Source organism: Lentzea cavernae (assembly GCF_014653695.1).
GTDB lineage: Bacteria > Actinomycetota > Actinomycetes > Mycobacteriales > Pseudonocardiaceae > Lentzea > Lentzea cavernae.
This window is the reverse complement of record NZ_BNAR01000021.1, coordinates 1-55,686: the sequence shown is the minus strand read 5'-3', so window position 1 is coordinate 55,686 and position 55,686 is coordinate 1. Positions and strand designations below refer to the sequence as shown.

The 55,686-nt window shown below is 71.0% G+C and carries 58 protein-coding genes (1 of these 58 only partly in view); 24 read left to right on the top strand and 34 right to left on the bottom strand.

The genetic code is table 11. From position 1 onward, the window contains the following. The 5 genes from IE307_RS40645 to IE307_RS40625 form a co-directional block, all read left to right on the top strand. Positions 1-1,108, top strand: the final stretch of a protein-coding gene (locus IE307_RS40645) for an FAD-binding and (Fe-S)-binding domain-containing protein (RefSeq protein WP_191304819.1). 1,466 nt of this gene lie to the left of the window's left edge; only the last 1,108 of its 2,574 coding nucleotides appear in the window; the start codon falls outside the window, past its left edge; it ends in the stop codon at positions 1,106-1,108. Positions 1,109-1,177: 69 nt separating this feature from the next. Then, a complete protein-coding gene (locus tag IE307_RS40640) occupies positions 1,178-1,837 on the top strand; it encodes a response regulator transcription factor (RefSeq protein WP_191304818.1) in 660 nt (219 codons plus the stop codon). Then, positions 1,838-3,142, top strand: coding sequence for a sensor histidine kinase (locus IE307_RS40635; RefSeq protein ID WP_191304817.1), 1,305 nt, complete (start codon positions 1,838-1,840; stop codon positions 3,140-3,142). After that, entirely contained in the window at positions 3,139-4,002 is an 864-nt protein-coding gene (locus tag IE307_RS40630) for a TAXI family TRAP transporter solute-binding subunit (RefSeq protein ID WP_191304816.1), read from the top strand. Before IE307_RS40635 ends, IE307_RS40630 begins: the two co-directional genes overlap by 4 nt. Further along, the gene (locus tag IE307_RS40625) at positions 3,999-4,532 is read left to right on the top strand and encodes a dihydrofolate reductase family protein (RefSeq protein ID WP_191304815.1); all 534 of its coding nucleotides are present in this window, start codon (positions 3,999-4,001) and stop codon (positions 4,530-4,532) included. The genes IE307_RS40630 and IE307_RS40625 overlap by 4 nt, the downstream gene beginning before the upstream one ends. Here the strand turns inward: IE307_RS40625 and IE307_RS40620 are convergent. The 5 genes from IE307_RS40620 to IE307_RS40600 all read right to left on the bottom strand — a co-directional run bounded on the left by IE307_RS40620 (position 4,517) and on the right by IE307_RS40600 (position 8,741). After that, entirely contained in the window at positions 4,517-5,482 is a 966-nt protein-coding gene (locus IE307_RS40620; RefSeq protein ID WP_191304814.1) for a VWA domain-containing protein, read from the bottom strand. The genes IE307_RS40625 and IE307_RS40620 overlap by 16 nt on opposite strands. After that, the gene (locus IE307_RS40615; protein ID WP_191304878.1) at positions 5,479-6,360 is read right to left on the bottom strand and encodes a DUF58 domain-containing protein; all 882 of its coding nucleotides are present in this window, start codon (positions 6,358-6,360) and stop codon (positions 5,479-5,481) included. The genes IE307_RS40620 and IE307_RS40615 overlap by 4 nt, the downstream gene beginning before the upstream one ends. A gap of 59 nt (positions 6,361-6,419) precedes the next feature. After that, the gene (locus IE307_RS40610) at positions 6,420-7,469 is read right to left on the bottom strand and encodes an AAA family ATPase (RefSeq protein WP_191304813.1); all 1,050 of its coding nucleotides are present in this window, start codon (positions 7,467-7,469) and stop codon (positions 6,420-6,422) included. Between the two features lie 61 nt (positions 7,470-7,530). Continuing rightward, positions 7,531-8,061 (bottom strand): molybdenum cofactor guanylyltransferase, encoded by a 531-nt coding sequence (gene mobA, locus IE307_RS40605; protein ID WP_191304812.1) that lies wholly within the window; start codon positions 8,059-8,061, stop codon positions 7,531-7,533. After that, positions 8,058-8,741, bottom strand: coding sequence for a TetR/AcrR family transcriptional regulator (locus IE307_RS40600; protein ID WP_191304811.1), 684 nt, complete (start codon positions 8,739-8,741; stop codon positions 8,058-8,060). The genes mobA and IE307_RS40600 overlap by 4 nt, the downstream gene beginning before the upstream one ends. 77 nt (positions 8,742-8,818) lie before the next feature. On the opposite strand from IE307_RS40600, the gene IE307_RS40595 reads away from it, so the two are divergent. Both IE307_RS40595 and IE307_RS40590 read left to right on the top strand, forming a co-directional pair. Next, a complete protein-coding gene (locus tag IE307_RS40595) occupies positions 8,819-9,727 on the top strand; it encodes an ATP-binding cassette domain-containing protein (RefSeq protein WP_191304810.1) in 909 nt (302 codons plus the stop codon). Beyond that, positions 9,724-10,467 (top strand): ABC transporter permease, encoded by a 744-nt coding sequence (locus tag IE307_RS40590; protein WP_191304809.1) that lies wholly within the window; start codon positions 9,724-9,726, stop codon positions 10,465-10,467. The genes IE307_RS40595 and IE307_RS40590 overlap by 4 nt, the downstream gene beginning before the upstream one ends. On the opposite strand, the gene IE307_RS40585 is transcribed toward IE307_RS40590, so the two are convergent. Further along, a complete protein-coding gene (locus IE307_RS40585; RefSeq protein WP_191304808.1) occupies positions 10,454-11,326 on the bottom strand; it encodes an aldo/keto reductase in 873 nt (290 codons plus the stop codon). The genes IE307_RS40590 and IE307_RS40585 overlap by 14 nt on opposite strands. A 27-nt stretch (positions 11,327-11,353) precedes the next feature. Between IE307_RS40585 and IE307_RS40580 the strand changes: the two genes are divergently transcribed. Continuing rightward, a complete protein-coding gene (locus IE307_RS40580; protein WP_191304807.1) occupies positions 11,354-11,695 on the top strand; it encodes a DUF2203 domain-containing protein in 342 nt (113 codons plus the stop codon). Here the strand turns inward: IE307_RS40580 and IE307_RS40575 are convergent. After that, entirely contained in the window at positions 11,692-12,588 is an 897-nt protein-coding gene (locus tag IE307_RS40575) for a hypothetical protein (RefSeq protein WP_191304806.1), read from the bottom strand. The genes IE307_RS40580 and IE307_RS40575 overlap by 4 nt on opposite strands. A gap of 90 nt (positions 12,589-12,678) precedes the next feature. On the opposite strand from IE307_RS40575, the gene IE307_RS40570 reads away from it, so the two are divergent. The 3 genes from IE307_RS40570 (at position 12,679) to IE307_RS40560 (ending at position 14,757) form a co-directional block, all read left to right on the top strand. After that, the gene (locus IE307_RS40570) at positions 12,679-13,227 is read left to right on the top strand and encodes a cysteine hydrolase family protein (protein ID WP_191304805.1); all 549 of its coding nucleotides are present in this window, start codon (positions 12,679-12,681) and stop codon (positions 13,225-13,227) included. After that, positions 13,224-14,126, top strand: coding sequence for a GlxA family transcriptional regulator (locus IE307_RS40565; RefSeq protein WP_191304804.1), 903 nt, complete (start codon positions 13,224-13,226; stop codon positions 14,124-14,126). The genes IE307_RS40570 and IE307_RS40565 overlap by 4 nt, the downstream gene beginning before the upstream one ends. Positions 14,127-14,199: 73 nt before the next feature. After that, positions 14,200-14,757, top strand: coding sequence for an isochorismatase family protein (locus IE307_RS40560; protein WP_191304803.1), 558 nt, complete (start codon positions 14,200-14,202; stop codon positions 14,755-14,757). On the opposite strand, the gene IE307_RS40555 is transcribed toward IE307_RS40560, so the two are convergent. From IE307_RS40555 to IE307_RS40545, 3 genes are read right to left on the bottom strand one after another with little or no spacing between them, the layout of a single operon-like run. Beyond that, positions 14,744-15,133, bottom strand: coding sequence for a hypothetical protein (locus tag IE307_RS40555; protein ID WP_191304802.1), 390 nt, complete (start codon positions 15,131-15,133; stop codon positions 14,744-14,746). The two genes, IE307_RS40560 and IE307_RS40555, sit on opposite strands and share 14 nt — an antisense overlap. Continuing rightward, complete coding sequence (locus IE307_RS40550) at positions 15,130-15,771, bottom strand: Rossmann-fold NAD(P)-binding domain-containing protein (RefSeq protein WP_191304801.1); 642 nt, start codon at positions 15,769-15,771, stop codon at positions 15,130-15,132. Before IE307_RS40550 ends, IE307_RS40555 begins: the two co-directional genes overlap by 4 nt. Next, on the bottom strand, positions 15,768-16,301 hold the full coding sequence (locus IE307_RS40545; protein WP_191304800.1) for a TetR/AcrR family transcriptional regulator: 534 nt from the start codon (positions 16,299-16,301) through the stop codon (positions 15,768-15,770). Before IE307_RS40545 ends, IE307_RS40550 begins: the two co-directional genes overlap by 4 nt. A gap of 47 nt (positions 16,302-16,348) precedes the next feature. Here IE307_RS40545 and IE307_RS40540 point away from each other — a divergent pair, with 47 nt between their 5' ends. Further along, a complete protein-coding gene (locus IE307_RS40540) occupies positions 16,349-16,849 on the top strand; it encodes a GNAT family N-acetyltransferase (RefSeq protein WP_191304799.1) in 501 nt (166 codons plus the stop codon). Here the strand turns inward: IE307_RS40540 and IE307_RS40535 are convergent. After that, a complete protein-coding gene (locus tag IE307_RS40535) occupies positions 16,821-18,134 on the bottom strand; it encodes an NlpC/P60 family protein (protein WP_229905548.1) in 1,314 nt (437 codons plus the stop codon). The genes IE307_RS40540 and IE307_RS40535 overlap by 29 nt on opposite strands. A 228-nt stretch (positions 18,135-18,362) precedes the next feature. Beyond that, positions 18,363-18,824 (bottom strand): cupin domain-containing protein, encoded by a 462-nt coding sequence (locus IE307_RS40530; RefSeq protein WP_191304798.1) that lies wholly within the window; start codon positions 18,822-18,824, stop codon positions 18,363-18,365. A gap of 86 nt (positions 18,825-18,910) precedes the next feature. On the opposite strand from IE307_RS40530, the gene IE307_RS40525 reads away from it, so the two are divergent. Continuing rightward, on the top strand, positions 18,911-19,483 hold the full coding sequence (locus tag IE307_RS40525; RefSeq protein ID WP_191304797.1) for a TetR/AcrR family transcriptional regulator: 573 nt from the start codon (positions 18,911-18,913) through the stop codon (positions 19,481-19,483). Here IE307_RS40525 and IE307_RS40520 read toward each other — a convergent pair. Then, on the bottom strand, positions 19,476-20,990 hold the full coding sequence (locus IE307_RS40520) for a class I adenylate-forming enzyme family protein (RefSeq protein ID WP_191304796.1): 1,515 nt from the start codon (positions 20,988-20,990) through the stop codon (positions 19,476-19,478). The two genes, IE307_RS40525 and IE307_RS40520, sit on opposite strands and share 8 nt — an antisense overlap. 9 nt (positions 20,991-20,999) lie before the next feature. After that, entirely contained in the window at positions 21,000-21,809 is an 810-nt protein-coding gene (locus IE307_RS40515) for an SIR2 family NAD-dependent protein deacylase (protein WP_191304795.1), read from the bottom strand. Positions 21,810-21,826: 17 nt separating this feature from the next. Here IE307_RS40515 and IE307_RS40510 point away from each other — a divergent pair, with 17 nt between their 5' ends. The 3 genes from IE307_RS40510 to IE307_RS40500 all read left to right on the top strand — a co-directional run bounded on the left by IE307_RS40510 (position 21,827) and on the right by IE307_RS40500 (position 25,164). Then, positions 21,827-22,279 (top strand): hypothetical protein, encoded by a 453-nt coding sequence (locus tag IE307_RS40510; protein WP_191304794.1) that lies wholly within the window; start codon positions 21,827-21,829, stop codon positions 22,277-22,279. Then, a complete protein-coding gene (locus IE307_RS40505; RefSeq protein ID WP_191304793.1) occupies positions 22,276-23,778 on the top strand; it encodes a flagellar basal body protein FliL in 1,503 nt (500 codons plus the stop codon). The genes IE307_RS40510 and IE307_RS40505 overlap by 4 nt, the downstream gene beginning before the upstream one ends. Positions 23,779-23,862: 84 nt before the next feature. Continuing rightward, positions 23,863-25,164 (top strand): FAD-dependent monooxygenase, encoded by a 1,302-nt coding sequence (locus IE307_RS40500; protein WP_229905547.1) that lies wholly within the window; start codon positions 23,863-23,865, stop codon positions 25,162-25,164. Here IE307_RS40500 and IE307_RS47375 read toward each other — a convergent pair. From IE307_RS47375 to IE307_RS40485, 3 genes are read right to left on the bottom strand one after another with little or no spacing between them, the layout of a single operon-like run. Next, the gene (locus tag IE307_RS47375) at positions 25,084-27,804 is read right to left on the bottom strand and encodes an ATP-binding protein (protein ID WP_191304792.1); all 2,721 of its coding nucleotides are present in this window, start codon (positions 27,802-27,804) and stop codon (positions 25,084-25,086) included. The two genes, IE307_RS40500 and IE307_RS47375, sit on opposite strands and share 81 nt — an antisense overlap. After that, entirely contained in the window at positions 27,804-28,436 is a 633-nt protein-coding gene (locus IE307_RS40490; protein ID WP_191304791.1) for a hypothetical protein, read from the bottom strand. Before IE307_RS40490 ends, IE307_RS47375 begins: the two co-directional genes overlap by 1 nt. Then, positions 28,433-29,143 (bottom strand): ATP-binding cassette domain-containing protein, encoded by a 711-nt coding sequence (locus IE307_RS40485; protein WP_191304790.1) that lies wholly within the window; start codon positions 29,141-29,143, stop codon positions 28,433-28,435. Before IE307_RS40485 ends, IE307_RS40490 begins: the two co-directional genes overlap by 4 nt. Positions 29,144-29,162: 19 nt before the next feature. Here IE307_RS40485 and IE307_RS40480 point away from each other — a divergent pair, with 19 nt between their 5' ends. From IE307_RS40480 to IE307_RS40470, 3 genes are all read left to right on the top strand, one after another. After that, positions 29,163-29,573 (top strand): hypothetical protein, encoded by a 411-nt coding sequence (locus IE307_RS40480; protein ID WP_191304789.1) that lies wholly within the window; start codon positions 29,163-29,165, stop codon positions 29,571-29,573. Positions 29,574-29,721: 148 nt separating this feature from the next. Then, a complete protein-coding gene (acnA, locus tag IE307_RS40475) occupies positions 29,722-32,538 on the top strand; it encodes an aconitate hydratase AcnA (protein WP_229905546.1) in 2,817 nt (938 codons plus the stop codon). A gap of 109 nt (positions 32,539-32,647) precedes the next feature. Beyond that, entirely contained in the window at positions 32,648-33,085 is a 438-nt protein-coding gene (locus IE307_RS40470) for a DUF1761 domain-containing protein (protein ID WP_191304788.1), read from the top strand. 160 nt (positions 33,086-33,245) lie between these two features. Here the strand turns inward: IE307_RS40470 and IE307_RS40465 are convergent, their stop codons facing one another. From IE307_RS40465 to IE307_RS40435, 7 genes are read right to left on the bottom strand one after another with little or no spacing between them, the layout of a single operon-like run. Next, complete coding sequence (locus IE307_RS40465; protein WP_191304787.1) at positions 33,246-33,683, bottom strand: PH domain-containing protein; 438 nt, start codon at positions 33,681-33,683, stop codon at positions 33,246-33,248. After that, entirely contained in the window at positions 33,683-34,180 is a 498-nt protein-coding gene (gene ribH / locus IE307_RS40460; protein WP_191304786.1) for a 6,7-dimethyl-8-ribityllumazine synthase, read from the bottom strand. The genes IE307_RS40465 and ribH overlap by 1 nt, the downstream gene beginning before the upstream one ends. Further along, positions 34,177-35,439, bottom strand: a complete 1,263-nt coding sequence (locus tag IE307_RS40455; RefSeq protein ID WP_191304785.1) for a bifunctional 3,4-dihydroxy-2-butanone-4-phosphate synthase/GTP cyclohydrolase II — start codon at positions 35,437-35,439, stop codon at positions 34,177-34,179. The genes ribH and IE307_RS40455 overlap by 4 nt, the downstream gene beginning before the upstream one ends. Beyond that, complete coding sequence (locus IE307_RS40450) at positions 35,436-36,056, bottom strand: riboflavin synthase (protein ID WP_191304784.1); 621 nt, start codon at positions 36,054-36,056, stop codon at positions 35,436-35,438. Before IE307_RS40450 ends, IE307_RS40455 begins: the two co-directional genes overlap by 4 nt. A gap of 8 nt (positions 36,057-36,064) precedes the next feature. Further along, complete coding sequence (gene ribD, locus IE307_RS40445) at positions 36,065-37,048, bottom strand: bifunctional diaminohydroxyphosphoribosylaminopyrimidine deaminase/5-amino-6-(5-phosphoribosylamino)uracil reductase RibD (protein WP_191304874.1); 984 nt, start codon at positions 37,046-37,048, stop codon at positions 36,065-36,067. Between the two features lie 14 nt (positions 37,049-37,062). Further along, on the bottom strand, positions 37,063-37,728 hold the full coding sequence (rpe, locus tag IE307_RS40440) for a ribulose-phosphate 3-epimerase (RefSeq protein WP_191304873.1): 666 nt from the start codon (positions 37,726-37,728) through the stop codon (positions 37,063-37,065). A gap of 26 nt (positions 37,729-37,754) precedes the next feature. After that, positions 37,755-38,255: a flavoprotein gene (locus IE307_RS40435; RefSeq protein ID WP_191304783.1), complete on the bottom strand. Its 501-nt coding sequence runs from the start codon at positions 38,253-38,255 to the stop codon at positions 37,755-37,757. 88 nt (positions 38,256-38,343) lie between these two features. On the opposite strand from IE307_RS40435, the gene IE307_RS40430 reads away from it, so the two are divergent. Next, a complete protein-coding gene (locus IE307_RS40430) occupies positions 38,344-39,345 on the top strand; it encodes a YncE family protein (RefSeq protein WP_191304782.1) in 1,002 nt (333 codons plus the stop codon). Positions 39,346-39,489: 144 nt separating this feature from the next. Here IE307_RS40430 and IE307_RS40425 read toward each other — a convergent pair whose 3' ends face one another. The 4 genes from IE307_RS40425 to IE307_RS40410 all read right to left on the bottom strand — a co-directional run bounded on the left by IE307_RS40425 (position 39,490) and on the right by IE307_RS40410 (position 42,808). Then, the gene (locus tag IE307_RS40425; protein WP_191304781.1) at positions 39,490-40,926 is read right to left on the bottom strand and encodes an RsmB/NOP family class I SAM-dependent RNA methyltransferase; all 1,437 of its coding nucleotides are present in this window, start codon (positions 40,924-40,926) and stop codon (positions 39,490-39,492) included. Positions 40,927-41,134: 208 nt separating this feature from the next. Further along, a complete protein-coding gene (gene fmt / locus IE307_RS40420) occupies positions 41,135-42,061 on the bottom strand; it encodes a methionyl-tRNA formyltransferase (RefSeq protein WP_191304780.1) in 927 nt (308 codons plus the stop codon). Positions 42,062-42,063: 2 nt separating this feature from the next. Further along, positions 42,064-42,612, bottom strand: coding sequence for a peptide deformylase (gene def, locus IE307_RS40415; RefSeq protein ID WP_191304779.1), 549 nt, complete (start codon positions 42,610-42,612; stop codon positions 42,064-42,066). A gap of 46 nt (positions 42,613-42,658) precedes the next feature. Continuing rightward, positions 42,659-42,808: a hypothetical protein gene (locus IE307_RS40410; protein ID WP_191304778.1), complete on the bottom strand. Its 150-nt coding sequence runs from the start codon at positions 42,806-42,808 to the stop codon at positions 42,659-42,661. A 181-nt stretch (positions 42,809-42,989) separates the two neighbouring features. On the opposite strand from IE307_RS40410, the gene IE307_RS40405 reads away from it, so the two are divergent. Further along, on the top strand, positions 42,990-43,433 hold the full coding sequence (locus IE307_RS40405) for a mycothiol transferase (RefSeq protein WP_268250468.1): 444 nt from the start codon (positions 42,990-42,992) through the stop codon (positions 43,431-43,433). After that, a complete protein-coding gene (locus IE307_RS47370; protein WP_268250470.1) occupies positions 43,394-43,507 on the top strand; it encodes a mycothiol transferase in 114 nt (37 codons plus the stop codon). Before IE307_RS40405 ends, IE307_RS47370 begins: the two co-directional genes overlap by 40 nt. Before the next feature lie 255 nt (positions 43,508-43,762). On the opposite strand, the gene ggt is transcribed toward IE307_RS47370, so the two are convergent. After that, complete coding sequence (gene ggt, locus IE307_RS40400; RefSeq protein ID WP_191304777.1) at positions 43,763-45,532, bottom strand: gamma-glutamyltransferase; 1,770 nt, start codon at positions 45,530-45,532, stop codon at positions 43,763-43,765. A 65-nt stretch (positions 45,533-45,597) separates the two neighbouring features. Between ggt and IE307_RS40395 the strand changes: the two genes are divergently transcribed. Beyond that, positions 45,598-46,065, top strand: a complete 468-nt coding sequence (locus tag IE307_RS40395; RefSeq protein WP_191304776.1) for a hypothetical protein — start codon at positions 45,598-45,600, stop codon at positions 46,063-46,065. Here the strand turns inward: IE307_RS40395 and IE307_RS40390 are convergent, their stop codons facing one another. Genes IE307_RS40390 through IE307_RS40380 form a run of 3 tightly spaced genes read right to left on the bottom strand, consistent with a single transcriptional unit; the run spans position 46,066 to position 51,499 of the window. Continuing rightward, a complete protein-coding gene (locus tag IE307_RS40390; RefSeq protein ID WP_191304775.1) occupies positions 46,066-48,309 on the bottom strand; it encodes a primosomal protein N' in 2,244 nt (747 codons plus the stop codon). 30 nt (positions 48,310-48,339) lie between these two features. Next, positions 48,340-49,542 carry a hypothetical protein gene (locus IE307_RS40385; protein ID WP_191304774.1) on the bottom strand — a complete coding sequence of 401 codons (1,203 nt, stop codon included), beginning with the start codon at positions 49,540-49,542 and terminating at the stop codon, positions 48,340-48,342. A 10-nt stretch (positions 49,543-49,552) separates the two neighbouring features. After that, on the bottom strand, positions 49,553-51,499 hold the full coding sequence (locus IE307_RS40380; protein ID WP_191304773.1) for a phosphocholine-specific phospholipase C: 1,947 nt from the start codon (positions 51,497-51,499) through the stop codon (positions 49,553-49,555). 142 nt (positions 51,500-51,641) lie between these two features. Between IE307_RS40380 and IE307_RS40375 the strand changes: the two genes are divergently transcribed. After that, on the top strand, positions 51,642-52,130 hold the full coding sequence (locus IE307_RS40375) for a calcium-binding protein (RefSeq protein ID WP_191304772.1): 489 nt from the start codon (positions 51,642-51,644) through the stop codon (positions 52,128-52,130). Here IE307_RS40375 and IE307_RS40370 read toward each other — a convergent pair. Then, on the bottom strand, positions 52,117-55,002 hold the full coding sequence (locus IE307_RS40370) for an AfsR/SARP family transcriptional regulator (protein WP_191304771.1): 2,886 nt from the start codon (positions 55,000-55,002) through the stop codon (positions 52,117-52,119). The two genes, IE307_RS40375 and IE307_RS40370, sit on opposite strands and share 14 nt — an antisense overlap. An 85-nt stretch (positions 55,003-55,087) precedes the next feature. Next, positions 55,088-55,686 (bottom strand): methionine adenosyltransferase domain-containing protein (locus tag IE307_RS40365; protein ID WP_229905543.1); only part of this gene is annotated, 599 nt, incomplete at its 5' end.

Sequence of the window (55,686 nt, the reverse complement as noted above, 5' to 3'; positions counted from 1 at the left end):
CGGCGGCGTGATGTGCCCGAGCTACCGCGTCACCCGCGAGGAGAAGCACTCCACCCGAGGCCGCGCGCACCTGCTGTTCGAGATGCTCAACGGCGACGTCGTCAAGGGCGGCTGGCGCTCCCCCGAGGTGGCCGAGGCGCTGGACCTCTGCCTGGGGTGCAAGGGCTGCAAGCGCGACTGCCCGGTCGACGTCGACATGGCGAGCTACAAGGCCGAGTTCCTGCACGAGCACTACAAACGACGCCTGCGCCCCCGCTCGCACTACGCCATGGGCTGGCTGCCGACGTGGCTGAAGTACGGCCTCGTCAACAGGTTCACGGCGAAACTCGGCCGGTTCGCCGGCCTCACCCCGGAACGCCCCCTGCCGACGCAGACCACCCGCCTCGTCCGCCAGCTGCACCCGCTGGGCGAGGGCACCCCGGTGCTGCTGTTCCCCGACACGTTCACGAACCACTTCGAGCCGGGCATCGGCCTCGACGCCGCGAACGTCCTGGCACACCTGGGAAACCGCGTCGAGGTGCCGTCCGCGAACGTCTGCTGTGGACTGACCTGGCACTCGACCGGCCAGCTGGCCAAGGCCCGCCGCGTCATCGAACGCACCGCGCGCGCCCTCCTCCCGTGGACGAGCAAGGGCGTCCCGGTGATCGGCCTCGAACCGAGCTGCACCGCGTTCCTGCGCGCCGAGGCCCCGAAACTCTCGGACGACCCGGCCGTACGAGCGCTGGCGCGAGCCACCCGCACGTTCGCCGAACACGTCGCCCCGAAGCTCCCGTCCCTGGACGGCGAGCGCGAGGCCGTCGTGCAGACCCACTGCCACCAGTACGCCGAACTCGGCTTCGCCCCGGACCGCGAGGCCATGGCCAGGGCGGGCCTCAAGCCGAAGGTCGTCGAGGGCTGCTGCGGCCTCGCCGGCAACTTCGGCTTCGAGAAGGGCCACTACGACGTCTCGATCGCGTGCGCGGAACAGGACCTGCTGCCGGCGTTGCGGGACAACGAGGACGCGCTGGTGATCGCGGACGGGTTCAGCTGCCGCACACAGATCCGCCACACGACCGAACGGCGACCCGTCCACCTGGCGAGCGCGCTCGCCGCCCGGCTGGGCCTTTGAGGCTTATTTACACTCACTTAAGCGCGTCAACACCCCCGCGAAACGTCCACCATGACCGATACTGCTCGAATGCGGGTGCTGTTGGTCGAAGACGACGACGGTGTCGCGAACGCCCTGGTGGAGGCACTGCGGGCGAACGGGCACCGGCCTTCCCGCGTGCGCAGGGGCTCCGACGCGCTGATCGCCCACCGCGACGCCGACGTGGTGCTGCTCGACCTGGGCCTGCCCGACCAGGACGGGCTGGAGGTGCTGCGCAAGCTCCGCAAGATCGATCCGGTGCCGGTGCTCGTGCTGACGGCCCGCGGGGACGAGCGCACGGTCGTCAGGGGTCTCAGGCTCGGGGCGGACGACTACCTGGTGAAGCCGGTGCGGCTGGCCGAGCTCCTCGCCCGGATCGACGCGGTGGCACGCAGGAGTGCGGCGCGTCAGCAGGAGCCGGACGACGTGGTGCGGGTGTCCGATGTGGAGATCGACCTGCAGAGCCGGCAGGTGCTGGTGGGTGGTCGGGAGATCTCGTTGACCACCAAGGAGTTCGACGTCCTGGCGGTGCTGGCGCGCAGGCCCGGGACGGCGGTGAGCCGGCAGCAGTTGATGGACGAGGTGTGGGGCAACGCGTTCGTGGCGGTGTCGCGGACGCTCGACGTGCACCTCACGCAGTTGCGCGCCAAGCTCGACCGGCCCGGGTTGCTGCACACGATCCGCGGTTTCGGTTACCGGCTCGGTGAATAGATGCGGCGACGGCTTCTGTTGGTGTTGCTGCTGTTCTCGCTCTCGGCCGTCACGGCGTTCGCGTTTCCGTTGCTGATGAGCACGGCCTCGGAGCGCACTCAGCAGTTCGTGATCAGCCGCACCGCGGACCTCGACCGGTTCGCCACGTTGCCCGGTGACGTCGTGGCGTCCGAGGCGGAGCGGTACGCGGAGGTCTACGGCGAGGAGATCGTGGTCGTCGACGCGGCGGGCACGCCGATCGTCGAGTCGGGCATGACGGCCGGGGACGTGTCCGCGCAGATCGACGCGGCGCTGCGCAACCAGCCCGCCAGGCCCGCCCCGACCGTGTTGCCGTGGAGTGGCGGTGACGTGTTGTTCGCGCGGCCCGTCGGGATCGGCACGAAGGTGGCGGGCGCCGTGGTGCTGCGGGCCTCGACCCGTGTGGCGGCGCTCGACGTGGCGCGGCGGTGGGCTCTCGTGCTGGCGGGGGCGTTGCTGGCGGCCTGCGCGTGCGTGCTGCTGGCGTTGGTCGTGGCGCGGTGGTTGCTCAGGCCGCTCAAGGAACTCGACCGGGGTGTGCGCGCGGTGGCGGAGGGGCAGCGGCGCACGCACGTCGCCGACACCGCCGGGCCGGCTGAGCTGCGGGCGTTGTCGGAGTCGTTCAACCGCATGTCCGACGCGGTCGCGGAGGCCGCGGACCAGCAGAGACGGCTGATCGCCGACGCCTCGCACCAGTTGCGCAACCCCATGGCCGCGCTGCGGCTGCGGGTCGACATGCTGCCGTCCAACGGGTCGTTGCTGACCGAGGTCGAGCGCCTGGAGTCGTTGCTGGACGGGCTTCTCGCCCTGGCCTCGGCCGAGAGCACCGCCACCGAACGCGCCGCGGGCGGCGTGGAGCCCGAACTGGCCGACCTGCAGGTCGTGGCGCACGACCGGGTCGACGCGTGGCGGGCGGCGGCTCAGGCGGAAGGCGTCACGATCACGGTCGACGACCGGGCTCCCGGTCTCGTGCAGTGCGCCGTGTCGGACCTCGCGCAGGTGCTGGACGTGTTGCTGGACAACGCCATCAGGTACGGCGCCTCGGAGGTCGCCGTGGTCTGCGACCGCGCGACGCTGACCGTGCGGGACAACGGGCCGGGCTTGTCCAAAAAGGACATCAAGCACGCGACCGAACGGTTCTGGCGCGGCGACGACACGCGCCGGGGAACGGGACTGGGACTGGCGATCGCGGAGAGGATCGTCACCGCGCACAACGGAAAGCTGAAGCTGCACACCGACGGCGGACTGGTGGCGACCGTCGAGCTGCCGAAGGAGCCGCTGCTGTGAAGCGCAGGACCTTCCTCCTCGGCGCACTGGCCCTCACCGCGTGCGGCACCGGCGAGCCGTCCGGCACGATCCGGATCGCGGGCGGCGAACCCGGCGGTTTCTACAACGACTTCGCCGCCCTGATCTCGCGGCTGGCCCCCGGCCCTCTGACCATCACGCCGCTCCAGACCGGCGGCAGCGCCGACAACCTCAAGCACCTGCGCGAGGGCACCGCCGACATAGGCCTGTCGCTGAGCGACAGCGCCCACATGGAACCCGGACTCGTCGCGCTGGGCCGCGTCTACGAGAACTACCTGCAGCTCGTGGTCCTGAAGTCCTCGCCCTACAGGACAGCGGCCGACCTGATCGGCAAGCCGGTGTCGCTGGGCGCGGACGGGTCCGGCGCCGCACTGCAGGGCTCCCGGCTCGCGCTGGGCGTGCAGGAGGAGCACTACCCGTTGCGCAACGCCATCGACGCGTTGAAGGCGGGCGAGATCGCCGCCCTGCTGTGGTCCGGTGGCGTGCCGACCCCGGAGCTCGACAAGGCCAGCGGCATCAGGCTGCTGCCGCTCGACGGTTTCCTGCCGAGGCTGCGGCAGGACTACGGCAAGGTCTACGAACGGGTGGACGTCCGCATGGGCGTCTACGGCTCCCCCGTCGACACCCCCACGATCGGCACGCCGAACCTCATCGTGTGCCGGCCGGACCTGAGCGCCGAGTACGCGGGCGCCGTGGTGCGGCTGCTCGTGGGCAGGGCCGCCGAGCTGGTGCCGGACCAGGCGCTCGGCACCCAGTACCTCGACGTGCGGAGCCTGATCGACACGGGCAAGGTGCCGTTGCACCCCGGTGCCGCGGCGGAGTACAGGAGACTGCACGGATGATCATCACGATGGCGTCGATCTCGCTCGACGGGTTCTTCGAGGGCCCGGACCACGACATCAGCTGGCACCACGTCGACGACGAGATGCACGAGCACTTCAACGCCGGGCTCGCCCGCATGAGCCGGTTCATCGACGGCCGCCGCAACCACGAGACGATGCTCGAGGCGTGGCCGCACACCGACGAGCACCCCGAGTGGCCCAAGCCCATGCACGACTTCGGGCGGATCTGGCGGGAGATGCCGAAGATCGTCTACTCGCGGACGCTCGAGACCACCGAGTGGAACACCGAGGTCAAGCGCGAGGTCGACCCGGACGAGATCAGGGCGCTGCCCGGCGACAGCATGGTCGGTGGCGCGCAGCTGGTCGGGTCGTTCTTCGAGCACGACCTGATCGACGAGGTCCGCCTCTACCTCAACCCCGTCGCGATCGGCGGTGGGACACCGTTCTTCAAGAAGCCGAACGCCCTGGCGCTCAAGAGCACCAGGGCGTTCGGCATCGGTGTCGTGGAGCTGGTCTACGGGAGGCGTTGACCCAGCAGCAGAGCGGCGGCGGCCGCGAACATGGCCGTCAGCGTGCCGAGCAGCAGCCACGGCTTCGACGCGTCCGCCTGCTTCTTCTCGTAGCCGATCTGCTCGCCGAGCGTGTCGTAGACGCGCTTGAGCTCCTCGGCGGAGGCGGCCTTGAAGAACTCGCCGCCGGAGATCTTCGCGATCTCCTTCATCGAGTCGTCGTCGACGGGCACGGACTGCTGCCGCCCCTCGATGTCGACCACGCCGTCCTCGGTGCCGAAGGAGATCGTGGAGATCGGGGTCCCGGCCTTCTTCGCGTCCTCGGCCGCGTCGAACGCCTTGCGGGTGCCCACGGTCTCCTTGCCGTCCGTCATCAGCACGATGCGGGCGGGCGGGGGGCCCTCGGCGCCGCCGACGACCTTGCCGAACGAGTCGATCGACGCCATCGCGGCCACCAGCGCGTCGCCGGTCGCGGTCGACTGGGCGAGCTTGAGCCCGTCGATCGACTGCGTGACGGCGGCGCGGTCCGTCGTCGGCGCGACCAGTACGGTGGCCGAACCGGCGAACGAGATCAGGCCCAGGTTGATGCCCGGCGTGAGGCCCTCGGCGAACGACTTGGCGGCCACCTGCGCGGCCTCCAGCCTCGACGGCTTGACGTCCGTGGCCTTCATCGACAGCGACACGTCGACCACCAGCATCACGGTCGCCCGGTTGCGCGGGACCCGCTGCTCGGCGGTCGGCCCGGCCAGCGCCACCGTCAGCAGCGCGAGCCCGGCCAGCAGCAGCGCCGCCGGGACGTGGCGCGACCAGCGTTCCCGTTTGGGCGCGACCTTCTCCAGCAGCTCCAGGTTCGTGAACCGCAGCACCCGCTTGCGCCGCATCCGCTGCACGACCACGTACGCGGCGGCGAGCACCGCGACGCCCACCAGCAGCAGGAACCACCACGGGGCGACGAAGTTCGAGAAGCTCATGCGACACCCCCGGACCAGCGGCGCTTGCGCGCCACCACGAAACGAACCGTGTCCGCGATCCAGTCGGAGTCGGTCCGCAGCACCAGGTGCCCGGCACCGGCGCGCCGCAGCCCCGCCGCCACCTCGGCCCTGTGCTCCGCGGCCGCGGCGTTGAACTCCTTGCGCAGCAACGCGGACGCGGTCACCTCGCGCTGCCGCCCGCTCTCCGGGTCGGACAGCACGACGGTGCCGACCTCGGGCAGGTCGACGTCACGCGGGTCGACGACCTCGATGGCCACGATGTCGTGGCGCGCGGACAGGGCGCGCAACGGCCGTTGCCACTCCATGCCGCCGAGGAAGTCGGAGATCACGACGATCAGGCCGCGCCGGCGCGGTGGCCTGCGCAGCTGTTCCAGCAACGCCGCCAGGTCGCCTCGGGTGCCCTCGGGCGCCCGGTCGATCTCCGCGATCTTGCGGATCATGCCGCGGGCGTGCGCCAGACCGCCGCGCGCCGGGATGCGGACGTTGTCGGCCCCCGTGGAGACCGCGGCGCCGATCCGGTTGCCGCCGCCGCGCGTCAGGTGCGCGACCGCGGCCGTCGCGGCGATGGCCAGGTCGCGCTTCTCGCAGGCCGCCGTGCCGAAGTCGAGCGACGGCGACAGGTCGATCGCGACCCACGTCTCCAGCTCGCGGTCGGCGACCGTCTCACGGATGTGCGGGATCGTCGTGCGCGCCGTGACCGCCCAGTCCATCCGGCGCACGTCGTCGCCGGGCTGGTAGGTGCGCGCCTCGCCCGGTTCGGTGCCCGGCCCCGGCACGAGGCCGAGGTGGTTGCCCTGCAGCAGACCGTCGAGACGGCGCCGGACCTCGAGCTCCAGCATGCGCAGCGCGGCCTCCATCCGGACACCGCGCAGGACGGGCGGCGCCCAGGACGGGCGCTCTTCTTCCTTGTCCCTGCTCACGGCCTACCAGCCGGAACCGGCTGCTGCGGACGGGCCGACACCTGCGGCAACGGCACGATCTGCAGCACGCGCGTGATGATGTGGTCGATCGGCACCCCGTCGGCCAGCGCGTCGTAGGAGAGCACCAGGCGGTGGCGCAGCACGTCCGGAACGACGTCCACGACGTCCTGCGGCAGCACGTAGTCACGGCCGCGCACAAGCGCGAGACCACGCGCGGCGGCGATGATGCCGAGCGACGCACGCGGCGAGGCGCCGTAGGCGACCCAGCCGGCGACGTCGGTGAGGCCGTGCTCGCCCGGCGCGCGGGTCGCGATCACGAGGCGCACCACGTAGTCGACGAGAGCGTGGTGGACGAAGACGCGCGACGCCACGCCCTGCAGGCGCACCAGTTCCTCCGGCGAGAGGACCTGGTTCGGCGTGGGCGCCTCGACGCCCATGCGGTAGACGATCTCGCGCTCTTCCTCGGCCGTGGGGTACTCGACCTGGATCTTGAACAGGAACCGGTCGCGCTGCGCCTCGGGCAGCGGGTACACGCCCTCGTTCTCGATCGGGTTCTGCGTCGCCAGCACGAGGAACGGGTTCGGCATCGGGAACGTGCGGCCACCGATGGACACGTGCCGCTCGGCCATGACCTCGAGCATCGCCGACTGCACCTTGGCGGGCGCGCGGTTGATCTCGTCGGCGAGCACGAAGTTCGCGACGACGGGACCGAGCTCGACGTCGAACGTCTCGGTGGACTGGCGGTAGATGCGGGTGCCGAGGATGTCGGCGGGCACCAGGTCGGGCGTGAACTGCACGCGCGAGAACGAGCCGCCGACCACGCGGGCGAACGTCTCGACGGCGAGCGTCTTCGCGACACCCGGCACGCCTTCGAGCAGCAGGTGGCCCTTGGCCAGCAGACCCACGAGCATCCGCTCGACGAGCCGGTCCTGGCCGACGATCACCCGCTTCACCTCGAACACGGTGCGTTCGAGCAGCTGGGCGTCACGAGCCGGGGTGACGGGCGCCGATGCGTTCGGCGTTGCCTCGGCGGCGGGCTCGGTCACGTGCGGGCCTCCATGCGGAACAGGGTTTACCGATCGTTGAACAGTCTTACTCCCCGCCTGTTCAACCGCTGTGAAGGGTGTCCAGGTCGGCGGGCGTGTCGACGTCCTGCGCCTCACCGGGCAAAGCGGACACTTCGACGGGGTCGAGCCGCAGCAGGGTCTTGCGCAAAGGTAGGTCCCGCGGGTCTTCGGGGAGGGCTTCGCGCAGCTCAGCGGCGTTCCAGTAGCCGATCAGCCACTGCACGCGGTCGTCCTTGAGCACGGCGTTGCGACCCGCCGCGCGCAGCCTCGCGATCGTGCCGGCGGTGAGTCCGGGCTGATCCACGGCGAGCACCGCGACCCACTCCTCGGTGACCTTCGCGAGCCCGGCGGCCAGTCCGGCGAGCGGCCCACCGCCCGGCGGGTCCTCGCGGGCCCAGACGACGCCTGGAAGATCCTTCTCCGGTCCCACAACGACCTTCTGGGCCGCATCATCCACAACGGACAGCACGTGGTCGAGCAGCGTCACGTCCCGAAAGGACAGTGCGGCCTTGTCGACGCCGCCGAGCCGCTCGCCCCTGCCGCCGGTCAGGACGATCACCGCGTACGTCACCGCCTGCCCCCGATGTGCGTCGCGATGCCCTCGAGGAACAGGTGCAGGCCGAAGTCGAACTCGGCGGCCACGTCCTCGGCCTCGAACAGGTCGTCCTCGTCGAAGACGCCGGCCGCGACGATCTTCGCGAGCGCGGGCATCCGGCGCGGGTCGACGATCTCGCGCAACCTCTGCCCGTACTGGCGGGTGAACTGCGCCGGGTCCTCCTCGAAACCCTGCTGCAGCGTCACGGTCAGCCACGCCTCACCGTGCACGAACGTCATGAGGCCCATCACGACGCCGACCTTCTCCCCCGGCTCCAGCGGCGTGCCCTCGAGCGCGCCCAGCGCACTGTCGAACCACGCGAGGCTCTTGAGGCCGGTCGGCGGGCCGTTCAGGGGGATCTGCAGGAACCACGGGCGCCTGTGGATGCCCGCGAGCATCTCCTTCGCCCAGACCCCGAGCTTGTCGCGCCAGTCGCCGTCCTCCAGGAGCGGCGGTTCCTCGAACGCGGCGTCCGCCATCAACGCGAGCAGCTCGTCCTTGCTCTTCACGTGGCGGTAGAGCGCCATCGTGGCGTTGCCCATCTCCTGCGCGACGCGCGCCATCGACACGGCCGCGAGCCCTTCGGCGTCCGCGATCGCGATGGCGGCGCGCGTGATGTCGGCGGCGTCGATGGTCGGTTTCCGCCCCCTTTTCATACCCCCTAGTCAAACAGATGCGTATGACATACGCTCATTCAGGTTTTGCGTATGATGTACGCATAAAAGGGGGTTCCATGATCGTCGAGACAGAGGGTCTGACGAAGAGGTACGGGTCGCAGGTGGTGCTGACGGGCCTCGACCTGAAGGTGGCGGAGGGGTCGGTGCTCGCGTTGCTCGGGCCGAACGGCGCCGGCAAGACCACCACGATCCGCATCCTCAGCACGCTGACCAGGCCCGATGGCGGGACGGCTCGCGTGTGCGGGTTCGACGTGGTGCGCGAGGCCGGCGCGGTGCGCGGCGCGATCAGCCTGACCGGGCAGTACGCGGCGGTGGACGAGGAGCAGACCGGGCGCGAGAACCTGGTCATGATCGCCCGCCTGCGCGGCCTCACCAGGCCGGCGTCCCGGTCGCGGGCCACCGCCCTGCTGGAGCGGTTCGACCTGGCCGACGCCGCGGGCAGGCGGGTGCGCACCTACTCCGGCGGCATGCGCCGGCGCCTGGACCTGGCGATGAGCCTGGTGACACCGCCGCGGCTGCTGTTCCTGGACGAGCCGACCACCGGCCTCGACCCGGTGAGCCGCACGACCATGTGGGACGCGATCGGCGACCTGGTGCGCGACGGGGTGACGATCTTCCTCACCACCCAGTACCTGGAGGAGGCCGATCGCCTCGCCGACCGGATCCTGGTGCTGCACAACGGGGGCGTCGTCGCGGACGGCACCGCGGACGCGTTGAAGAACTCGGTCGGCGGCACCCGCCTCGACCTGACCTTCGCGAGCGTCGAGGACGCGCGGCGCGCGGAGGCCGCGGTCGGCGGGGTGGCCGACGGTCCGGTGCTGAGCCTGCCCTCCGACGGCAGCGCCGCGCACCTGCACCGCGTGCTGGACGACCTGCGGGGGGCGCGGGCCGGGGTCCTGCGGGTGTCCACGCACCGGCCGACCCTGGACGACGTCTTCACCTCGTTGACGGCGGTGGCCGCATGACCGCCTCGGTGACGATGATCGGCCGCAGCATCCGGCTGAGCCGCCGCAACCTCGACGTCGTGATCATGGCGATCGTGTTGCCGGTGCTGATGATGTTGTTGTTCGTGTACGTGTTCGGCGGCGCTATTAGCGCGGTCGAGTCCTACGTCAACTACGTGGTGCCCGGCATCCTCGTGCTGTGCACCGGCTACGGCGCCACGTCCACCGCGATGTCCGTGGCCGACGACATGAAGAAGGGCGTGGTCGACCGGTTCCGGTCGATGCCGATCAGCAGCTTCTCCGTGCTGACCGGCCACGTCGCCGCCTCGGTCGCCCGCAACGCGCTGGCGACGTTCGCCGTCGTGCTCGTCGCGCTGCTGATGGGCTTCCGGCCCTCGGCGTCACCGGGCGCCTGGTTGCTGGCGATGGGCCTGCTGCTGCTCTACGTGCTGGCGCTGTCGTGGCTCGCGGCGGGCTTCGGCGTGATCGCGGGCAGCGTCGAGTCGGCGAGCCTGCTCGGGTTCTTCATGCTGTTCATCCCGTACCTGAGCAGCGCTTTCGTGCCGGTGGCGACCATGCCTTCGTTCCTGCGCGCCGTCAGCGAGCACCAGCCGATCACGCCGGTGATCGAGACCGTGCGCGCCCTGCTGACCGACCGGCCCGTCACCTCGGGGTGGCTCGCGCTCGCGTGGTCGGGCGGTCTGCTGGTCGTGGCGTTCGGCTGGGCCACCTGGTTGTTCGGCCGGATCAGCCGCCGCTGAGGTGGGCCGCGTCGAGGCGGGTGAGCTCCTCCGGGGTGAGCCGGATGTCGCCCGCCTCGACGTTCTGCCGCAGGTGCTCCGGATCGCCCGTGCCGGGGATGACCAGCACGTGCGGCCCTCTCGCCAGCGTCCACGCGAGCCGGATCTGCGCGGACGAGGCGCCGCGGGCGCGGGCGATCTCGGTGACCTCGTCGTTCTCGGCCGACGTGCCGGCCTCCTGGTTCGCACCGGCGAGCGCGAAGAACGGCACGAACGCGACGCCCCGCTCCGCGCAGATGCCCAGGAACTCGTCCTGCTCGAGGTGGTGCCCGAGCCCGTAGGAGTTCTGCACGCACACCACGGGCCCGATCCGCTGCGCCTGGTCGAGGTGGTGCGGCTTCACGTTGGACAGGCCGAGGTGCCGCACCAGCCCCGCCCGCTGGAGCTCCACCAGCGCCGCGAAGTGCTCGCTGACGTCGTCCAGCCCGCTCACCCGCAGGTTGGCGACGTCGAGGTGGTCGCGGCCGAGCTGCCGCAGGTTCTCCTCGACCTGGCCCCTGAGCTCTCGCGGGGTCGCGAGCGGCAGCCACTCGCCCTGAGGCGTGCGGCCGGGACCGACCTTGGTGGTGATCACCAGGTCGTCCGGGTACGGCGAGAGCGCGCTGTTGATCAGCTCGTTGGCCGAGCGCGTGGCGGAGAAGTAGAAGGCGGCGGTGTCGATGTGGTCGACCCCGAGCTCGACGGCCCTGCGCAGCACCGCGATCGCCTGGTCGCGGTCACGCGGTTCGGCGCCGCGGTCGAACGCCGTGCCCCGCTGCGGCAGCCGCATGGCGCCGAACCCGATCCGGTGCACGGTGAGGTCACCCAGTCGCCACGTCATTCCGTCCACTGTGCCAGCCTTGGCCCCGTGGGACTGTTCACGCTCGACGAGGCCCGGACCGAACTCGCGCGGCTCCTGCCCGTGCTGGACGAGATCGTGCGCCTGCGCGCCGACGCCGCCGAACTGGCCGCCGGCGGGTCGTCGCTCGGCGGGCTGCCGGAGTTCAAGGCCGCGCAGGCCCGGCTCGACGAGCTGATGGAGTCCGTGCAGAAGACCGGGGCCGAGCTCAAGGGCTTCGCCCCGCTGCTCGTGGACTTCCCGTCGGAGAGGGACGGCGAGCCGGTGCTGCTGTGCTGGCTCGAAGGCGACCGCGAGCTGACCTGGTACCACCGCAGGGACCTGGGCTTCGCCGGCCGCCGCCCGCTCTAGCGTGGCGCGAGGAAGCCCGCGACCAGCAGGACGCCGACGAGCCCCGCGATCAGGCCGAGCGCCACGAGGTGGTGCTTCGCGGTGGTGCGGCCGGGCATGCGGTGCAGGATGATCCCGGCGGCCACGGTCAGGACGCCCGCGATCGGCGTGAGGGCGCGCCACGCCTTGTCCCACGTGAACGGCAGGTAGTCGTCCGCGCCGTACAGCGACAGGATGAGCGCGGGCAGACCGAGTCCGGCGGCGGCCGCGGCGGCGAGCGTGTTGAACCGTTGCTGCGCCTCGCCCTCCTGCGCGACGGCGAACGTGGAGACGCTGCTGAGCAACGACTGCAGCCGGGTGACCTCGTCGCCGAGCCCGGCGTCCACGGCCTCGCAGTGCCGCAGGACGAGCGTCGTGAAACGCCCTTCGCGCAGGGCCTCCTGCGCCAGGTCGCGGGCGCGGCTCACCGCCATCGACAGCTCCACGAGCTGGGCCATGAGCATCCGCAGGGCGGTGTTCCGGCGCTGGGCCAGCAGGTCGGCGATCTCGCGTTCCATCTCGTAGCGCAGGCCGCGCAGCTCCGCGACCGCGTCGCGCGACCCCTCCACGAGGGCCTTGGCGATCGTGAGCGCCTTCTCCCGTTCCCCGACGCGCTGCGCCGGCCGGTCGAGCGTCCCGGCCAGGTCCTCGGGCGACCAGGTGCTGCGGCGCCAGCCCTGCGCGTCGCTCCACGCCGCCCGGATCACGACCTCGACGCTGTCCCCGTCCGTGCGCGCCTCCCCCACGAGGATCTTGCGGTGCTCGCCGGAGGTGATCCGCAGGAACGGCACCGCCGCCCCGCCGAGCCGGCCCTCGCCCAGGGTGACCTCTGCGCCCAGGTCCGGGTCCGCGGGGTTCCCCGCCAGGATGCGCATGTCCGCGATCTTCGCACGGTGACCGGATCCGTCCGCTCCTCGGCCGGGTCGTGCCTGGTGCGCCCCCGCGGGGCCCGCGAGGCTGGAGGCATGAAGCGAGCATTGATCGTCATCGACGCGCAGGAGTCGTTCCGCCAGCGCCCCAACTGGGCCGAGGTCTCCAACCCCGGCGTCGTGGACAAGGTGAACCAGCTGGTCGACCTGACCCGCGACGCCGGTGACCTGGTCGTGTGGGTGCTGCACTCCGAACCCGGCTCCGGTGACGTGTTCGACCCCGCGCTCGGGCACGTGCGGCTGATCGACGGGCTCAAGCCGCTCGACGACGAGCCCGTGCTGACCAAGACCGCGCACAACGCGTTCACCACGACGAACCTGCAGCAGACGCTGACCCAGCGCGGTGTGCGGGAGCTGCTGATCAGCGGCATCCGCACCGAGCAGTGCTGCGAGACGACGACGCGGGTCGGGTCGGACCTCGGGTTCGACATGACGTTCGTGACCGACGCGACCGCCACCACGCCGCTGCCGCACTGGCGGACCGGAAAGGTGCTCGGCGTCGAGGAGGTCATCGAGCGGACGGAGTACGTCCTGGCCGGTCGGTTCGCGCGGATCTCGGATGTCGCTACGCTGACCGGATCGTGACCAGAGTCGTCTTCCTGCTCGTGCCGGGACTGCACCTGCTCGACCTCGCGGGGCCGGCGCAGGTGTTCTCCAGCGCCGCCGACCTCGTGGGCGGCTACGCCCTGTCCTACGTGGGCGACACGGACACCGTGCTCAGTCATCAGGGCGTGCCGCTGGGCGCCTCGCGAGAGCTGCCCTCTCTCGAGGTGGACGACCTCGTGTTCGTGCCGGGGTGGCGGTCGCCCAGGATCGTGGGAACCGGGCACCTGAGCGACCGTGCGTTGGCGTGGCTGCGCGCGCACCACGACAACGGTGGCACGGTCGCGAGTGTGTGCGCGGGCGCGGATGCGTTGGGACGGGCCGGTTTGCTCGACGGACGGCGCTGCACCACGCACCACGAACTGCAGGAGGAGCTCGAACGGCGCTACCCGGCCGCACAGGTCGTGCACGACGTCTTGTTCGTGGAGGACAACAGGGTCGTGACGTCCGCGGGCATCGCGAGCGGTATCGACCTCGCGTTGCACCTCGTCGCCGTGCGCCACGGACCCACCGTCGCCGCCGCGATCGCACGCACGATGGTCATCTACGCGCGCAGGAACGGCGACGACCAGCAAGCGAGCGTGCTGCTGCGGCACCGCTCGCACATCAACGAGACCGTGCACCGCGTTCAGGACGTCATCGAGTCACGGCTCGCCGACCGCCTCTCGCTCGCGGAGTTGGCGGGGCACGCCGGTTGCAGCGAACGGACAGTGACCCGGTTGTTCGGCCGTGCGACGGGCATGACGCCGTTGAAGTACCAGCAGGCGTTGCGCGTCGAACGGGCCGAACACCTCATCGGGCAGGGCGCCACGGTCGAGACCGCCGCGCGCAACGTCGGTTTCGAGGACGCCCGCATGCTGCGCCGGTTGCGTTCACGCTGAGCCGCACGCGTGCGGCCGTCCACAGTCGACCGAACACCCTTGCGGGCCACCGGACGCCGCCTAAGCTGGCCGCGTGACCACTCTGGCGAACCGCCCCAACACCGCGTTGCTCGTGATCGACGTGCAGAACGGCGTGGTGGACCACGCCCACAACCGCGACGAGGTGGTCGCCAACGTCGCCACCCTGGTCGACAAGGCGCGTGCGGCCGGTGTCGACGTCGTGTGGGTGCAGCACAGCAACGCCGAGCACATGCCGAAGGAGTCCGACGGCTGGAAGTTCGTGCCCGAGCTGAAGCTCGCCGACGGCGAACCGGTGGTGCACAAGACCTACGCCGACTCGTTCGAGGCGACCGACCTCGAAGAAGTGCTGGCGGGCAAGGGGATCGGCAGCCTCGTGGTGTCCGGCGCGCAGACCGACGAGTGCATCCGCTCGACCCTGCACGGCGCCATCGCGCGCGGCTACGACGCCCGGCTCGTCAGCGACGCGCACACCACAGAGGACCAGTCGGAGTGGGGCGCGCCGACCCCGGACAAGGTCATCGCGCACACGAACCTCTACTGGGAGCACCACACCGCGCCGGGCCGCACGGCGGGCGTCGTGACGACCGAGGACGCGTTCAAGCCCGCGTGACGAGGTGCCGGCTCGGCAGGTAGTCGATCTTCCAGTCCTCGTAGACGCCTGCCAGGCCGCACTGCAGACACCGCAGCCCGACGGTCAGCCAGCGCACCTCGCCGTCCTGACCGCACGACGACCCGAGTGCGGCGGCGAACTCCTCGCCGCCGCACGTGCACGCGCACTCCTCAGCGTCGTCGGAGTCCCAGTGCTCGTCGGAGTCACCGATGAACTCCGCGAGCCCACAGCCGAGACACGTCCGGCGCATGGCCTGGTCCTCGGTCACCTGCACCGTGAACCCCGTGCCGCCGCATCCGCCGCACACCGACTCGACGACGTGCGTGACCTCGTAGCCGTCTTCCTGGTACTCGCGGATCGCCTCGTCGAGCGTCATCCGGCCACCCGGTTGATCTCGTCGCTGCGCAGGACCCGGTCGGCGTGCGCGCCCTTGGCCAGCGCCACCATCGCGCGGCCGAGGAGCTCGGTCGTCGTGACGAACTTCGGCGCCACCTTCCGCAGCACCGGGAAGAGCCACGAGGACCACGAGTAGAGGTAGCGGTAGATGCGGGTGCGCGACGTGATCCCGTGCCGCGGCTGGATGAAGCCCGGCCGCACCACGAACACCGGCCGGTCGAGCGCCAGCAGCTCGTTCTCCGTGCGCCCCTTCACCCGCGCCCACATCGTCTTGCTGTCAGCGCCGGCTCCCTCGCCGGAGACGTACACATAGGTGCCGCCGACGACCCGTGCGGCCTCAAGCGCGTAGTCGTGCGTCACGGGCGTGTACTCGGCTTCGGACAGACCCGCCGACGTGACGCCCATGCAGTAGAAGCACGCGTCGGCGTCAGCCAGTTCCGCGGCGACCGGCGACAGGTCGCCGAAGTCGGCGTGCACGACGTGCCGCAGCTTGGGGTCGGTCACGGCCGACGGTGAACGCCCCACGGTCACGACGGAGTCCACCGCGGGGTCGAGCAGGGCCTCGCGCAACGCGCCCTGTCCCACCATCCCGGACGCACCGAAAATCACGATCTTCACGTCGTGAGGCTAGTCCTCAACGCCGCGGTGATGCGTTCACCGTCACCGGTGGCCAGCAGGTCCAGCAACGCTCCCCGCAGCAACGCGAGCTCACGCGTGCGCAACGCCAGTCCGGCAGCGGTGTCGCGAACACCCTCGGGCTGAGCGGCGCGCAACACCTCCAGCCAGTCCTCCACGGTCGCGCGCGCGAAGCCCGCCCACGGTCCGTCGGGCTCCACGAGAGAGCGCGCGTAGGCCTCCAGCCACAACGTCAGCAACGGCCGGTGCGCCGGTGCGGCCAGCCAGTCCCACAACCGCGCCACCACGCCGGGCCCGGTGCCGATGTCGGCGAGCAGTGCCAGCTCGTCCGCGCGTGCTCGCGCCAGCAATGCTTTGACCAGGCCTTCCTTGCTGCCGAACAGGTAGAGCAGCACGCGGGTGCTCGACCCGATGGCCGCCGCCAGCGGGCGCAGCGACACGTCCGCCAGGCCGTGGGTGAGCACGTACCGGTAGGCGGCTTCGAGCAGTTCGGTCTCCCGGGCGGACGGCATGGCGCTAGTCTCGCACTACTGAAACACTCGTGTCAGTGGAGGCGACCATGCTGATCCGCCCGCTCGGCCGGCCCGGCGACCTGGGCTGGGTGGTCCAGGCGCACGGCGAGCTCTACGCGGCCGAACTCGGCTGGGACACGTCGTTCGAGGCGCTGGTCGCCAAGATCGTCGGCGACTACGCGGCCGACCACGACACCGCGAGAGAGGGCGCGTGGATCGCCGAACTCGACGGCCGACGCGTCGGATGCGTCTTCTGCGTTCGCGAGGACGACACGACGGCGAAGCTGCGCGTGCTGCTCGTGCATCCCGACGCGCGTGGCCACGGAGCGGGCAACGAACTCGTCAGCACGTGCGTCGAGTTCGCCCGGAACGCCGGTTACGACCGCATGGTGTTGTGGACGGTCGACGGCCTCGCGTCAGCCCGGAAGATCTATGAGGCGCACGGGTTCGAGCTGGCCGAGGAGACGCCGCAGCACAGCTTCGGCCACGACGTCGTCGGCCAGCTCTGGGCCCGGGAACTCAGAGCATCCGGGTCACGTACGGCATGATGCCGCCGTACCGCACCGGCGAAATCCGCACCACAGCACCGGAATGCGGTGCTTCCACCATCATCCCGCCGCCCAGGTACAGCGCCACGTGCGTGCCGCCGCCCGGTCCCCAGAAGATCATGTCGCCGGGGGCCATCTGCGACAGCGGCACCTTGCGGCCGGAGTTGTACTGGTAGCCGCTGTAGTGCGGCAGGTACACGCCAGCGCCCGCGAAGGCGTACATCATCAGGCCCGAGCAGTCGAAGCCGATCTTGCGGTAGTCGCCGAACGAGTCGGCCACGCCGCCGTCGCGCACGCCGTAGGTCGGGCCGTTGTGGTTGCCACCGCCCCACGCGTAGATGACGCCGCGCTGGGCCAGCGCCCGGTTGATCACGGTCTGCACGCGGTTGCCGGACGGCGCGGGAGCCGACGCGACCGGGCGGGGCGCCTGGGCCTGCGGCTTGGGCGCGGCCGCGGCAGCCGCGGCGGCCGCACGGCGGGCGTTCTCCTCTTCCTCGCGCCTCTTCGCCTCGGTCCACTGGTCGTACTGCTGGCGCTGGGCCTCGAGCCCACCGACCGCGCTGCGCGCCGCCGCGAGCTCGCGTTCGACGGCGTCCTTGTCGGACTGCAGCGCCTCGGTGGCGGCGGCCTGCGTCGAGTGCGCCTCTACGGCCGCCTGCTGGGCCTGTTCGGCGACCTTCTTGGCCTCGTCGGCGGCGGCCTGCTTCGTCTCCGCCTTCTTCAGGGCGGCGCGGGCGGCGGAGTCGAGGTTCGCGGCGGTGCCCTGGTCTCGGGTCACCTGCTCCAGCCGGTTCAGGCTGGACGCGGACACCGCCTCCAGCATCTGGGCGCGGGCCAGCAGGTCCTCCGGCGACTTGGCGCCGATGTAGGCGGAGAACGACCCGACGGTCGTGCCCTGCGAGTAGGAGGCGGCCGCGAACTCGTCCAGCGCGCGACGGCTCTCCTCCACGGCGGCGGAGGCCGCGTCGGCCTGCACGCGTGCGTCGGCCGCCTCGCGACGGGCGGCCTCGGCCTCGGAGATCGCCGTCTCGAGGTCGACGCGGGCCTTGTTGGCGAGCTCGCGCTTGTAGGAGACCTCGTCCATCAGCTCCTGCAGGCGCGACTCGGCCTGTGTGAGCCGGCCGGTCAGCTCGCCGACGCGAGCGGCCTTGGCGTCCGCTTCCGCGCGGGACGCGGAGATCTCCGAGTCACTGGGGTTCGGCGGAGGAGGCGGCACGGCGGCGGCGGTCCCCGTGAGGACGGCCGTCATCATCAACACCACCACGGCGGAGAGTCGTGTCAACACAGTGCATCACCTCCGACCGAATTAGACCAATCAGACGCATGTGGCGCATCTGGAACTCACGCACCGTCAACCACACGTGTCACAGTGGACCACGGTCGGTGGTCCTTTTGGGACGATCGAAGTCCGGCGTGTCGCCGGTATGGACGAACCCCGCTCGCCGTGTCGCGCGGCGCCGTGGTTGGCGCACGGCGTGCGCGCCCGTGGAGCACACCGCGGGCGCGCACGGGCCTACGACGCGAACTCGGTGGACGGTTCCGTGGCGTAGTTCTCCCAGATCGGCGTCATGGTCTCGCGGGTCATCGGCTGACCGGACTCGACCATGGCCTTGAGATCGCGGAAGTACTGCACGTACAGGTCCGGTGTGAAGGTGTTCAGCACGACCGCCGGGTCGTCGCCGGGGTTGGCGAAGGTGTGCGGCGCGCCCGGCGGGACCAGGACCCACGTGCCGGCCTCGGCGTCGTGCTCGTCCTGCCCCACGGTGAACCGCACGGTGCCCGACAGGACGTAGAAGCCCTCGTCGTGCTGCGCGTGGCGGTGCTGGGGAGGACCGGGGGTGTGCGGGGGGATGACCAGTTCGGCGAATCCCAGGCGGTGGGCGGTGTTGGTGCCGTCCTCGAGGATGCGGATCGATGACGGGCCGTTGGAGATGAGCTCGCCCTCGCCGGGGCGAATGATCGACACAGCGACCATGACTGGAGCCTCCCGAGTGTGATTTCAGCTTGTGCAATCACCATAGACCGGTGACTGCACATCGTGCAATCAGTAGGCTCTCCGGCATGCCCCGATGGAAACCGGACGCCGTCGACCGCCTGCAGGCCGCCGCCCTGGACCTGTTCGACGAGCAGGGTTTCGAGCGCACGACGGTCGCGGAGATCGCCCAGCGGGCAGAGCTCACCCAGCGGACGTTCTTCAACCACTTCCCGGACAAGCGCGAGGTGCTGTTCGGGATGAGCTCGCAGCTCCAGCAGGAGATCGTGAGCGAGATCGAAGCCGCCGACCACGACCTGCCGCCGCTGGACGCCGTCCTGGGCGCGCTGGAGGTCGTCGCCGACAAGTTGCTCGAAAGCCGCCGGGACGTCGTGGTGCGCCGCTACGCCGTCATCGCGGCCAACCCGGAGTTGCAGGAGCGTGAGCTCGGCAAGAACGCCGTGCTCACCGAGGCGATCGCGGCCGTGCTCACCGCGCGCGGTTGCGATCCCGCGACCGCGTTCCTCGCCGCCGGCGCCGCCATGCTCGCGCAGCAGGCGGCGTTCCAGCGGTGGACGCGACCGGGCGAGACCCGGACGCTGCGCGATCTCCTGCCCGACGCGGTGCGCGCGCTGCGCACGACCGTCGACCGGGCTAGTTGACTCCCCGGTCCCTGCCCGCCCAGTACGGCTCGCGGAGCTTGAACTTCTGGATCTTGCCGGTCGCCGTGCGCGGGATCGAGTCGCGGAACTCGATCGACGTCGGCGCCTTGTACCCGGCGAGCCGCTCCTTGCAGTGCTTGACCAGGTCGGCCTCGGTGGCCTCGCCGGAGAGCACGACCAGCGCCTTGATCGTCTCGCCCCACTTCTCGTGCGGCACGCCGATCACCGCGACCTCGGCGACGGCCGGGTGCGAGAACAGGCAGTCCTCCACCTCGATGGACGAGACGTTCTCGCCACCGGTGATGATCACGTCCTTCTTGCGGTCCGAGATCGTCAGGTAGCCCTGGTCGTCGAAGTGGCCGCCGTCGCCGGTGCGGAACCAGCCGTCCTCGATCGCGTCCGCGGTGGACTCCGGGTTCTCCCAGTAGCCCTCCATGACCACGTTGGACCGGGCGAGCACCTCACCGGTGTCGGAGATCCTGAGGCGCGCACCGAGGGCAGGCGCGCCCGCCCGTGACTGGAGCTTGGCCTTCTCCTCGCCCTCCGGACCGGGCTGGGCCCGGTTGAAGGTGAGCAGCGGGGCCGTCTCAGTCAGGCCGTAGATCTGCAGGAACTCCCACCCGAGCTCTTCGGTCACGCGCTGGATCGTGCGCGACGGCGGCGGCGCACCCGCGCACACGATCCGCACGGTGTCACGGCCGGGGATCTCGCCGTCCCACGTCTGCACGGCGTCCAGCACGGCGTTCCACACGGCCGGTGCGCCGCACATGAGCGTGACGCCGTGGTCGCGCACACGGCGCAGGATCTCGGCACCGTCGACCTTGCGCAGCACCACCTGCGGCACACCGAGGCCCGTGAGTCCGAACGGCATCCCCCAGCCGTTGCAGTGGAACATCGGCAGCACGTGCATGTACACGTCGCCCTCCCACGCACGGGTGTGCATGGCGAACGTGACGGCGTTGAGCCAGATGTTGCGGTGCGTCAGCTGCACGCCCTTGGGCCGCGCTGTCGTTCCGGACGTGTAGTTGATGGTCGCCGTCGCGTCCTCCGAGGGCGCGCTCCACGGCCGTGGCTCCACATCGAACCGAAGCAGCGACTCCGACTCCTCGCCGAGCGTGAACCGATGACGCGCCACGACGTCGTCCAGTTCCAGCTCGGGGTCGACGAACAACGCCGAGGCACCGCTGTGCTCGACGATGTACTTCACCTCGTCGGGGCGCAGGCGGAAGTTCACCGGCACGCAGATCCGCCCGCTGCCGGGCAGCGCGTGCAGCAGTTCGAGCATCCGCGCCGAGTTGTGGCTGACGACGGCGACCCGTTCGCCCTCGCCGATGCCCAGCTCGTCGAACCCCGCCTGCCACGCGCGCACGCGGTTCGCCATCTCCGCGTACGTCGTCGTCGCGACCGGTTTCGCGGGCTGGTCCGGTTCGTCGATCGTCGCCGTGGTCGCCGCGAACGCGAACGACGCCCGGTCCAGGAAGTCCGTGGTGATCAGCGGTACGCGCATGGACCGACACTACGACCAGGTGCTCGGATCTCCCCAGGACGAGAATCGGGCTCCCCCGGATGGAGGAACGGAGCTGAGGTCGGGAAGCACCTCGCCGACGGGTTCGTGCAGCACAACGGACGCAACGGAGTCGTACGGCGTCGGTTCGGCGTTGCAGATGATGACCTCGGCACCCGCCTTGGCGGCCAGCGGTACGAGGCCCGCGGCGGGTTGCACGGAGAGCGACGTCCCGGCTACCAGCAGCACGTCGCAGTCCAGGACGGCGAGGCGGGAGCGGCGCAGCACCTCCGCGTCGAGGTGCTGCCCGAACGAGATCGTGGCGGACTTGAGGATCCCCCGGCAGCGCGGGCAGTCCGGGTCCTCCTCACCCTCGGCGACGCGCTTGAGCGCGTCGCGCATCGGACCGGTCGCGCCGCATCCCAGGCACACCGTGGTGTGCAACGTGCCGTGCACCTCCAGCACGCGATGGGGATCGGAACCGGCTTTCTGGTGCAGGCCGTCGATGTTCTGCGTGATGACCGTGCGCAACCGCCCGGACCGTTCCAGTTCGACCAGCGCCTTGTGCGCGGCGTTCGGTTTGGCCGTCCACACGGGACTGGTGAGCTTCGTCTGCCAGGAGAGCCTGCGCAGCGCGGGGTCCGAGACGTAGGCCTCCAGCGAGGACCCGCGCCCGGCGTCGGCGTCGCGCGTCCACAGCCCGTCCGGCCCGCGGTAGTCCGGGATGCCCGAATCGGTGGAGACCCCGGCCCCCGTGAGCACCGTGATCCGGTGCGCCGACGCGACCAGCGCGCGTGCCGCCGTGCACGCCTGGGAGGCCATCGGTTCACACTAGTCGGGTGCGCAGCGCAGTGGGAGCCGCGATCGCGGCAGTGGGCTTGGTCACCACCATCACCGGAACTTTCTTGCCGTGGCTGAAATCCGGATCGACCACGAGGGACAGTTACGAAGTGCTTTCGCTCCGTGATCTGGCCGGGTTGGACGGGGTGGCGGGCACCGTCGTGACCTCCGTCTGGGTGGGGCTGACGCCGTTGGCCGTGGTTGCGATTGGTCTCCACGTGGTCCGATTTCCACGGTTTGCCGCATGCATCGGCCTCGTCTTTGGCACGATCAGTGGAACCGTGGCCCTACTAGCCACAGTCCAAGGGGATGGCAAGGGTTCATTGGTCGGAATCAGCATCGCTGGACCGGCCGCGACACTTGCTGGTGCCGTACTGACGATCGTGGGGGCGATCACGGTGCTCACCTCTACAAGGCGCAGCGCAGTGAGAACCTCAGGAGGGAACCCGTGAGCTACCCAGGTGGTGGCGGTGGCCAGTGGCAGCCGCAGAACAACCCGTACGGGCAGCAGCCCCAGCAGGGCGGCTACCCGCAGCAGCCGCAGCAGCCGGGTGGCTACCCGCAGCAACCGCAGCAGGGCGGATACCCCCAGCAGGGCGGATACCCGCAGACCGGCCCGCAGGGCTTCCCGCAGCAGGGCTTCCCGCAGACGGGCCCGCAGGGTTTCCCCCAGCAGGGCTTCGAGCAGCAGCCCTACGGCTACGCGCCGATGGGCGGCGAGCCGCCGAAGAAGAAGCGCACCGGCCTCGTCGTGACGGCCGTCGTCGCGGTGTTGCTGCTGCTCGGCGGCGGTGTCACGTTCTTCGCGCTGCAGAAGTCCGACCCGGCCGCGAACGCCGGTCAGGACACGCCGGAGGTCGCGGCGAAGAACCTGATCGAGCAGCTCGGCAGCGGTGACGTCGTCGGCATCATGGCGTCCTTGGCACCGGCGGAGGCCGCGTTGTCGAAGGACTACATGGAGTCGATGACGAAGGAGATGAAGCGCCTCGAGATCCTCAAGCCCGAGGCCGACCCGAACAAGCTGACCGGCGTCGAGTTCAAGAGCGAGAACATCAAGTTCGACGAGGCCGCCACCGAGAAGATCAACGACCACCTCACCATCAACAAGCTGGTCGAGGGCAAGATCACGATCACCTCGGACGCCTCGAAGATCCCGCTCACCGACAAGCTGGTGGACGCGCTCGGCACCGAGTTCAGCACGACCACGTCGAAGTCCGAGACCGTCGACATCACCGCCGAGGTGAAGAAGCGCGGCACCCCGATCGGCATCGCGTCGATCAAGGTCGGCGACAAGTGGTACCCCAGCGCCTTCTACACGATCGCGAACGCGGTCCTGGAGGAGGAGAAGCTGAAGTGGCCGGCGCAGGGCATCGCGGCGCAGGGCGCGAACTCCGCCGAGGACGCGGCGAAGCAGATGGTGAACGCCGCTCTCGACGCCGACCTGGAGAAGGTCATCGCGCTGCTGCCGCCCGACGAGGCCGGTGTGCTGCAGGACCTCGGTCCGCTGCTGGTCAAGGAGGCCGGCAAGACCAAGCCGACCGGTGCCAAGCTGAACGCGCTGGAGACCGACGTCAAGGACGTCGCCGGCGGCAAGCAGGTCACGGTCAAGAAGCTGTCGATCACCGCCGAGGGCGAGACGGTGACGATCACCCGCGACGGTGACTGCTACTCGGCCGAGGTGCCCGGCCAGGGCAACCAGAAGCTGTGCGCGGACGAGATCACGCAGCTGGTCAAGCAGCAGGGCGGCAAGAACATCCCGAACGAGGCCGTCGAGATCATCGGCCGCGTGGCGTCGTCGGTCATGAAGACCGGTGTCGGCGTGGTGTCCACCGAGGTCGACGGCAAGTGGTACGTCAGCCCGGTCCGCTCGTACTACGAGCTGGCGCTCTCGCTGTTCCGCGGCTTCGAGCCCAAGGACGTCGACGCGCTGATCGCGTTGCTCAAGAAGTAAGTTCCCGCAGGTCGGCCACGGCCCTGTCACCCGCAACAGCGCGGTGACAGGGCCGTGGCAGTTCCCGGGCCGAGTGTGGGCGACATGGACACACAGGTTCTGATCGTCGGCGCCGGCCCGACCGGACTCACCCTCGCGCTCGACCTCGCCCGCCGCGGCGTCCCGTTCCGCGTCGTCGACGCCTCCTCCGCCCCGTTCGCCGGCTCGCGCGGCAAGGGCCTGCAGCCGCGCACCATGGAGGTCTTCCACGACCTGGGCGTGATCGGGCCGGTGCTGGAGTCCGGCCGGTTCGACCTGCTGATGCGCGCCTACGACGGCCGCGAGGTGCTGCGCGAGTGGAACGTGCACGAGGGCCGCCACCCCACCCTCGAGCGCCCGTACCCGCACACGATGCTCATCCCCCAGTTCCGCGTCGAGCAGGTCCTGCGCGAGGCGCTCCCTCAGCCCGTCGAGTACGGGATGCCGCTGACCTCGTTCACCCAGGACGACTCCGGCGTGACCGCGGTCGTCGGCACCGAGACCGTGCGCGCCCGGTACCTCGTGGGGTGCGACGGCGGGAAGTCGTTCGTGCGCAAGGAGCTCGGTGTCTCGTTCCTCGGCGAGACCTGGGACGACGTGCGGATGCTCGTCGGTGACGTCCGCGTCTCGGGCCTCGACCGCGACCACTGGCACATGTGGGGCCGCCAGCCGGAGCGGTGGCTCGCGCTCTGCCCGCTGCCCGGCACCGATCTCTACCAGCTCCAGGCGACCGGCGACGGCGACCCGTCGCTGGAGCTCTACCAGCGGATCGTCCGCGAGCGCACCGGCCTGGACGACGTCGTCGTGCACGACGCGACGTGGATGTCGTTGTACCGCACCAACATCCGCATGGTCGACAGGTTCCGCGTCGGCAGGGTGTTCCTCGCGGGCGACGCCGCGCACGTGCACTCCCCCGCCGGCGCGCAGGGCATGAACACCGGCGTCCAGGACGCGTACAACCTGGGCTGGAAGCTCGGGATGGAGACGCTGCTCGACACCTACGAGTCCGAGCGCAAGCCCGTCGCGGAGTGGCTGCTCGGCATGACGACGGCCATCGCGCAGTCCGGCAACCCGTTCGACAAGCGCGGCGACGAGACCCTGCAGCTCTCGCTCTCCTACCGGACCACCGAGGGCGAGGGCCTGCAGGCCGGTGACCGGATGCCGGACGGGATCACCGAGCAGGGCCGGATCTTCGACCTGCTGCGCGGCCCCGACTTCGTGACGCTGGACTTCCCGGACGGCCCGGTGCTCGTGCGCCCGGACGGGTACGTCGCCGCGATCGGCCGGTCAGCGATCGACGCCTACTTCGGCGCGAACCCGGTCACGCAGCTGCACCACCGCCGGGTCGCTGCTCGGACCGCCGCGTAGCCGTTCCGCCTCGTCCAGGGCGTTGCCCGCGCTGCCGGGATCGCCCTGGGCGAGCAGCCAGTCCGCGTACCACTCCAGCACCGTCGCGCGCGCCGGCCCGTCCGCGCTCTTGCTGACGGCGTCGAGCGCCTTCCCGTGCTCCTCGCCCGCCGCGCCGAGGTGGCCGAGCCGCGTGAGCGCCAGCCCGAGTCCGGCGTGGACGTTCGCCCTGAACTGACTGGCGGGCGAGTCCACCGTCGCGTCCAGCGCCTGCCGGTAGAACCGGACGGCGTCCTCGAAGTCACCGCCCCAGTAGGCGACCTCGCCGTGCGCCTGCGCGATCCGCCCCTGGTCCAGGTCGAACGGCGACCACGGCACCCGCGCGAGGTCGTCGCGCGCCCCGGCGAGATCACCGGTCCTGATCTTGAGCCGCGCCGCCTGCACCAGCACCGACATCGGCACCAGCACCGACTCGGGCTCCCCCAGCTCGGCCGCGACCTGTCGTGCCTCGGACACGGCCCGGAACCCCTCGGCGAACGCACCGCGGTTGATCAGCACCATCACCAGGCACGACAGCCCGAAGACGACGGCCCACCGGTCACCGACGGCGCGGAACCCCTCGAGCGCCCGCAGGTACGCCTCCTCGGCCCGCGGCGCCGCCCCCTCGCTGAACTCGCCGGCCACGAGCCCGCGCACCAGCGCCGAGAACGCGCGCATCCACGCGTCGGGCGACCGCTCCAGCCGATCGGCCAGCACGCCGAGCCGTTCACCCAGCTCGGGCGCACCCCACACCTGCCCGCTGGTGAGCATCAACGCGCACAGGGCCATCGGCGCGTCCTCCTGCCACAACCGCTTCAGCCCGTCGGCGACCTCCGCGGTGCCGAACGAGACCACGGCCTCCGACAGCGGATCCCCGGGAACCTGCAGCGCCCACCGGTGGATCTCCTCGAACCGCTTGGTCATCACCAGCCAGTGCCAAGTGCGGGCGGCCATCATCCGCCGCGCCACCGCCAGGTCGTTCCGCACCGCCCACGCCATCACCGCGTCCAGGTTGCCCCGTTCCACGTCGAAGAGGTGCAACGCCTCCAGTTGCCGCGGCCCGCGCAACAACGGTTCGTTCCGCTCGGCCAGCTCCACGTAGCAGGCGGCATGCCTCGCGGGGTCGACGTCGTTCTGCTCCAACGCGTACTCGCGCACCGTCTCCAGCAACCGGTACCGCTCGCCCGCCCTGACCACCAGCGACTTCTCGACGAGCGCGGCCAGCAGGTCCTCGGTGTCCCAGAGGTCGCCCGCGCCGCACACGAAGTGCACCGCCTCAGCGGTCGCCCCGCCCACGAACACCGCCAGCCGCGCCAAGAGCACCCGCTCGGCGTCGTCGAGCAGCTCCCAGCTCCAGTCGATCACCGCCCGCAACGTCCGGTGCCGCGCGGGCCCGGTCCGCGCACCGCGGTCCAGCAACCGCAACCGGCTGTCCACACGCGACTCGAGCTGCGCCGCCGACAACGACCGGGCTCGCGCCGCCGCGAGTTCCAGCGCCAGCGGAATCCCGTCCAGCGCAGCACAAACCCGCCGCACGACGTCCGCGTCGAGCGCCGATCCGACCCGGGACGAGAACAACCGCACGGCGTGGTCGAGGTCGAGCGGCGCCACCGGGTGCACGACCTCGCCTGGAATCCCCAGCGGCTCGCGCGACGTCGCCAGCACGCGCGCATCCGGCGCCTCGGCCAGCAACCGCACGCACAGGGCAGCGGCCGCGTCCACGACGTGCTCGCAGTTGTCGAGCACCACCAGCGACGTCCCGAGGCGCGAGAACACCGGCGCCGCCAAGGGGTTCGGCCCCAGCGCGGAGTCCAGCGCCGCCAGCGGTTCGGCGGTCGAGTCCAGTTCGGCGAACCACGCCTGCGGCACCGTCGCGGCATGCGTCAGCGCGAGACGTGTCTTGCCCACGCCTCCGAAGCCGGTCAGCGTCACCAGCCTGTTGTCGCGCAACAGCCCGGCCAGCGCGGCCAGGTCCGCGTCGCGGCCGACGAAGGAGCCGACCGGCGCCGGCAGGTTCCCCCGCGCCACCCGCTCGCGCAGCACCGCCAGGTGGGCGGCCGCCAGCGCCTCACCCGGATCCACGCCCAGCTCGTCGGCCAGCGCCGACCGCACGCGCGCGAACACCGCCAGCGCGTCCGACCGCCGTCCGGCGGCGTTCAGCGCCAGCATCAACCGGGCCTGGACGTCCTCGCGCAGCGGGTGCGCGGCGGCCAGCGCCTCCAGTCCCGCGAGGTCGTCCCGCAGCAACGCGAGGCGCACGGCCTCGTCCACCGCGAACGGCGCCTCCTCGAACGCCGCCCCGCGCCAGAGGGCCGCGTCGCGGGTGCGCGCGAACTCCTCGACGTCGGTCGACGCCTCCAGCCGGTATCCCGACGCGTGCGACGAGACCGCCGCCGCACCGAGCACCCGCCGCAGCCGCGACACGAGCGACTGCAGCGCCGCGGGACCGTCCACCGGCGGCTCGCCGCGCCACAGGTCGGCGATCAACCGATCCGCGCCGACGACGTGACCGGGTTCCACCGCCAGCCGGATCAGCAACCACCGCAACCGCTTGCCGCGCACCTCGAGGAGCGCGCCGTCCGCGGCCACGACCTGCAGCGGCCCGAGCACGTTGACCCGCATCAGGCCCGCCGCACCCCGGCCACCACCGCGGCCGACACGAGCGCGAGCCCGACCACCACCGTCCCCAGCAGGGACAGCGACACCCTGTTGTGGCCCAGGGCGTCCAGCACCCACCCGAGCGGGGTGGCCCGGCCGAGCGGATACGTCAGCACCACCACCGCGAACACCGCCAGCACGGTGCGCCCGATGGAGTCGAGAACGGGGCGGGCGAACAGCAGGCCCACACCGACGCCGAGCAACGCACACCCAGTATGCGCGGCCAGTCCGACAAAAAAATCGCCCGCCGTGTACGGGTGCGGGTTCGTGACGACCGGCCACACCGAAGCCAGCACCGCGAGGACCAACGCGAACAGCACCGCGACCAGCGCGGCCGCCGTCAGCACCCGCGACCACCCGCCGGCCGACACCACCGTGATCTCGCGCCGCACCACGTCCTCGGACGTCGCCACCACGACGGCCATCCACGCCGCGATCGGGTAGAGCAACGCCGACGAACCCGAATACGCCTCCAGCGGCTGCCCGGCGTCGGCCGAGAACAACATCCCCATCACACCGAGGAACACCAGCAGAGGCGCCAAATACCGTTGCCCGCGAAGGACGTCCGCCGCGAGGTACCGAACGAGGGAGATCACCGCACACTCCGCACCGAGCACCCGAGCCGCAACGCCTCCGCCAGCACCTGATCACTCCGGTCCGGCGCCACCACCACCCGCACCGACGACCCGCGGGCCTGCACGGACCGCACGCCTTCCAGCGCCTGCAGCACATCCGGCTCCAGGACCCGGCTGAGCTCGATCGTCACGTGACCACCGGCGAGGTCCACGCGCGTGGCCGAGGCGAGGTGACCCTCGTGATCGGACACCAGTGCCGTCCGCCCCTCCAGCAACGCCACGAGTTCGTCCGAGGCCCGGGGGTCGAGCCCGGACCACGGCTCGTCGAGCACCAGCACGTCGGTGGCGAGGAAAGCCTGTGCCAGCGCCACCTTCTGCGCGTTGCCCTTGGACAGCTCCGACATCGGCGCCGTCATCGAGCCGACGAACCCCAGCCGTTCCAGCACGTCGTTCGCCCCGGCACGCCGGACCCGGCCCATGTGCGCGAGGTACGACGAAGCGGACATCTTGACGTCCGAAGGGAACCGCTCCGGCACGTAACCGACCGACGCGGGCCGCGAGACACGTCCGGACGTCGGCTTGAGCACCCCGGCGGCGATCTTGAGCAACGTCGACTTGCCGGTGCCGTTCGCACCGGTCAGCACAGTCAGACCGGAGACCTCCAGCGTGAGGTCGCGCAGCACCCAGGGCCCGCGCCCGTACCGCTTCGAAACCTGATCAAGGAGCACCACGCCAAGATAACCACCCATGACACCGCTTCCGCTCGCTTTGGCGTGCATCTGGCTCGGCATGGTCGTGGCGATCTCGATCGAGGCGCCGCTGAAGTTCCGCGCGCCCGGCATCACGCTCCCGCTGGGACTGGGCATCGGCCGGCTCGTCTTCCGCGCCCTGAACTCGGCGGAGATCGTGCTCGCGGCCGCCACGGCGATCACGTTCGCGCTCGTCCCGCGCCCGACGGCGTCGATCGTGCTGCTCGTGGCTCTGGCGGTGACCCTCGCCGTCCAGGTGGCGGTGCTGCGGCCGCGGCTCGAGACCAGGGCCGCGATGATCATCGCGGGCGAGACCCCGCCGAAGTCCCGCGCGCATCTCGTCTACATCGCACTGGAAGGCGCGAAGGTGCTGGTGCTGATCGTCTTCGCCGTGCTGGTGGCGCCCTGACCGGCGAGTGACTTAGGGCAACCTGGGTTGAACCGGCTTACAGGACAAGCGTACTGTTTGGGGTCGAGGGGCAGGGGTCGACCAGGTGAGGAAGACTCTCCCCCATCCCGAACTGACCACCGCGCTGTCACCAGTTATGGAGTTGCACGTGACTGCACCAGCTAGCAAGGACAGCTTCGGCGCCCGCGGCACGCTCAACGTCGGCGACGCCTCGTACGAGGTGTTCCGGCTGAGCGCCGTGGAGGGCGCCGAGCGTCTTCCGTTCAGCCTGAAGATCCTGCTGGAGAACCTGCTGCGGACCGAGGACGGCGCGAACATCACCGCCGACCACGTGCGCGCTCTCGCCAACTGGGACCCGGCCGCCGAGCCGAACACCGAGATCCAGTTCACGCCGGCCCGCGTCGTGATGCAGGACTTCACCGGTGTCCCCTGCGTCGTCGACCTCGCCACCATGCGCGAGGCCGTCACCCAGCTCGGCGGCGACGCCGAGAAGGTGAACCCGCTCGCGCCCGCCGAGCTCGTGATCGACCACTCGGTCATCGCCGACATCTTCGGCCGCCCGGACGCGTTCGAGCTGAACGTCGACCTGGAGTACGAGCGCAACCGCGAGCGCTACCAGTTCCTGCGCTGGGGCCAGACCGCGTTCGACGAGTTCAAGGTCGTCCCGCCGGGCACCGGCATCGTGCACCAGGTCAACATCGAGCACCTGGCCCGCGTCGTCATGGTCCGCAACGGCCAGGCGTACCCGGACACCCTCGTGGGCACCGACTCGCACACCACCATGGTCAACGGCATCGGTGTGCTGGGCTGGGGCGTCGGCGGCATCGAGGCCGAGGCCGCGATGCTCGGCCAGCCGGTCTCCATGCTGATCCCGCGCGTCGTGGGCTTCAAGCTCTCCGGTGAGCTGCCCCCCGGCGCCACCGCGACCGACCTCGTCCTCACGATCACCGAGATGCTGCGCAAGCAGGGCGTCGTCGGCAAGTTCGTCGAGTTCTACGGCGAGGGCGTCAGCGCCGTGCCGCTGGCGAACCGCGCCACGATCGGCAACATGTCGCCGGAGTTCGGCTCCACGGTCGGCATCTTCCCGATCGACGGCGAGACCATCGACTACCTGCGCCTGACCGGCCGTTCCGAGGAGCAGATCGCGCTCGTCGAGGCCTACGCCAAGGAGCAGGGCCTCTGGCACGACGCGTCCCGCGAGCCGGTGTTCTCCGAGACGCTGGAGCTCGACCTGGCGACGGTCGTCCCGTCCATCGCCGGCCCGAAGCGCCCGCAGGACCGCATCGAGCTGACGAACTCCAAGGAGGCGTTCCGCCAGGCCCTGGGCGCCTACGTCGCGCACACCGAGTCCCCGGAGCTCTCCGGCGTGGACGAGGCCGTCGACGAGACGTTCCCGGCCAGCGACCCGGTCGCCGTGCACGAGGGCGAGAACGGCTCCGGCGCCCCGAAGGTGTTCCAGACCGCCGCCGAGGGCTCCACGGGCCGCGTCTCGAACCCGGTCAAGGTCACCGTCGACGGCAACGAGTTCGAGCTGGACCACGGCGCCGTCGCGATCGCCGCGATCACGTCGTGCACCAACACCTCGAACCCGTCCGTGATGCTCGGCGCGGCCCTTCTCGCCAAGAAGGCCGTCGAGCGCGGTCTTGAGCGCAAGCCGTGGGTCAAGACGACCCTGGCGCCGGGCTCGAAGGTCGTCATGGACTACTACGAGCGCGCCGGCCTCATGCCGTACCTGGAGAAGCTCGGCTTCCACCTGGTCGGCTACGGCTGCACCACCTGCATCGGCAACTCGGGCCCGCTGCAGGAGGAGATCTCGGCGGGCGTGCAGGAAGGCGACCTCGCGGTCGTCTCGGTGCTGTCCGGCAACCGCAACTTCGAGGGCCGGATCAACCCGGACATCAAGATGAACTACCTCGCGTCGCCGCCGCTCGTCGTGGCGTACGCGCTGGCCGGTTCGATGGACAAGGACATCACCACCGAGCCGCTCGGCACGGACACCGAGGGCAAGCCGGTGTACCTGTCGGAGATCTGGCCGTCGCCGGCCGAGATCGCCGAGGTCATCTCGACCTCGATCTCCGCGGAGGGCTTCACCAAGGGCTACACGAACGTGTTCTCCGGTGACGAGCGCTGGCAGTCGCTGCCCACGCCGACCGGCAACACGTTCGAGTGGGACAGCGAGTCCACCTACGTGCGCAAGCCCCCGTACTTCGAGGGCATGGAGATGGAGCCGAAGCCGGTCACCGACATCTCAGGCGCTCGCGTGCTCGCGCTGCTGGGCGACTCGGTCACCACGGACCACATCTCCCCCGCCGGTTCGATCAAGGCCGACTCGCCCGCGGGCAAGTACCTGACCGAGCACGGCGTGGAGCGCAAGGACTTCAACTCCTACGGCTCCCGCCGCGGCAACCACGAGGTGATGATCCGCGGCACGTTCGCGAACATCCGCCTGCGCAACCTGCTGCTCGACGACGTCCAGGGCGGCTTCACCCGCGACTTCCTGGCCGACGGCGCGCCGCAGACCACCATCTACGACGCCTCGGTGTCGTACGCGGAGGCCGGCGTTCCCCTCGTCGTGCTGGCGGGCAAGGAGTACGGCTCCGGCTCGTCGCGCGACTGGGCCGCCAAGGGCACCTCGCTGCTCGGCGTCCGCGCCGTCATCGCCGAGTCCTACGAGCGCATCCACCGCTCGAACCTGATCGGCATGGGCGTTGTGCCGCTGCAGTTCCCCGCCGGCGAGAACGCCGCGTCGCTGGGCCTGGACGGCACCGAGACGTTCGACTTCACCGGCCTCACGGAGCTGAACGACGGCACCACGCCGTCGACGGTGCACGTGACCGCCACGAAGGCCGACGGCTCGAAGGCCGAGTTCGACGCGGTCGTCCGCATCGACACGCCCGGTGAGGCCGACTACTACCGCAACGGCGGCATCATGCAGTTCGTGCTGCGCAAGATGGTCCGCAGCTAGTCACGCTGAACCGGAAGGGCCGCTCACCCATAGGTGGGCGGCCCTTTCGCCGTCAATGCGTTCGTAACGGTGAACGCGCACCCCGCGATGCCAAGACACCCTGATCATCGTGGAGAACCTGATGAACCTGAGCGTGCTCGGCGACCTGAACTGGCTGGCCGTCCTCGTCGCCGCCGTCGCGTACTTCGCGCTGGGCACGGTCTGGTACGCGGAGTACGCCTTCGGCAGGGCGTGGCAACGGGCGTCCGGCCGCGACCTCAGCCCGCCGGAGAACACGAGCCCGGCCGTCTACGTCATCCCGTTGCTCACGTGCTTCGTCATCACGCTCGCGACAGCGATGATCGGCCACGCGTCGAACACCGACAACATCATGGAAGGCCTCCTGCTCGGCCTCGTCGTCGGCGTCGGCATCGCGTTGCCCGTCCGGATGGTGACGGGTGCCTACGACATGACGAAGCCCGCTCCGATCACCTTCGCGGCCATCGGAGCGGGCTATCACATCGTCGGACTCACGCTCGCAGGCGCGATCCTCGGCCAGTGGACCTAGGCGCTGTCCTGCAAGTCTCGTTGGGCGACAGTAGCGGCCGAGGGCCCCGGAGACGGCACCGCCGCAACGCCCGAATACGCCCGGTATGAGGGCGTGGCGGCGGCACCGTCTCCGGGTCGCTCGCCCGCGCCTCTCACCGAACGAACTTGCAGGACAGCACCTAGACCCGCGCCGCCTTGTGCAACTCGCGCAACGCGCGCACGGACGACACGGCGTAATCGCGGTCCGTCGCCTGCACGGCCATGATCGAGACGTACTCGTCGTCCGGCAGCTCCAGACGGGCCCACGCGGCGCCGTCGGGGAAGCTGACCGACAGCACGTCGTTCCAGTCGTAGTGGTGCGACGTCACGACGTTGCGCACGTCGACACCCGTGGCGTCGGCGGTGACGCGCGGACGGGTCAGCAGCAGCACGCCGCCCGCCAGCAGGAAGCCCAGGAAGATCATGGCGACCTGGTCGGAGGTCCGGAAGATCACGCCGGTCGGGGTGTCGCCCAGCAGGATCCCCACCACCGTGAAGACGGCGACGAGGCCCACCGCGCACGCCCACGCGACCCGGCGGATCTTCTTCGGCCGCAACACGATCGCTTCCGCGGTCATCACTCGAAACCTCGCTCGGTCCAGGGCTGGCGCAGCCCGCGCAGCACCAGCGCCGTGTCGATCGCGGCGACAGTCGCCTCGTAGCCCTTGTCCTCCACCGACTCCGGCAGGCCGGCGCGGGCCAGGGCCTGCTCCTCGGTGTTCGTCGTCAGCACGCCGTTGCCCACGGGCGTCGACTCGTCCAGCGCGACGCGCGTGAGCCCGTCCGTCACCGAGTCGCACACGTACTCGAAGTGCGGGGTGCCACCGCGGATGACGACGCCCAGCGCGACCACGGCGTCGTGGTGACGCGCCAGTTCCTGCACCACGACGGGAAGCTCGATCGCCCCCGCCACGCGCACGACGGTCGTGTCGGCGCAGCCGGCGTCCTCAGCGGCCTGCAGGGCGCGCGAGACGAGCTGGTCGGTGATCTTGGTGTGCCAGCGCGTCGCCGCGATCGCGACGCTCAGGCCCTTGCCGTCGAGCTTCGTCTGCTCTGGACGGCCCTCGCCGCTCATTCCTTGTCCTCCGTAGCGGAAACGACGGCCTCGTACTGCTCGAGCTGAGTCAGTTCGTGGCCCATCCGGTCGCGCTTGGTGCGCAGGTACCGCAGGTTCTCCGGGTTGGGGGAGATCGGCAGCGGCACCCGGTCGAGCACACGCAGACCGTATCCGGCCTCCAGTCCGACGCGCTTGGCCGGGTTGTTCGTCAGCAGGCGCATGGACTTGATGCCGAGGTCCACGAGGATCTGCGCGCCCGTGCCGTAGTCGCGCGCGTCGGCGGGCAGGCCCTGCACGAGGTTCGCGTCCACGGTGTCCGCGCCCTGGTCCTGCAGCTGGTACGCCTGCAGCTTGTGCATCAGGCCGATGCCCCGGCCCTCGTGACCGCGCATGTACAGCACGACGCCACGGCCTTGTGCCGCAACGGCTTCCAGCGCCGCGTCGAGCTGCGGGCCGCAGTCGCAGCGCAGCGAACCGAGCACGTCGCCGGTGAGGCACTCGGAGTGCACGCGCACCAGCACGTCCTCGCCGTCGCCGATCTCGCCGTACACCATCGCGACGTGCTCGATGCCGTCGAGCAGGCTGTCGTAGCCGAACGCGGTGAACACGCCGTGCGCGGTCGGGATGCGGGCCTCGGCGGCCCGTTCGACCTGCGTCTCGACCCGGCGGCGGTACGCGATGAGGTCGGCGATCGTGATGATCGCGAGGTCGTGGTCGGCCGCGAAGACCTCGAGCTCGTCGCGGCGGGCCATGCCCTCCTCGTCCTTCTGCGACACGATCTCGCAGAGCACGCCGGCGGGTGAGAGCCCCGCGAGACGCGCGAGGTCGATGGAGGCCTCGGTGTGGCCGGGGCGGCGCAGCACGCCACCGTCCCTGGCGCGCAGCGGGACGACGTGGCCGGGCCGGTTGAAGTCGGTGGCCTTCGAGGTCGGGTCGGCGAGCAGCCGGATCGTGCGGGCGCGGTCGGCGGCCGAGATGCCGGTGCTGATGCCCTCGCGCGCGTCCACCGTGACCGTGTACGCGGTGCCGCGCTGGTCCTGGTTCGTGTGGTACATCGGCGGCAGGTCGAGGCGATCGCAGTCGGAGTCCGTCAGCGCCACGCAGACGTACCCGGACGTGTAGCGGACCATGAACGCGAGCAGCTCCGGCGTCGCCTTCTCGGCGGCGAAGATCAGGTCGCCCTCGTTCTCGCGGTCCTCGTCGTCCACGACGACCACGGGCCGTCCGGCGGCGACGTCCTTGACCGCGCGCTCGATGTCGGCGAAGTCGGTGCTCACTGGGCCTCCTCGCCCGCGATGGCCCGCAGGTGCGGGATCGCCAGTCGTTCGACGTACTTCGCCAGCACGTCGACCTCCAGGTTCACCAGGTCGCCGGGCAGGCGGTGCCCGAGCGTGGTGAGTTCGAGGGTGGTCGGGATCAGGCTCACGGTGAACTGGTCCTCGGAGACGGTCACGACCGTCAGCGAGACGCCGTCGACCGTGATCGACCCCTTCTCCACGATGTAGCGGGAGAGGCTCGGCGGAAGTCCGATGTGGACCATCTCCCAGTGCTCGGCCTTCTCCCGCGCGAGGATCGACCCCGTGCCGTCGACGTGGCCCTGCACGATGTGGCCGCCGAGGCGCTGGCCGACGGCGGCCGCGCGCTCCAGGTTGACCCGGTCGCCCTCGGCGACCTTCGCGAGGCTGCTGCGGGTGAGGGTCTCGCGCATGACGTCGGCGGTGAACTCACCGTCCCGCACCTCCACGACGGTGAGGCAGACGCCGTTCACCGCGATGGAGTCGCCGTGCTTGGCATCGCTGGTCACGATCGGTCCGGCGATGCGGACGCGTGCCGCGTCAGGCAGGTCCTCCGTCGCTACGACGTGGCCGAGTTCCTCGACGATCCCGGTGAACACCGATCCTCCTAAGTTTGCGGAACCGCACTGATCCGCAGGTCCGGTCCGCTCATGGTGACGTCTTGCACGGTCAACCGGACAGCGTCCGTGATGGTTGACACGCCCGCGTCCAGCACCGCCGCGGGACCGTTCCCGAGCAGCGCTGGAGCGATGTAGGCGAGCACGCGGTCGACCCGGCCGGCCCGCCAGAACGCGCCGGCGAGCGTCGGGCCGCCTTCCAGCAGCACGTCGACCACCCCCCGCTCCGCGAGAACGTCCAGCACTTCGTCCGGGTCGTGCGTCCGCAGGTGTAGCGCGGTGCGCTGGAGCTTCGCTCCAACCGGCAGGTCACTCATGCCCACGACCACCGGCAACGGCTGGCGGGGCAGTGGCATTCCGCCGGCGTCCCTGGCGGTCAGCGCCGGGTCGTCCAGCCTGACCGTGTTCGTGCCGACGACGATCGCGTCGAGCTTCGCGCGCAGGTCGTGGACCTCCTTGCGGGAGGTCTCCGAACTGATCCACCGGCTGGTGCCGTCCTGGGCCGCGATCCGGCCGTCGAGCGAGGCCGCGTACTTCCACGTGACGTGCGGACGGCCCGTGCGCGCGTAGTGCAGCCACGCCCTGAGGGGGCCCTTGCTGACTTGTTCTCCGAGAAGGCCGCTCTCGACCGTGATCCCGGCCTGCCTGAGCCTGTCCGCGCCGCCTGACGCCCTGGGGTTCGGGTCGCTGACGGCGTGGACGACGTGCTTGATGCCGGCTTCGATGAGCGCTTCGGCGCATGGCGGCGTACGGCCGTAGTGCGCACACGGCTCGAGGGTGACCACGGCCGTGCCGCCGCGTGCTTTCGTGCCCGCTGCTGTGAGAGCCATGACCTCGGCGTGCGAACCGCCCACGGGCTGTGTGCCGCCGAAGCCGACCGGGTCGCCGCCTTCGTCCAGGATCACGCAGCCGACCGGCGGGTTGGGGCTGGTGGTGCCCCGCACCCGCTCGCTCTCCGCGATGGCGAGCGCCATCGCGTCCTCGGGGGTCACGTGGTCCTGTCCCCCTGGGCGCGGGCCGCCTGGGCGCGCAGCGCTTCGACGGCCTTGCCGGGGTCGGCGGCGTCGTACACCGCGGAGCCCGCGACGAAGCAGTCCACTCCGGCCTGCGCGGCCTGTTCGATCGTGTCGGCGTTGATGCCGCCGTCGATCTCCACGAGCAGCTTGAGGTGCCCGGTGTCGACGAGGTGACGGGCCTGGCGCACCTTCTCCAGCACGTCCGCCATGAAGCTCTGGCCGCCGAAGCCCGGCTCGACCGACATCACCAGGAGCGTGTCGTAGTGCTTGAGGACCTCGACGTACGGCTCCAGCGGGGTGCCCGGCTTGATGCTCAGACCGGCCTTGCTGCCCGCGGCCCTCAGGTTCTTGGCCAGCGCGACCGGGTCGTTCGCCGCCTCGACGTGCACGGTCACGTTGTACGCGCCCGCTTCGGCGTAGCCGATGGCCCAGCGGTCCGGGTCCTCGATCATCAGGTGGCAGTCGACCGGGACGTCGGTCACCTTCAGCAGCGACTTCACCACCGGCAGGCCGAGGGTCAGGTTCGGCACGAAGTGGTTGTCCATGACGTCGACGTGGATCCAGTCCGACGTGGGCACCGCGGCGAGCTCGTCGGCGAGGCGCGCGAAGTCGGCGGACAGGATGCTGGGGGCGATCATCGGCGTGTGGACCACAACGGTGAAGTCTAGGTGTCCAGCAGGTCGAGCAGCCTGCCGGGAGGCACGTCCGAGACCACTACGACACCCGCATCGGTGAGCGTCGTGACGTGCGTCTCCCACAGGGGGTGACGGCGCTTGTCCGCGTTGGCCTGGGGCATCACGACGACCTTGCAGTTCTCGACGCCGATGGCCTCGTTCAACGCGGTCAGCGCCTGGTTGTCGCCGATGCCCAGGGCCAGCTTGGCCACGGAGTTCGCGCTGGCGGGGGCGAAGACGAACGCGTCGGGTGTCCGATAGGGCTTGGGCTGGCTCGGCATCCTCGGCTCCCAGCGGATCGGGAGGTCGGTGAGGGCCTGGAGCCTCTCGATCTCCCCGGCCTCCTCGAACCACGGAACCACGGCCGGCGTGAAGGTGATGGCGAGCTGCCAGCCCCGTCTCACGGCGGGCTCGGCGAGTTCCGTGCGGAACCACGACTCGACTCCGCCGCAACCGGAAGCGACCAATCCGAGCAATCCGCGCGTCGTCACCGCTGCGATGTTAGGCGGTCTGATTTGTGAGTGTTCCTCGCTAACGTCCCCTGCTGCGGGTGTTCACCCGCGCACTGAGGGGAGCAAGATGCACAACCGAAGCCGGTGGCTCACCGCCACCGCGATGACGGCCGCCCTGGTGGCGGCCACCGCCCTGCCCGCTCTCGCGGAACCGCCGCAGCGCACCGTGTCCTTACCGCTGACCTCCTATTCGGACATCGCGGTCGACCCGACGCTGGGGCACGTGTTCGTGAGCAGCAGGGTCGACCACGCGGTCGCCGTCACCGACCTGACCGGCAACGTGGTCACGAAGCTGACGAACCTGCCCGGTGCCGCGGGCCTCGCGCTGAGCCCGGACGGCGGCACGGTCTTCGTCGCGCTGTCGCAGCACGGAGCGGTGGCCGCACTGGACACCCTGACGCTGACCGAACGGGCGCGGTACCCCGTCGGCGAGGTGTGCCCGTCCGATCTGGCGATCACCGGTGCCACCCTGTACTTCAGCTACGGCTGCCAGGACTGGGGCGGGGGCATCGGCCGTGTCGGTCTGACGGGTGCGGAGCCCCGCACGGGTCTCGCGTGGGGGCACTACAGCCCGCACCAGCTGGCGACCTCCCCGGCGAGGCCCGGGCTGCTCCTGACCGGTCAACCGCGCCTGTCACCCGCGTCGGTCCAGGTGCTGCGCGAGGAAGGGGACGCGCTGGTGGTCCACGCCTCCGCCCGTGACGCGGGCAGCAACCTGCGCGACGTCGAGTTCTCGAAGGACGGTTCGCTGGTCCACGTCGCCGCCGGGGCGCCGTACCAGGTCCAGTCGTTCACGACCGACGCGTTCGCCGTGCGCGGCAGCTACAACACCGGCCCGTACCCGCTCGCCGTCACGACGAGCCAGGACAGCGGTGCTCTCGCGGCGGGGACCGACAGCGACACGTCGGTGCGCGTCTACCCGGCGGGGTCTCTCACCCAGTCCCGGTCCTACGAGGTGAAGGGCCTGTTCCCGGCCGGCCTGGCCTGGGGTCCGGGCGGTCAGTGGGTGTACGCGGTCGGCGGCAACTTCACGAGCCAGCCGCCGGCTCTGCACGTCCTGAGGGCCTGATGCGAGGGGGCGAAGCCGCTCCCCCAGGGTCGCGCTTCGCCCCTCCTTCACCCGACTGAGTGAACTCCGGAGCCGTTGCGGCCCTTCGCGAGCCGACGGGGCCCTTTGCTGTCAGACCCCGTCGCTAGCGTCCTTCACGAGCGCTCAAACAGGGCGTCGCAGCACCACGCAGAACATCGCGTCGGTGCCGTGCAGATGAGGCCACAGCTGGACGTGCGGGCCTTCCCCGAGGTCCGGAACTCCCGGGAAGAGCTCCCGCGTGTCCAGCAGTTCGGCCCCGGTGCGCTTCGCGACGTCCGTCACCACCCCGACGGTCTCCGAGAGATGAGGTGAGCACACGACATAAGCCACCACGCCGCCAGGACGCACCAGTCGCAACGCCTCGGTGAGCAGCTCGCGCTGCAGCTTCGTGAGCGTGCCGACGTCGGCGGGCTGGCGCCTCCACCGCGCCTCCGGGCGCCTGCGCAGAGCACCGAGGCCGGTGCAGGGCGCGTCGACCAGCACGCGGTCGAACGCCCCTTCCAGGAAGTCGGTCTCGCGGCCGTCGGCCACCTCCACGGTGACCGGCAGGCCGGTGGTGATCTTGCGCACGAGCTCGGCGCGGTGGGGCGCCTTCTCGACGGCGATCAGCTCGCCGCCTTCTAGGCCGACCAGCGCGGCCAGCAGGGCGGCCTTGCCGCCGGGACCCGCGCAGAGGTCCAGCCAGCGGTCGTCAGTGCCCTCGAGCGGCGCGCGCGTCAGGGCCAAGGCACACAGCTGGCTGCCCTCGTCCTGGACGTTGGCGAGGCGTTCCCGGACGGGCTCGAGATCGCCCGGGTCGCCCGCGCCGGCCTCCAGGTGCACGCCGTAGGGCGAGTAGGGCGCCACGTCGCCGCCCGTGATGGCGGCGAGCTCGTCGGCGCTCACCTCGCCAGGTCGTGCGACCAGGTGCACGGCCGGGCGGGCGTCGTCGGCCTCGAGGGCCCGCTTCAGCGGTTCCTCGCGGCTGCCGAGGGCCTCCGCGAACGCCTGCGCGATCCAGCGCGGGTGGGCGTGGGTGAAGGCCAGGTTGCCGATCGGGTCGGTGTCCGGGTCGGGTGCGAGCTCGTCGACCCAGGCGGCCTCGTCCTGCTCCGCGACCCGGCGCAGGACGGCGTTCACGAAGCCGGCGATGCCGGACCCGAGCTCGGCCCGCACGAGGTCGACGGTCGACGCGACCGCGGCGTGGGACGGGATCCGGGTGCGCAGCAGCTGGTACGCGCCCAGCCGCAACGCGTCGAGCGCCGAGCCGTCCACTTCGGACAGCGGCCGGTCCGAGCACGCCTCGATGACGGCGTCGAGCAGTCCTCGTGCTCGCGCCGCGCCGTAGGTGAGCTCGGTGGCCAGCGCGGCGTCGCGACCGGTGATGCGCCGGTCGCGGAGCATCTGCGGCAGCACCAGGTTCGCGTACGCGTCACGCTGCCGCACGGCGCGCAGGGTCTCCAGCGCGGCGAGGCGTGCCGGGTCCTCCACGGGTGGCCGTGAGGGTCCGGTGCGCCGGCGCGGCGGGTGCGGCCTGCTCGGGCGGGAAGGCTTGGAAGCGCCTCGCGAGTGGTTGGTCATGCGCACTGCTCCACTGTCTTGGGCTCCAACGTCTCGAATGTCCTTGCCGGGGCACGCCCAGCGTGTGCCGGTCCGGCCTCGCGGCCGCCGGCCGGCAACCGGCCCGGCACCACGGCGGACACGGCGGCCCGGCTCGTGCCGGTCGGTTCCGTTCCCGCCCGTCGCGGGGCGGGGGTGGCCGTGGCGTGCGGCCACGTCGTGGAGCGCCTCACGCGATGCGCTCCCCTGCTTCGATCCGCACGCCGCGCGCCCAGTCGGTGGCGGCCATGCGCTTCTTGCCCTGCGCCTGGACCTCACCGAGGGCCACGGCGGTGGTCGCGGTGCCCACGAGCACGCGCTTGCGTTCGACGAGCACCTCGCCTGCCGGCAGCGTCACGTCGGCCACGGGCGTGACAGGTCCGAGCTTGAGCCGCTCACCGCGGAACTCGGCCCAGGCGCCGGGTTCCGGCGTGACGGCGCGCGCCAGGCGGTCGACGGCCGTGGCGGGCGTGGTGAAGTCGAGGCGCGCGTCCTCGACGGAGATCTTCGCGGCGTAGGTGACGCCGTCGGAGGGCTGCTCGATGGCGCGCAGGGTGCCGTCCTCGATGCCGTCCACAGTGGACAGCAGCAGGTCTGCTCCCGAGACGGACAACCGGGCCAGCAGGTCGCCGGAGGTGTCGCGGTCGCGCACCTTCTCGGTCACCACGCCGAACACCGGGCCCGCGTCGAGCTCCTTGACGATGCGGAACGTCGACGCGCCCGTGATGTCGTCGCCGTTGCGCACGGAGGCCTGCACCGGCGCGGCGCCGCGCCACGCGGGCAGCACGGAGAAGTGGAGGTTGACCCAGCCGAACCTCGGGACGTCGAGCGTGCGCTGAGGGAGCAGGTTGCCGTAGGCGACGACCGGGCAGAGGTCGGGTTCCAGCGCGCGCAGGCGCTCCAGGAACTCGGGATCCCCCGCCTTCGCGGGGGTGAGGACCTCGATGCCGTGCTCGTCGGCGAGCGCGCCGACCGGCGAGCGCTCGAGCCTGCGGCCACGGCCCGAGGGCGCGTCGGGGCGGGTGACCACGGCGATGACGTCGTGGCGGGAGGAGTCGATGAGGGCGCGCAGCGAGGGCAGTGCGACCTCGGGCGTACCGGCGAACACGAGTCGCATGGTCAGCTGGACCTGCCGAAGAGTGGGTGCGGGCTCTGCTTCAAGGTGGGGACCGTACCGTCGAACCACTCGGCCTGCCGGATCTCGCGCATGGCCAGCTTGCGGGTCTCGGCGTCGAGGCGGTCGAGGAACATCACCCCGTCGAGGTGGTCCGACTCGTGCTGGACGCAGCGGGCGAGCGTCTCGGTGCCTTCGACCTCGACCGGCTCACCGTGCATGTTCCAGCCCTTGGCCACGACGTGCAGGTGGCGCTTGCAGTCCCACGCCATGCCGGGGATGGACAGGCAGCCCTCGGAGCCGTCCTGCATCTCACTCCCGACGACGTCCCACGTCGGGTTGACGAGGTGGCCGGCGAAACCGTCGCAGTGGTAGGTGAACACCCGCAGTCCGACACCGAGCTGAGGCGCGGCGAGTCCGGCTCCGCCCGCGTTCTGCATGGTGTCCCACAGGTCCTTGACCAGGGTGCGCAGTTCCTTGTCGAAGTCGGTGACCTCGGTGGCCGCGGTGCGCAGCACGGGGTCGCCGAACAGGCGGATGGGCTGGACGGTCACGCAGTGCTCCTCGTGTGGACTGGAGGTCAGTCTACGAGGAGCGCGGTCAGTGCTCGGACGCGCTGCCGAGGAAGATCACGCCCACCAGCGCCACGACGAAGTGGCCGGTGAAGCGCAACACCGTCAACACGGGGCGGAACAGCGCGTGGAAGTCGAAGTGGGCAACCGGGGCGCTCGTGGCGGTAGTCGTCGTCATGGCACCAACTGTGCCGTTCGCCCAGGTCAGCCCACATCGTCTCGCGGTATCGACACCACATCAGCCCGAGGTAGGAAGATCAGTCCCCACCCTCGGCCGGAAGGTGGACACCTCCAGGTCATGAGGCCGATGCGACACGGCGACCGCCCCACGCGTGGCGGATTCGGGTGATCATGACCCCATGACCTGGACCGCGCCCGAAGTGGAAGTCGCCGACGAACCGTTCCTGGGCCCGGAACGCCCGATGCTCGAAGCGTGGCTGGACCGCCACCGAGCCACGTTCCTGCAGAACTGCGCGGGACTCACCGGCGACCAGTTGGCCGAGGCCTCCACGCCACCGTCGAACCTCAGCCTCCTGGGCCTCATCCGCCACCTCGCGGACGTGGAACGCATGTGGTTCCGCGTCCGCCTGGCGGGCCAGGACGTCCAGCCCCGCCACACCGCACCGGGCACCCGGGACGGCGCCTTCGACAACCTCGACCCGTCCCGCGCCGAGACCGAGTACGCCGACCTCGTCACCGAAATGGCCGAGGCCCGCGCGGCAGCGGCCACGCGGGACCTGGAAGACACCTTCGTGCACGCCCGCTGGGGCGAGATGTCGGTGCGCTGCTCTACATCCACCTGATCGAGGAGTACGCACAGCACAACGGCCACGCCGACCTCCTCCGCGAACGCATCGACGGCCGCACGAACAACTAGCCGACCACGCGAATCCTCCGGCCCAAGAACCGTGCCAAGCGACGGACTGCACACGGCCCGTCCCCTCTACGTGCTGGGTCCAGTGGCTCAACCCACCTTCACCACACGGGCCGCGCCACCTCCACGGCGCGTCGGCCCGGCAACCGCACCAACAACCAGCCAGGCCGCGCGAATCCTCCGGCCTGAGAACCGCGCGAAACGCGAAGGGACGCGCCGCACCACGGCCCGTCCCTCCTGCGTGCTGGTTGCGGTGGCTCAGCCCACCTTCACCACGCGGGCCGCACCGCCTCCACGGCGCGTCGGCTCGGCGACCGCGCGCCAGCGGCCGTCCTTGGCGCGTTCGACGGCCGTGGCGGCGCCGATCTCGGCGTTCTGGCTGAACTTGTGCCCGATGGCCTGCAGGCCCGCGGTGGTCGAGGCGGCGATGAAGGCCGCCTCCGCCGGGGTGGTGGCGGCGTTGCGCTGGGAGGCGCGCGGGGCCGCCACGGCGTCGAGCAGGGACGCCTTGCGGTCCAGGCGGGCGGTCAGGATCTGGGTAACCGTGGTGAGGATGGTGGCGCCGCCCGGTGAGCCGACGGCGAGCACGACCTTGCCGTGGTCGAGGACGATCGTCGGGGCCATGGACGAGCGCGGGCGCTTGCCGGGGCCGGGGAGGTTCGGGTGCGGGACGCCGGGGGCCGGGGCGACGAACTCGAAGTCGGTGAGCTCGTTGTTGAGCAGGAAGCCGCGGTTCGGCACGACGATGCCGCTGCCGCCCTCCGCCTCGATGGTCAGGGTGTAGGCGACGACGTTGCCCCAGCGGTCGGCCGTGGTGAGGTGGGTGGTGCGTTCGGCGTCCTCGCGCTGCGCCGAGGTGCCGGCGGTGGCCTCACAGGCCTTGGGGTTGCGCGGGTCGGCGGCGGGCTGCGGGGCGGGCAGCACGGCGTCGGGCTTGATCAGGCACGCGCGGCTGTCGGCGAACTTCTGCGAGAGCAGGCCCTCCGTCGGCACGCGGGAGAAGGCCGGGTCGCCGACCCAGCGCAGGCGGTCGGCGAAGGCGAGCTTGGTCGACTCGATGAAGCGGTGCAGGTACTCGACGTCGGAGACCTTCGAGAGGTCGGTCGACTCGAGGATGTTGAGCGCCTCGCCGACGGTCGTGCCGCCGGACGACGGCGCGGCCATGCCGTAGACGTCGAGGCCGCGGTAGCGGGTGTGCGTCGGGTCGCGGCGTTCGACCTGGTAGCGGGTCAGGTCGGAGAGCTGCATGTCGCCGGCGCGGACGTTGCGGGTGGAGCCGGGCACGACCGGGGGCTTGCGCACCGCGTTCACCAGGTCGCGGCCGACCGCGCCGCCGTACAGCGACGCGAGGTCGGTGCGGGCGAGTTCGCGGTAGGTGTCGGCGAGTTGCGGGTTGCGGAACGTGCTGCCGACCGCGGGCGCCTGGCCGCCGGGCAGGTAGAGGTCGCGGGTCGAGGTGAAGTCGGCGAAGCGGGCGGCGTTGTTCGTGATCTGCGAGTTGAAGGTCTGGTCGACGACGAAACCGCGTCGTGCCAGCGCTTCCGCGGGCGCCATGGCCTCGCGCAGGTCGAGCGTGCCCCACTTGCGCAGCGCCTGCTGCCACGTCTTGGGCGTGCCGGGGACGCCGACGGACTTGCCGCTGGTCATGGCCTCGGCGAACGGCAGGGGCTGGCCGTTCTCCACGAAGAGCTGGTCGGTCGCGGAGCGCGGAGCGGTCTCGCGGCCGTCCAAAGTGGACACGCGGCGGGTGCGGGCGTCGTAGTGGACGAAGAACCCGCCGCCACCGATGCCCGCGCTGAACGGGTCGGTCACGCCGAGCGCGGCGGCGGTGGCGACGGCGGCGTCGACGGCGTTGCCGCCGCGGCGGAGCACGTCGATGCCGATCTGGGACGCGTCGGGGTCGACGCTCGAGACAGCGCCTCCCCAGCCCACCTGTTCGGGGACGCGGGGCGGTGGTTCCGCCGCGCCTGCCGGGGCAGGGGCGACCATTACGACGGAGAGTGTCAACGCAGCGACCGTTCGCAACATGCGGAAACTTCTACTCCGTTGCGACCGGATGGCAACACCCCTTGAGGAAGGCCTAAGGTGCGGGCGTGTCGATCGATCTTGACCAGTTGCGAAACGATTTCACGAACACCCCGCTCGACGAGGCCGACCGCGAGGAGGCGCTGCACCTCCTGCTGCGCGAACGCCGCGACGGCGACGCCGACCTGCTGCGCCACCTCCTCGCCGAGGAGACCGCCGCTCACCAGGAGGGCTGGGGCGTGCGCGAGACGTTGGTGCTCGCCGCCCTGCTGCTCGCCGAGTGCGGGCGCGAGGACGACGTCTGGGCGCTGTGGGAGGCCAAGAACGCCTCCTTCGACACCATGGCGGGCCTCGACGGCTTCCTGCTGTTCCCGGCGGGCATCGCGGGCACGACGGCCCACGTGATCACGAACGAGCAGCACCCCGAACGCGGTGAGCTGATGACCTACATGAGCGAGTACCTCGAGTACGACAAGCTCACCGACGAGGACATCCGCGAGCACGTCGCGGGCCTGCGCTCCCACTTCGAGAACTGACTACAGGACCTCCAGCGGGTCGAGCTTGATCCGCACCAGCTCCTGCTCCTTGCGCGCCGTCCGCACGGCCTGCGCCTCGGCCAGCACCGCGGCCAGCTGACGCCCCTCCCCGCGCGCGACCCGCACCAGGGCCCGTTCCTTCGTCTCGTCGTCGCCCAGCGGCACCGGCCCGAGGATCTCGCCGGTGGGCGGCAGCCGGAGCTCGTCGAGCATGGCGTTCACCGCGTCCGGCGTCCCGTCGACGGTCGCCATCCTGACCGCCGGCGGGAACCCGAGCTCGGTGCGCGCCGCGAGTTCGGTCGCGGCGTGCCACACCGGGTCCCAGCGGACGAGCGCCTGCACCGGCGTGAGCGACGAGTCCGCGATCACGACCACACGCCCGTTGCCCGGCCTCACCAGTCCCGCGGCCGTCATCCACCGCCGCAGCGCCTCCTCGGACGCGCGCAGGTCGGCCCTGCCCAGCAAAGCCCACCCGTCGAGCAGCAGCACAGCGCCGTAACCACCCTCGGCGACGGGTTCCGCTCCCGGCGTGGCGACCACCAGCGAGGGCCTGCCCGGCACCTTCGTCAGCACCTCGTCCGCACCGCTGGTCCGCACCGGGAAGCCGGGGAACGCCCGCCCGAGCTCCTCCGCCGTGCGCTTGGACCCGATGATCTGCCCGCGCAACTTGCGCGACCCGCACGTCGGACACCGGAACCCGGCCTCCGTGGCAGCGCACCACCGGCAGTACGCGGGCTTGGGCAACCGGTCCTCGGTCCCGCCGGGCAACGCCAACGGCCCCGCGCACCGGCGGCACCGCGCAGGCCCCCGGCACTGGCCGCAGGCGAGCGACGGCACGTACCCACGACGCGGCACCTGGATCAGCACCGGCGAGTCCGCGAGGGCGAACCGGGCAGCGTCGAACGCGATGGACGGCAACCGCGCCGTGCGGGCGGCCGCGTCCTTGACGTCCTGCCACTCGTTGTCACCCACCGACACCACCCGCGGCGCGACAGACCTCAACGTCTCGCGTGACGCCACGATCTCGTGCGCCCACCCCGTCTCGACCAGCAACTGCGCCTCGGCAGTGCGGGCGAACCCACCGATGAGCAGCGCAGCACCCGTCATGTGCGCGCGCTGCACCAACACGTCACGCACGTTCGGATACGGCGAACGCTGCTCCACGTGCAGGTCGTCACCGTCGTCCCACACCACCAACAGCCCGGGATCCTTCACCGGCGCGAACGCCGTGGCACGCGTGCCGACCACCACCCGCGCCACCCCGCGACGCACGGCCAGCCAGCGCTTGTAGCGCTCCGACGGCCCGAGATCGGCCGACAACGTGACCACGCCTTCGATCAACGCACCACACGCCTCGGCGACGCGGGCCAGGTCGCGGTGGTCGGGCACGACGATCGCCACACCGCGCCCGGACGACGCGACCGCGGCGGCGGCCTCGGCCAGGCGGGCGGGCCAGTCCTCGGACGGCAGGGCCTGCCACACGGCGTGGGCGGGGCGGCCCTCGCGCAGGGCCTCCAGGTACCTGGGACCGCGGGGGTAGCGGGACCAGGCGTCGGCGGGGACGGGCGGCAGCTGCGATCGGATCGCCTGATCGATCGGCGAGGCAGAATCCGCGACGACCTCGGTCGACGGCTCTCCCACCTCAGAGGAGACCGGCGACAGGTGCGGCGAGTTCTCAGGCACGGCGGATTCAGGCTGCTGCTCCACCTGGGACGGCAGCTCTGACGACTCCGGCTCCTCCGCCACGTCGGAGGAGACCAACGACAGGTGTGGTGGCTGTGCGGACGTGTCGCCTTCAGGCGACTGACCCACCCAGGCCGGGAGTTGTGGGAGCGGGGGCGGTTCCGGTGACGCCGCCGCCTCCGCGCGGGCGTGGCGGGGCGGGATGGCCAGGCGCAGCACGTCGATCATGCCGCCCGCGTACCTGTCGGCGATGGCGCGGGCCAGGGCGGCGATCTCGGGTGCCAGCACCGGTTCCGGGGAGACGACCTTCTCGATGAAGGCGAGTTTCTTGCCGTACTCGGAGGTGTCCGCGCGCTCGAGCAGGTAGCCGTCGACGAGCTGGCCCGCGAACCTCACCCGGACCCGGCAGCCGGGGACGGCGGCTTCGTCCAGTTCGGACGGAACCGAGTAGTCGAAGGGGCGGTCCAGGTGGGCCAGGGGGACGTCCACCACGATCCGGGCGACCGGCAGCGACTCCGCGGGGACCCGCTCCCCTTTTCTCGCTCCGGTCTTCGCGCTCATGCCTCCTGGTGTATCAGACGGCACCGACAGTCACGCGTTGCGCCTCACCAAACCGGTGAAGCCCGCCACGAACAGGGTCGCGAACGCCCAGGCCAGGATCTGCAGCAGCCACGTCGCGGCGAGGACGAACTGGCCGGTGACCGCGCCGGTGTCCACGGTGCAGCGGGCGGCGTCGACCTTGACGAGGGGTGTCGCCACGTTGAGCGCGTAGCCGACCTGTTCGACGACCGAGCACCGCACGGCGCCGGAGGTCAGCACGACCCCGACCGACACCGCCAGCACTCCGGCCAGCCACACCAGGGCGAGGCCCGGGCGGTAGCCGTGGCCGACGGTGACGCCGCGGACCAGGTGCCAGAGGCGTCCCCATCGTGAGAGCTGGCCCCTGCGGCGCAGATCACGTTGCTGGGCAACGCGGATCCGGCGCACGTCGCGCTCGTGGCCTGCCGTCTGGTGCGCCTGGGCGAGCTGGGCCCACGGCTGGGCGGAGTAGCGCAGGGTGCGCGAGGACAGCAGTGACAGCCATTCGTCCACAGTGGCGTCTCGGGGCAGGCCCTCGTAGGTCATGCCTTCGAGCTGGACCTGGCCGTCGATGCCTGCGAACGGCATGAGCAGGTCCTTGCCGACGCGCACGTGGCGCAGGTCGAGCGCGACGCCGGAGGAGAAGCGGCCCTCCCGCATGATGATCTGGCCGTCGATCCGGGTTCCGCGCAGCCGCACCGCCGCGTGCCTGCCGCCGCCGGAGACGTCGCACCCCGCGTTCAGGAAGATGCCGTCGCCGATCTGCAGGTCCACCAGGGCCAGGCCGGCCTCGAAGCGGCCGCCGCCGCACATGAGCACGCCTGCGACGCGGGATCCGCTCAGCGTCACGGAACCCTTCGCGTGGAAGCCCTCGTCCAGGTAGACGCTGCCGCCGATGCGCATGTGCAGCGCGTCGACGGACTCCTCGGCGGTGAGCCGGGCGCCGCTGAGCCGGAGGTGGTGGTCCACGGCCAGTCCGCGGGCCTCGACCGCCGGGGCGACCAGGCCCTGCAGATCCAGCAGGGTGAACTGCGCTCTGCTGAGCAGCAGGGGCTGTTCGGCCGTGCAGTCCCGCAGCACCAACGGCTTCTTCGCCACGACGTCGGTCAGGTCCAGCTGACCGGTGATCGTCGCGCCGGTGAGGCGATAACCCGCCGGGTCCAGCGACTCGTGATCGATCATCCGCTTCCGGATCTCGTCCCCCGTGATCTCCACGGGCCAGACGTTAGCCTGAGATCGACTCGCGACCGTTCTCGATGTGACCGCACAGACGGCGGCGGAACGCCGGCTCCTCCTCCACCGTCACGGTCAGGTCGTACCAGCCGGAGTTCATGACGGTCAGCCACGGGATCACGTGCCGATGTCCTGGCCTCACGACGTAACGACGCCGCCCCAGCACGAACGTCAGCCGCGTCGGCCCGCTGTTCTCGAAGGTCAACGTCAGCACACGGCTGTAGCCGCGCACCGACGACGAGACGCGCGCACGGCCGGAGGAGGTCCCGGCGAACTCACGGCGAAAGCCGTTGGGGCCCAGCAACACGAGGTCGTGGTCGCCCGTGACCTCAAGTGACGCGGACGACGCGACATCGAAGTGCTGCGGCAGCGCGAACTGGCCCGAGTACGGGTACAGGGCCAGGTGCACGGACGCCGATCCGGAGTTCGACATCTCCAGGGACGAGCCGCGCAACGACGCGTCCGGTTGGTACGGAAGGGCGCGCGCACGCCGCCGTCCGGCCTCCTGCTCCGGCATCTTCTGGTCGGTGGGAGGCACGGGGCGCCAGCGCGGCGTCGCGGGCGGCACCGCGGCGGGTTCGCCGACCTCGGGCCACGTCCGGCGCCGGTCGAAGTCGAACGCCGAGGTCAGGTCGCCGGCCACGGTCCGGCGCCACGCGGAGATCTCCTCCGACCGCACGCCGGTCCACGTCTCCAGGAACCGCGTCATCGACGTGTGGTCGAACACCTGCGAGTTCACGTAACCGCCGACGGACCACGGCGAGACGACGGTCATCGGTACGCGCGCACCCAGCCCCAACGGCCGGTCGCCCACGTACTCGTCGGTGACGGACAACGGCGGGCGCGGCGGCGGCACGTGGTCGTAGAAGCCGTCGTTCTCGTCGTAGGTGATGAACAGGACCGTCGTCTCCCACACCTCCTGGTTGGACGCCAGCGCGTCCAGCACCTGGTAGGTGATCGAGGCGGAGGCGGCGGGCGACGACGCGCCGGGGTGTTCGGAGTCCACAGAGGACGGGACCAGGTACGACACGGCCGGCAACCGGCCCGCGGCGACGTCCGCACGGAACGCCTCGCCCAGGCCGCCGGGACGAACGCGGTGCAATCCGCGTGTGTACAGCGACTTCTCCGCCGTGGAGAGCTTCGACAGGTCCAGCGAGCCGATCAGTGCCGGGTCGCCGGTGCCGTACAGCTTGTCCAGCGATTTGAACCCCGCCGGGAGCACCTTGCGCGCGATCTCCTTGAACCGCGCGTAGAACTCCAGGTTGTTGTCTTGAAAATTGTCCCACTCCTGGTAGACCTGCCACGACTTCCCCGCCGCCTCAAGGCGTTCCGGGTAGGTCTTCCACGTGTAGCCGGTGTGGGTGTCCTCGCTGTAGGCCGCGTTGCCGGTCGCACGGCCGCCGGAAGGCTCGAAGCCCGTGTACCCGGACACCCAGTAGTTCCGGTTCGGCGAGGTCGAGGACGGCACCGAGCAGTGGTAGGCGTCGCACAGCGTGAAGGTGTCAGCGAGCTCGTAGTGGAACGGGATGTCCTGGCGCGTGTAGAACGCCATGGTCGCGGCCGTTTTCGCGGGCACCCAGTTGTCGTTCCACCCGCCGCGCAACGCCGCGTGCCCGCCGTTCCAGCTGTGGTCCAGGTCGCCGATGTACTGGATGTCACGCCCAGAGGCAGCCTCACGCACCGGGAACGGCAGCACGCCTGACTGGTTGAACACACCGTTCAGCGCGTTGCGGTCGGAGAACCCGCGCACGCCACGGAGGGTCCCGTAGTAGTGGTCGAACGAACGGTTCTCCTGCATCAACAGCACGACGTGCTTGATCGCGCGCAACCCTCCCGCACGAGGCTCACGGGCCAACGCGGCGTACACCGACGGTGGCAGCAGCGTGCCGGCACCAGCAGCAGCGACGGCAGCCATGAACCCACGACGAGAGAGCGACATGAACCCAGTTTGTAGTCGCGGCACATGGCGTGGAACCGACTCTCGTATGAACAACGCCTGCCCGTACGCCGGTTAGCGTTCGGGCAACGCCCGGTTGCGACCGTTCTGTCCGTAGGCAAGACACGGAAGAGGGGAAGCAACCATGAGACTGCGCATCGCTGCTGCAGCGCTCGCGATCGGCCTGTGCACCGCGGGAGTCGCATCAGCCGACGAGGTGCCGCCGGAGTTCCAGAACAGACCGGGGCAGGGCGCCTGCTACAACGCCGTGCCCACGATCGTCGGCTCGGGCGTCATCTTCGGCGGCCCCGGACCGGACGTGATCGTCGGCAGCAACGGGCCGGACGTCATCTACGGGCTCACCGGCGCCGACATCATCATCGGCTTGGGTGACAACGACGTCATCTACGGCGGTCAGGGCAACGACCTGGTCTGCGCCGGCGCGGGCGCGGACTTCGTCCAGGGCGGTGGCGACAACGACACCGTCTACGGCGAACCCGGCAAGGACGACCTGTTCGGTGGCGACGGGCGGGACCTGCTGTCCGGCGACCTGCACCCCGACGACAGCGGCGACGGCGAGGCCGGAGTCGACTACTGCACGCCGTCGACGGAGAACCCGGTCAGCTGCCCGTGACCGTCTGCCGCAGCAGGATCTCGGTGGCGGGGTCGGGTCTCACCCCGAGCTCCCGCAACGAGTCCAGCACGCGCGCACGGGTCTGCGAGATCCTTTGTGGATTCCGTGCGCGCAACGCGGCCGCGAGCGCCAGCCGGTGGCCGCGCGGTTCGAACGGTTCGAGCTCCAACGCGCGATCGGCGAGGTGATGCGCCTCCGCCGGATCTCCCGTGACGAGCCGGAGTTCGCCCAGGGCCAGCAGGTCGCGCACGTGCCGCGACCTGATCCTGGCGATCTCCGGCTCGCACACCCCCGCCAGGTCCGGCAGCGGGTCGCCCCGCCACAGCGCCACGGCCGCGTCCAGGTCCTCGCCGAGCTCGTCGAACGACCACAGGTCCGCGGTCAGCAGCCCGCCCCGGAGCAGCCTGATGCTGTCGCCGTCGCTGCGCAGGCAGTAGCTGGCCTCACCGCCGGCGCGTCCCGGTTCCAGCAGCCGCCGGAGGTGGGTCATGGTCACCCGCAGGTTCCGGGCGGCACCGGCGGGGTCCAGGCCGGGCCAGAGCAGGTGCACGGCTTGGTCGCGGGTGACGACGGGCCTCAGCACCAGCAGGCCCAGCAGCTGGCGGACGCGGACGCGGCGCAGTTCCGGCGCATCCGCGGTGAGGCCGTTCCTGATCACCCGCATCGGCCCGATGACCTCGATGCCGATCGGGTGGTCCGGTGGCGCGGGCACGGTCGCGAGCAGCCTCGTGGCACCGGCGGCGAGATCCGGGTCTCGTGTGAGCGCGCGGAACTGGCGGTGCACCGCCGGTCCGACGCGGTCGGCGAGCCAGGTGCCGAGCTTCGTCCTCCCCGCCGCCGCGAGCCGTGCGGCCAGTTCGACCGACCACGGCAGCGGCAGGAAGCAAAGCGCGTGCTCCACGTCGAGGTCGGCGCGGAGATCTCCTTGCCGGGCTTGGAGGAACGCACGTCCGGCCGCGCGCGCCCTGCGGTGCGAAGGCCCGAGATCCATGGTGTCCCAACGCTCTCGTAGCTCGTCGTTGAGCACGTACCCGAGCGTGAGGAACCGTCGCAGGTGCCGTTCGGCGACCTTGATCTCCAGCGGCCAGCGGGCCAGGTGCCGCTTGTAGACGTCGCGGGCCTGGTCTTCCTCGCCGCGTGCGACGGCGACGGCCGCGTGCGAGGCGCAGGCCAGGACCGCGTCGCGCGGGTTGTCCTGGTCAGCGAGTAGTTCGGTCGTCTCACCGAACGACGCGGCGATGACGGTGTGCACAGCGCGTGCCACGAACTCGCCGCGCGCCGTGCTGTCGGTGTCTCCCCCGGAGAACTCCACGGCCTGGCCGTCGAACCAGCGCGCCGCGGCGGCGTGACGGCGGCCCAGGTCGTCGTCCAGCATGCGTTCCGCTAGGTCGGCCGCGTCCTGTCCACGGCCGCACATCGACAGGCAGTGCACGTGGAACCGCGTCGTGGACACGGCGAGCGCTTGGGGCACCTCGGTCGTGGGCGCCTGGACGAGGTGGGTGAGCGCGGCCTCGGGGTCGCCCGCCAGCTCGGCGACCACCGCGGCGACGCTGTGCTTGAGCAGCCTCAGGACAGGCGTCGAGGCTTCGAGCTGCTGTGCGCGTTGAGCTACCTGCACCAGCCTGACCAGGTCTCCCCTGGAGTGCGCGGTGATCACGGCCTGGCCGAGCGCCACCGCGGCCCGGTCGTGGTCGCCCTGATCGAGCAGACCCGCGCAGGCCTGGTCGACCAGGCGGTCGATGGACGGGTCGGTGAAGTCGCCGGCGTGCACGACCGCGGCTCTGAGCAACAGGAACGCGGGGTCCCGCACGTGGTGCCCGGGCACCACGTCGAGCCACCGCCGGGCCGTCGCGGCGGGCAGCACGGACAACGTCGTCCGCACCAGCTCGACGGCCAGGCGTGCCAGCAGGTGCCAGTCGTGCGCCTCGTACGCCACCCGGCCGGCCGCGGCCAGGTCCCCACGCGCCGTGAGCACCTCGACGGCCTTGTCCCGCAGGTGATCGGTGGGCACGAGGCTCGACCACAGGTCGTGAGCGCGGTAGCGGCCGTCGTCGAGCCGGTCGACCAACGGCACCTCACGGACGAGGTGCTCCATCTCGGCGTTGGTCGCGGCCACCGCGTTGACCTCCTCGGTGGTGGCGGTCCCGAGGGCCACCAACGCCGCCAACGCGCCACGCAGCCGTGGGGACAGGCGGTTCAGCACCTCCTCGGCGGCGTAGCGCCACGACGCGGCGGGCCCGGCCGTGAGGGACAGCCTGACGAGCGCGGGCCAGCCGTGGAGGTCCTCGCCGGGGTCGCGGCCGAAACTCCGGGCCAGCGCCGCGGTCTCGGCGTCGGTGAAGGCGAGGTCCGTCGTCCCGATCGCGGCCACCTCCCCCGCCGCCTGCCTGCGGGCCAGCGGAAGTGCCGGCGCGGTGCGGCCCGACAGCACGAGGTGCGCGGTGCCGGGCAACGCGCGGGCGACGGCTTCGAGCAGGTGCGCGCCCGGTGAGCCGTCCGGGACCTCGTGCACGTCGTCGAGCAGCAGGCAGACGTCGAGCGGGGCTGTGTGGTGCAGGGCCACCAGAACCTCCCGCGCGCCGGGCTCCGACCCAGGTCCTGTGCCCAGCGCGTCCAGGATGGCGGTGGCCAGCCGGGTGGCGTCCTCGTGGCCGGGACCGCAGGTCACCCAGGCGTCGATGCCCCGCGGTTCCAGCAGGTTCGCGCGGACCGCCTGCGCCAGCGCGGTGGTCTTGCCGAAGCCCGCACCGGCCGTGACCAGGGTGATCGGACGGCACCAACGCGCACGGAGGCGGTCCACGAGACGCAGGCGCGGCAGCTCGACGTCGAGCGGGCGCGGCACCGCGCGCAGACCTGTCGTGTTGTCCCCCACTCAGGGCGGAGACCTCCGCACGGCCCTAAATACGCGGAACGGCCCGCCTCCCCCGAGGGGAAGCGGGCCGTTCGTGCGTGCTGGATCAGGCGCCGGCGGCGTTGCGCAGGGCCTCCGCGCGGTCCGTCGACTCCCAGGGGAGGTCGACGTCGGTGCGGCCGAAGTGGCCGTACGCGGCGGTCGGGGCGTAGATCGGGCGGAGCAGGTCGAGGTCGCGGATGATCGCGGCGGGCCGGAGGTCGAACACCTCGGTGATGGCCTGCTGGATCTTCTGCGGGTCGACGGTCTCGGTGCCGAAGGTCTCGACGAACAGGCCCACCGGGGCCGCCTTGCCGATGGCGTAGGCGACCTGGACCTCGACGCGGGTGGCCAGGCCCGCCGCGACGGTGTTCTTCGCGACCCAGCGCATGGCGTACGCGGCCGAGCGGTCGACCTTCGACGGGTCCTTGCCGGAGAACGCGCCACCACCGTGACGGGCCATGCCGCCGTAGGTGTCGACGATGATCTTGCGGCCGGTGAGGCCCGCGTCGCCCATCGGGCCGCCGATGACGAAGCGACCGGTCGGGTTGGTGAGCAGGCGGACGCTCGTGGTGTCGATGCCGAGCTCGGCGATCTCAGGCGCCACGACGTGCTCGCGCAGGTCGACGCCGAGCAGCTTCTCGAGGTCGATGCCGTCGGCGTGCT

Excerpts from the sequence above, each read along its gene's own strand:
- IE307_RS40640 (WP_191304818.1), top strand. The coding sequence starts at position 1,178 with ATGCGGGTGCTGTTGGTCGAAGACGACGACGGTGTCGCGAACGCCCTG.
- IE307_RS40635 (WP_191304817.1), top strand. The coding sequence starts at position 1,838 with ATGCGGCGACGGCTTCTGTTGGTGTTGCTGCTGTTCTCGCTCTCGGCC.
- IE307_RS40625 (WP_191304815.1), top strand. The coding sequence starts at position 3,999 with ATGATCATCACGATGGCGTCGATCTCGCTCGACGGGTTCTTCGAGGGC.
- IE307_RS40620 (WP_191304814.1), bottom strand. The coding sequence starts at position 5,482 with ATGAGCTTCTCGAACTTCGTCGCCCCGTGGTGGTTCCTGCTGCTGGTG.
- IE307_RS40615 (WP_191304878.1), bottom strand. The coding sequence starts at position 6,360 with ATGGAGGCCGCGCTGCGCATGCTGGAGCTCGAGGTCCGGCGCCGTCTC.
- IE307_RS40600 (WP_191304811.1), bottom strand. The coding sequence starts at position 8,741 with ATGAAAAGGGGGCGGAAACCGACCATCGACGCCGCCGACATCACGCGC.
- IE307_RS40595 (WP_191304810.1), top strand. The coding sequence starts at position 8,819 with ATGATCGTCGAGACAGAGGGTCTGACGAAGAGGTACGGGTCGCAGGTG.
- IE307_RS40590 (WP_191304809.1), top strand. The coding sequence starts at position 9,724 with ATGACCGCCTCGGTGACGATGATCGGCCGCAGCATCCGGCTGAGCCGC.
- IE307_RS40585 (WP_191304808.1), bottom strand. The coding sequence starts at position 11,326 with ATGACGTGGCGACTGGGTGACCTCACCGTGCACCGGATCGGGTTCGGC.
- IE307_RS40575 (WP_191304806.1), bottom strand. The coding sequence starts at position 12,588 with ATGCGCATCCTGGCGGGGAACCCCGCGGACCCGGACCTGGGCGCAGAG.
- IE307_RS40570 (WP_191304805.1), top strand. The coding sequence starts at position 12,679 with ATGAAGCGAGCATTGATCGTCATCGACGCGCAGGAGTCGTTCCGCCAG.
- IE307_RS40555 (WP_191304802.1), bottom strand. The coding sequence starts at position 15,133 with ATGACGCTCGACGAGGCGATCCGCGAGTACCAGGAAGACGGCTACGAG.
- IE307_RS40545 (WP_191304800.1), bottom strand. The coding sequence starts at position 16,301 with ATGCCGTCCGCCCGGGAGACCGAACTGCTCGAAGCCGCCTACCGGTAC.
- IE307_RS40540 (WP_191304799.1), top strand. The coding sequence starts at position 16,349 with ATGCTGATCCGCCCGCTCGGCCGGCCCGGCGACCTGGGCTGGGTGGTC.
- IE307_RS40530 (WP_191304798.1), bottom strand. The coding sequence starts at position 18,824 with ATGGTCGCTGTGTCGATCATTCGCCCCGGCGAGGGCGAGCTCATCTCC.
- IE307_RS40525 (WP_191304797.1), top strand. The coding sequence starts at position 18,911 with ATGCCCCGATGGAAACCGGACGCCGTCGACCGCCTGCAGGCCGCCGCC.
- IE307_RS40520 (WP_191304796.1), bottom strand. The coding sequence starts at position 20,990 with ATGCGCGTACCGCTGATCACCACGGACTTCCTGGACCGGGCGTCGTTC.
- IE307_RS40515 (WP_191304795.1), bottom strand. The coding sequence starts at position 21,809 with ATGGCCTCCCAGGCGTGCACGGCGGCACGCGCGCTGGTCGCGTCGGCG.
- IE307_RS40500 (WP_229905547.1), top strand. The coding sequence starts at position 23,863 with ATGGACACACAGGTTCTGATCGTCGGCGCCGGCCCGACCGGACTCACC.
- IE307_RS47375 (WP_191304792.1), bottom strand. The coding sequence starts at position 27,804 with ATGCGGGTCAACGTGCTCGGGCCGCTGCAGGTCGTGGCCGCGGACGGC.
- IE307_RS40480 (WP_191304789.1), top strand. The coding sequence starts at position 29,163 with ATGACACCGCTTCCGCTCGCTTTGGCGTGCATCTGGCTCGGCATGGTC.
- IE307_RS40465 (WP_191304787.1), bottom strand. The coding sequence starts at position 33,683 with ATGACCGCGGAAGCGATCGTGTTGCGGCCGAAGAAGATCCGCCGGGTC.
- ribH (WP_191304786.1), bottom strand. The coding sequence starts at position 34,180 with ATGAGCGGCGAGGGCCGTCCAGAGCAGACGAAGCTCGACGGCAAGGGC.
- ribD (WP_191304874.1), bottom strand. The coding sequence starts at position 37,048 with ATGGCGCTCGCCATCGCGGAGAGCGAGCGGGTGCGGGGCACCACCAGC.
- rpe (WP_191304873.1), bottom strand. The coding sequence starts at position 37,728 with ATGATCGCCCCCAGCATCCTGTCCGCCGACTTCGCGCGCCTCGCCGAC.
- IE307_RS40430 (WP_191304782.1), top strand. The coding sequence starts at position 38,344 with ATGCACAACCGAAGCCGGTGGCTCACCGCCACCGCGATGACGGCCGCC.
- IE307_RS40425 (WP_191304781.1), bottom strand. The coding sequence starts at position 40,926 with ATGACCAACCACTCGCGAGGCGCTTCCAAGCCTTCCCGCCCGAGCAGG.
- fmt (WP_191304780.1), bottom strand. The coding sequence starts at position 42,061 with ATGCGACTCGTGTTCGCCGGTACGCCCGAGGTCGCACTGCCCTCGCTG.
- IE307_RS40410 (WP_191304778.1), bottom strand. The coding sequence starts at position 42,808 with ATGACGACGACTACCGCCACGAGCGCCCCGGTTGCCCACTTCGACTTC.
- IE307_RS40405 (WP_268250468.1), top strand. The coding sequence starts at position 42,990 with ATGACCTGGACCGCGCCCGAAGTGGAAGTCGCCGACGAACCGTTCCTG.
- ggt (WP_191304777.1), bottom strand. The coding sequence starts at position 45,532 with ATGTTGCGAACGGTCGCTGCGTTGACACTCTCCGTCGTAATGGTCGCC.
- IE307_RS40390 (WP_191304775.1), bottom strand. The coding sequence starts at position 48,309 with ATGAGCGCGAAGACCGGAGCGAGAAAAGGGGAGCGGGTCCCCGCGGAG.
- IE307_RS40380 (WP_191304773.1), bottom strand. The coding sequence starts at position 51,499 with ATGTCGCTCTCTCGTCGTGGGTTCATGGCTGCCGTCGCTGCTGCTGGT.
- IE307_RS40375 (WP_191304772.1), top strand. The coding sequence starts at position 51,642 with ATGAGACTGCGCATCGCTGCTGCAGCGCTCGCGATCGGCCTGTGCACC.